Genomic DNA, 55,447 nt, shown 5'->3' on the forward strand with positions numbered 1-55,447 from the left:
TTCCAAAGAATTCAAAATTTGTTACTAGGCTCTTTTCATATTCTAAAGAATCGATCAGGTCTCCTGCTATAATAAATTGACAACGTAGAGTCTGGACAGTTTCATACACTGTAAAAATGTAATTGCTTGCATAATTCATGGAGAAATACGTTTATTTCATATAATATACATAAGACACGTTGAAAAAAGCCGGAACAGGACTTCTGACAAACGTGTGGGTTGTTTTGCTTGCAGACAGTACCATGCGTCATAAATATCAAAGGAGGCAAAAACAGTATGAAAATCATTGTTACCAGTATATTCGTACAAGACCAAGACAAGGCACTGGAGTTTTATACAGAAAAACTGGGGTTTGTAAAAAAGGAAGACGTTCCTATGGGGAAATTCAGATGGATAACACTTGTTTCTCAAGATGATCAAGATGGAACCGAACTTTTACTCGAACCAAATGAACATCCTGCCGCTAAGGAGTATCAAAAGAAGATATTCGCCGAGGGCTTCCCAGCAACAATGTTTGGCGTTACAGATATTCAAAAACAGTACACACAATTAATGGAAAAAGGCGTGAAGTTCACTATGGAGCCGACAAAAATGGGAGAAGTCACAATAGCTGTCTTCGACGATACATGCGGCAACCTCATTCAGATCATACAGAAGTAGCTACATGACGCTCTTATATTAACACCTAATAGTCAAAACGATTAAAACAGATTTTACTTTGATATATAATGATCTAGGAATCATTGGCTCATTTATCTATACTCATAAATTATAATGGTGGTGGCTTATTATGAGTCTGAATGAAATAATGGATTACTGCCTGTCTTATCCAGACACCTATAAAGACTATCCTTTTGGTGAAGGATGGACTGTGATGCGTCACAAAGGTAATAAAAGGTTGTTTGCGCTTATCTTTAATCTAGATGGTCATCTATGCATCAATCTTAAATGCGAACCTGAGCGCGCCAATTTTCTGCGCAGCATCTATAAGGAAGTGAAACCCGGTTATCATATGAATAAAGACCACTGGAATACCATTATTTTAAATGGTGCCCTCTCGAAAGAAACTCTAGGTGATATGGTGCAACATAGTTTCGAATTGACAAAGCCGAAGAAGTCTCATAGCTAAAATGAAAAACTGATCTATGTTAATGAGTCGAGGTTTCAGGATATACAAGGACCAATTGACCCTTCCTTTATTGGAAATCATACACGTTCCGTATTGTTTTTGCTTGATCTGATTTATTAAAAAAAGTTATTGACAATAAAAATATTATCATGTTATTATTAAATATTTTGATTATCCACCACCATGTATGGTAAGCTTAAGAAGGTTACCATATACGGAGGTGGATGATATGTTTCAAATTGGCGATAACATTGTTTATCCAATGCACGGAGCAGGTATAATTGAAGCCATAGAAGAAAAAGAATTCTTAGATGAAAAACAACAGTATTATGTCATAAAAATGTCAATCAGTAATATGACAGTTATGATTCCAACACGAAAAATATTGAGTTCAAGTATACGACCAGTTACTGATATACTTGCATTAAAACGCATTATACACATTTTTCAGCATGGAGAATCGGATAGGTTACTGCCGTGGAAACAAAGATATCAAGTAAACACGAACAAAATAAAAACGGGTGACATACAAGACGGCGCCGAAGTTGTACGTGATTTAATGCGTATGAAGAAAGAAAAAGCACTTAATGCAAGCGAAAAAAAAATGTTGGATCATGCATATGAATTTTTGATCAGTGAACTGGAAGTAATTAAAGGAATCACTGAAAATCAAATAAAAAGTTTCTGTTAAGGTTAATATTACACTCCAAAAAAATTCTGAATTTTTCGTCAACACCATGATTAAAGGTAAATCATTTCAAAGACATTCAACTTTTTCACCTTACTTTTAGTACATTAACCTCTTTTGTTATTCCTACAATCGAATCCATTTTTATTATTTAAATTTCTTCAACGGACATTTGAAGTTTATCAGATAGTCACTTGATTTTAGTACCTGATTCACACTGGCACGGACAAGGAGCCGTAAGGATGAAAGAGAGGTAGGGCTTTCATTGTTTTTAGGTATATCTAAGTGATAATTTTTAGAAAAATCAATCTCCCCTCTATCTTTAAGAATTTCTTATATCCACTGCGACAGTCAATAGGAATTGTTTATCTTCTTTTCATAAAAGAGATACACGAGTTGGTAACATCTAAATATATGGTCAACGATAAAAAATGATTTTTATAATTCATTTAACATAATAAGAGCCAACGCAAGGATTAAGTAACGAGTTAAAGAAGCCTACTTCTAATAAGGATCAGTCTTATGAAAAATTTGAAGTTGGTGGAATTCTTGTAGATGAACCAGCTGTTATTTTAATTAATCAACAATACATAAAAATTGTTGAATGAACGAAGAAAAGGAATGATCCTTTTTGTTTGCTGCTGGTAATGACTTTAAAAAAGGAGAGTGTCGGAATTGTCATCGATTATTTTTAAAATAAAAATAACGCCAACTAGGAATCGGTACTGCGTTTAGTGTAACGCTTTGGCGGATCGCACACGATACATTTATGTTGGCCATTTTTTGAATTTCGTATTTATCGCTTCCTCGCTACATAGTATTGGTCCCGAACTACGGCTGCCAAGCATTTGAACAGGATAAGAAAAGATACACTTTTAATCAAATGGTTTGCAGGACTAGAGATTGTGAACTCTTGTACTTAAATTAACGGGCAGGTTAGTCAAAAATGAAAGAATATATTCGAAATAAAAAATAAATAATTTATATACATTCCGCATATTGTCAATCCAGTATGTTATACTGTAAACAAACCTTTGAAGCGTTAAATCTTTTGCTATTACCTTGTAACATCTCCCTACTCGAACGTTGAGTAGGGTTTTTTATTGAGTATTATAAGAGAACATAAAAAAAACAGACCCTGTATAAAGAGCCTGTTTCTATAAAACGATTTAAGATTAAGAAGCTTTTTGAACGTTAGCAGCTTGAGCGCCACGAGCACCTTGCTCAACGTCAAACGTTACTTTTTGACCTTCGTCTAAAGATTTGAATCCGTCACCTTGGATTGCAGAGAAGTGTACGAATACGTCGTCTCCATTTTCACGTTCGATAAAGCCAAAACCTTTTTCTGCATTAAACCATTTAACTGTACCTTGTTCCATTTTTGTTGCCTCCTAGTGCGTTACCGCACATTGTATTACTATCCCTGCCCAAAGTATCATCAAGACGAAAAGTCGATATTCATACTATCCTTTACACCGAACAAAAATAATTCTTCTTAATCATAACACGAAACGGAAATAAATACAAATTAATATTATCACTTTATTCACGGCATTATTTGTTAAACATGTGGATTGCCAGCGCAGAATAAAAATCCTATTCATCACTATGGTTTGAAAACACCGTGAAAATGAATCATGAGTGTCTTCAAACCTTTTTCTTTGCTGAATCGTACTTCGTTATTGATTGTTAAAGATCGCTTTAAAACACTCAGCTGTTTCTTGTTCAAGCGCAAGATATTCTTTTAAAAGCTGGGCTGTTCACTGGGAAAGCTTTGTTTCTGCAGGTGTTTCCAACCGGTCACTCATGGTATATGCCATTTGCCAAGATGCTCTTAAAAATATAAAACTTGACCTCAAATCATCTTCTTTTTTTCATTACCCCTTTCCAAAGTCTTTTTCATTAAGAAACTCGGGAATTCGAGCTCAATATTAATGGTCTTCTAGCTCTCTTTATTTTGACACTCAAAAATCAATCCATTTTTGCGGTAGTATTTTCTTACTTGTCATGTTTGTTCCTCATACAATCAATGTTTACGGTCTAAATAAACCGATTCCCATAGGGAAGCAGAGAGAGCGTTTGGCCTTATAAAGAGCCGGGTATAATCTTCATACACCATTTGTATCCCGGCTGACTCTGCTAATAAAGATTTAGTTGAGCTGGAAATCAGCTTCTCATTTCCAATAATTTAACATAGGGGTGGGAATGATACTTATCATATATGGTGTATGACAGCTGGGACTTCAAAGAGAATAAAACGTTTTCTATACTGAGCTTAAGAACACTAGGGAAGGGGAAAATTTAATAAATGAATAAAGAAAACCTAAGGACTTTGAGAAAACTGGTTACCCCTTACGAAAAGTCCGATTTACAAAAAAGTATTTGTCAAATCATTAACACATTGGTACCATTTTTCCTGTTATGGTGTTTGGCATATAAGAGCTTGTCGATTTCTTATTTCCTTACATTAGCGATTTCTGTCGTTGCGGCGGGTTTTTTAGTGAGAACCTTCATCATCTTTCATGATTGTTGCCACTATTCCTTTTTTAAGAACAGAAAGGCGAATCGAATCCTTGGAACAATAACAGGAATTCTGACTCTGCATCCTTTTGATCATTGGGCACACGACCATTCTGTCCATCATGCGACAAGCAGCAACCTGGACAAACGCGGTACAGGCGATATTTGGGTACTGACCGTTGAGGAATATAAGGAAGCCTCAACGAAGACAAAAATAATGTACCGTTTGTACAGAAACCCGTTTGTTATGTTTATTATTGGGCCGATTTACGTCTTCGGGATTACCAATCGTTTTAATCGTAAAGGGGCAAAACACAAAGAGCGGATGAATACATATGTAACGAATCTGGGGATCGTCGTTTTCGCAGCACTTTTATGCTGGGCTATTGGCTGGCAAAACTTCCTGCTGGTTCAAGCGCCAATTTTTATGGTATCGGGATCCCTCGGAATTTGGATGTTTTATATTCAGCATACGTTTGAGGATTCTTATTTTGAAGAAGATGAGCATTGGGAATATGTAAAAGCAGCTGTTGAAGGAAGCTCGTTTTATAAGCTTCCAAAAGTCATGCAATGGATAACAGGCAATATCGGTTTCCATCATGTTCATCATTTAAGCCCGAGAGTCCCAAACTATAAGCTTGAAAAAGTGCATAACAGCACTGAACCATTGCAAAACGTTCCGACCATCACACTGGCAACAAGCCTTAAGTCGTTAAAGTTCCGCCTATGGGATGAAGAAGGCAAAAAATTTGTTGGTTTTAGACACTTAAAAAAAGCTTCTAAAAGCCAAGCATCAGCGCGGCTAAGAACGGATTAAATAAACTCCCCATAATCGATGATAAGGGGCAGTGTATCTTGCAGAATAAAAGTGCAGACTCGCGCAAAGGTTTTGTGCAGGGGTCAGCACTTTTTTAATGCCAGAGACACTTACAGACTCCACAATGTGGTACATTTATTGCCGTATTTTCCGCAAAAAAATAATACCAAAGGTGGTTAAACCCTTGGTATCATTGATGCGGCCGAGAGGATTGAACCTCCACTGGTTATTCACCCACTAGGCTGTCAACATAGTAAATCCATATCATTGATTATGAGCGCTTGTTTTCATTACACTTTCTAACTCCACTTTACATCATTTCTAACGGTTTGTGTGAATTGTGGTTAATAATTGGTGAGCAAAAAAACCCCTTACTTTCCCACTCTCCAAATCTCATTATAAATTGATTTCATATTCGTTAGCTCTCCTAAAACAATTAAAACTATAGAGACACTATCTTTCTCGGTAATTGAATTTACAAAAAATCTTTTTTATATCGAACGGCTAGATAGATTGCTGAAGCGAGGAATGCAATAGAATACTTAAATAAGAAGAAAACTTGCCACATATATTCTTTTGGGAAAAACAAGTCGCAAAAAATTAGTGCATATAACGTACAGAGGCTACCTTTTAAAGCGATTTGGTTTGTTCTTTCGTCAGCCTTACCCATTTTTTTATGAAATACAAATGTCAGAATCAATCCGACTACAAGCAATACAAACCCGCTGCCAATAAGAATATTCCAATTTCCCGGAGAATGTTCAGCCCAGGACTTTAAAGGAGAAAAAATTGCGTTGGTGATCGTATCTGTGATCGAATTCATTTTCATTTTTGATCATTTCCTTTCTCATAAGTAAAAATCTCGTTTACATCCACATTAAAAAATTCGGCAATTCGAAAAGCTAACAGCAGAGTCGGAACATAATTTCCTTTTTCCATTACAAAGATGGTTTGTTTGGAAACCCCGACTTTCTTTGCTAATTCTTGCTGAGACAATCTGGCAAGTACACGATATTCATAAACCTTATTTGAGATCGAATCACCAAAATCTTTCTTCATGACCATCACCTCTTGAACCAAATTATAAACTGGTCTTATATAAAAGTAAAGTAAACTTATACAAAAATATAAAATACCTTTATGTTTACTTAGATTACTTTGATTTAACATGAACCAGAATGCCCTTATTGAGGCAGACAAAACAATTCTCGGGCTCAACTTAAAGAAGAATAATGAGGCTTTCTAAGACAAAAAAAGGACAACATATCGTTGTCTTTTTTGATTACAAATTTCTCTTTTAATATGAGTGCTATTGATTCCAGTATCTATATCTAATCTATTAGCCCACGGTTATTCTACTCGCCACTGGTGTCAAGTTCGTATAGCTACACATACCTGATAGTCCAAGAGGATCTCGGCATAGAATGATTAACAGTTTCTGAAAATATCCCTTTGTTAAACATAAGCAAAATCCTTATAAGTAACAGTACTTCCTATTGCTATGAGAAAAACTGAAAAACACCGTTCTGATGAGTAGAACAGTATAAAAAAATATTCCTTATAGAACTGTTGTAATCTTTTTTTGTGATTAACTTATTTTTTTAATGACTCTTTTAATTTTCTGCTTAGGATTATCCAATTTTAGTTAGAATATAGCTTTAATAGTTCTTGTACTGGAAAACCATCTGTATTGTTCACCTCAACAAAATATGCCAACTGCCATTTTTGTGTTTCGATAGCTTGTTTGCTAGTGGGATTTTCCCATCTAGGGTAAACTCTAATTGCCATTTTCCCTTTTGTAGTAGCTGTTTTAAGGATATTTTGTTTTACAAGAACTTCTTTTGGAAAAACGAATTGCCCAAAATTATTACTAGTAAAAGTATTGATAACCAATAAATCAGTAGCCTTTTCATATGAAAAGGCCTGGTTTCTATTTTCCCTATCTTTTTCCCAAAAAGCAACAAACTGTCCTATCTTGTTAGGTGTTATTTTTGCGACTCTAAATCTAACGGATTTTGAATTTAGTTGAAACCTACCAGCCCCATAATCTGAATTTTGAGCTTCTTCTCGAATAGCATTGATAGTTAAGTGATTTGGTTCATAAAAAATGTTATTTACATATGTTAACGCCTTATAAAATTCATTCACTGTTTTGTACTCCTTATTTTTTGTAATCCAATGCCTTCTTGAATAGAATCGCTAATCATTGAAGTTCATCTTTCTTATAAATGTAATCATTATAACTCTCCTTTCAAACTCAACAACAAAACTTTATGTTTTAATAAGAAGGCTACGCATCGATCGACAAAAGGTTTCGAAACAATGAAGGTCCTCAAAAAAAGGTAAGTAAATCATGACTTGCATTTGGTGCCAAGTTCGTATAGCTACACATAACGTGCTAGTGTTTCCGCAGCAGTCAATTCACTTTGCTACATTCATTGTTAAATGAGATAAGAGATTATTGATTCTATAGTTTTATTAAAATTTAAGGAGCTTTCGAAATATTGAAGATTATATTTTTGGCATTCCTCTTTTATTCGAAGACTATCTGTTTTAATCCTCTTTAATTCTGATTTGATCTGAAGATGATCTAAATTTCTCAGTCCGTCATTTTCTGTTATACTGGAGTAAAATTTCATTTTATCTATGCTGTTTTCTATGTCTATTTCTGCTATTCCTATAAAGCAGGTCTTAACATTCCCCGAATAGCGTTGCTCAAACTTTGAAACGTGACTAGGTATTAATTGTACACCTTCTATTATGTAATCTATTTTGTTCTCAACCATAGCTGTCATCAAAGGATTCATTATTTTCCAGAGTCGTTGTCCATTTTTAAGATCACCATCAGTTGGATTAACCTCCATTTCTGGTACTCCATTCGCAATTCCCATCATTAAATAGTCTAACGAGAAATAAGGAATTTTTGTTTCCGCTAACATTCTCTTTGCTGTAGTTGTCTTCCCACTCCTTGAAGAACCACCAATAAGATATAACATACTTCATCTCTCCTAAATGAGTATAATTTCAAAAAGCGACCTTTGAAATAACCTGTCTTTGGTGCCATGTCTGTTAGAATATCCATAATCTATCTTTTATGACTCTATATTATCTATAGTTTTAAAAACAATTTGACCTTTACTCAGTATAATGTTCAAACTGAATTATTATCTGTCTCTCCTGCTTATTTTTAATATCCTAATACACTTTCTCAAAAGCATCGTAGCGAAAACTTAATTGTTTTCTCGTTGCGATAATTGATCACTCTATCAATTTGATTACCTTTTTGCTCAAACTCAATAAGTGCATTCTCCCATTTATCTCTAATTGATATTATACAATTTCCATTTTTCTTTTCCTTATAGATGCAATCCATTTTTAATACTCTCCTATCAGAATCAATAAAAAAACCTTAAGTTATTTAAAGTCACGTTATCGATCGACAAAAGGTTTCGAAATAAGGAATCCTCAAAAAAGGACGTAAATCATGACTTGCGTTTGGCGGCAAGTGTCATAGAGCTTGAAAAAGGAAACCCTAAAAACACACCTTAATTTTCTAGTGTGTTTCAAAAATGCCCTGCACATTGCAAATCTATATCCTAAGTTATCAAAGCTTATTTTCATTACACTTTCTAACTTCACTTTGCGTTAATAATTGGTGAGCAATAAACACCCTTACTTCCTACTTCACTAACTCTCATTATGTTCACATGATATGCAATTAAGTTGTTAATTTTTCAGGAGTAAAAATGTATTAAGTTTTCATTATAGCTACTATTCAATAATCCACCTCTAACGGTTTTTTATACAAAAAAAAGAACTAGTCATATTAAGCAACTAGTTCAATTTTTGTTAGGATTAGAATTTGATAACTCTATATTTATAATACTTTGATTTCCAGTCTAATTCTAAATGTGCATATAGGTGTGCACTAGAATGTGCAGAATATCTTGGATACCCTTTATAAACATCATAGATAACTGCAGTATGCTTCCATTTTTTAGACGATTTAGAGTACATCTGAATAACGTCACCTGTTTTCACATACTTTGAAACATCCTTAGGATTTGTTAAATTGTATACTTTATGTTTTTTGTACCGGCCCAATATGTATAAAAATCCGAAACAACAGTCCATGAAGTTGACTATGTTCGTGCGGCACTTTTAGGCACTGATTGATTGTACCAACCTTTTGTTGTTTTATGAAGACCACGATTAAAGCTGAATCCCGTAGTATTCATTGGCATTCCACAAGCTAAAACTACCTGTGAAGCATAGTTGGTGCAATCTCCTCCACCACTACTTTCGCCGTAATATCCATATTTACTCGTCTTCTTATTCCAATTGTTAACCATGTATTTTTTTGCAGCCAATCTACTGTAACTAGACCCCAATTGAGTTACAAAAAAGGAATTAGAATTAGTACTTGCCATATAGTCAATTGGAATCTGACCTGATTCTTCTTTAATTTCTTCAACTTTTGCTTCAGTTTGTTTGTCTTCTTTTATATTTTCTTGTTGTACTTGTTTAACCGTTTCAGTTTCAACTTGTTTAGGAAGATCAAAGTTTTCAACCTCTACTTCACCATTCTCATCCTCTTTTTCTTCTTGGAGTCGTACTTAGCCAATTCCTCTAAATAAGTTTCTGAATAGACTTCCATTAAAGAAAAGTTATAACCTGATTTTGTTATCTCATCGGCTTTTTCATTTATACCTTGAAAAAATTAATGTAATCCTGAGAATTAATGTTGTAATTCAAATGTTGCGCTTTTAAATACTTTTGGACTTCGGTTTCCCCTTGCTTGACTGTTAAGTTCTCATTTTCAGCTTCAGCTGCATGAGCATTATTAAGGAAAGTGAAACTCAAAGCTGATGTTACTATTAGACTAAGTTCTATTTTTTTCATATGTTTTCCTTATTTGAATTCATGGTACTATCATATAGCAATTACTTTTCGAGGAAACATCAATACATTTTTTGGAGGTTATTTATGAAAAAGGAGTATAAAAGACCTGTTTTATTTACAATTTCTGCTTTGGCGATTATTTTCCTAGTGTTTTTCTCATTAAAAGTCTATAACCATTACAATCTCGAATATCCTAACTGGGAAGGTAAAAGTAAGGATCACAACTGGGAAGTAGTCTTTAAAAAGAATGAAGATGCTCCAAAAGAGTTTAGCGGGGAGATTCTTTGGATTGGTGATAAAGATAAAACTGATAAAACTTATATAGAATCAATAACAATAATGAAAGATAATAAAACACTTCTTGATTCTTCAGATTTTAACAGTGATATCCCTATGAAAGATTATTCAGGTGGTACCTCTAGCGATGGATCAGCTAAAGAAAAATCATTTTCATTTTTAGAACGCTTAGAAGAATCTGATCTAAAAGGATCTAAGATAACAGTTCAAGTGAAATGGAAACAAGATAACCAATCATTCAGTACTGAAAAGTTCGTTCTTTCAAAGAAAACTTTATTTAATCATTAATTCTTTGAGTTATTCTAACCAGTTCTTTATCTGAACTGGTTTCTTTTTATGAAATTCTTCAGTTTAATCATTGCTCAAACAAATACAAAACTCAGCAGTATACTATTTAATTAAAAGAATGATACTAAGGAGAACAAAGAATGGAAAAGTTAATATTGGATTCTGTTAAAAACCTTGTTGGAGACAATACTTTGCTTGGTCTAACGATAACACTTATTTTTATATTCACTATTTGGCTAAGCCGACAAATCAAATCTGTTTATGAAAAAGATAAGGAACTTCGAAAGACAGAGAGAGAAAATTCACTAAAGATTATTTCAGAGATATTAAAACAGTATCATACTATTGGAAGAGAAAGTTTGACCGATGATGAATTTTTAAAATATGTACAAACTCAACTACCATTGCTTGATTTAAAAACCTATTTGATAATAAGAGACATCTTAGAAAAAAACCTCGATGAATCTAGTGAGTATAAATCAGAAAAGATAAAAAATGAAATTTTAAAGGCTATTAAGTTAATAAAGTTCCATGATAACATTATATATAGTGAGAGCATTATGGAAACTATAACTCGCTCACTATCTAATTTAAAAGATGTATTTATTCCTCCAATTATTTCAGTACTAGTTGTATTATACTTAGTTCTAGCATTTTCCCTAGGTTATTCCCAACATCCATTCTGGAACATAACAAAATTAACAACTGGTTTATTTGGTCTATTCTTTTTAGTTGCATGTCTGGATGACATGATTGAGAGAAAATGGGTTCTAGTAAATAAACGCTCTATTTTGAACTTGATATTTTTAATTTTCATACCTTTTATTCTGATTCTCGTAACGTCATTAGAACACCCTAAACTTTTAGTTGTTTTTTTTATCTACGGCATTATTGGGGTGATTTTCTTTCTCATAATCAGCATTCTCAAACAAAGACGGTTGAATCGGCAAAGTTAGAGCCTCCTTATGGAATAAAGAGACAAGCCAGCAACAATATTTATTGTCTCTTTATTTTCCATCAGCTCTCAATAAAGTGAAATCTGTATTTCCCCTCACAAAATCCTATATAGTCACCGAATTCTTTTTGATTAAGAGTATTTATTTGTAATTTCTAATTGGGAGTAAAAATGCTGCAGCAAACCTTGAATATTATTTGCGCACGTCATAAAGCTTTATTATTGTATTACTTTGCTTCTTTAATATAAAATTCCGAGAGGAGAAATCAAATGAATCCTTTGTTGTTAGATGTTCCTTTACAATTAGAAACAGAAAGACTAATCCTCCGAGCACCACACCAAACAGGAGACGGGAAAATTGTAAACCAAGCAATTAGGGATTCCTTTAATGAATTAAAAGCTTGGTTGCCTTTTGCTCAAGAACTTCCTACTGTTAAAGAAACAGAGATAAATTTAAGAAATGCTCATATAAATTTTTTAAAGAGAGAAAGTTTTCGTTTTCTTATTTTTGATAAAGATAGCAATGACTTTATTGGAATAACTAGCCTTCAGCGAATTGACTGGAACATTCCTAAATGTGAAATTGGGTACTGGGTAAATACTAAATATAGCGGGAATGGATATATGACAGAAGCAGTAAAAAAATTAGCTAACTTTGGGTTACATAATATCAAATTTAGAAGAATTGAAATCAGATGTGAATCAACAAATCTTAAAAGTCGTGCTATTCCAGAAAAATTGGGGTTTGTATTCGAAGGCACTTTAAGAAATGATGATTTATCCGCAGATGGTAGCAAGCTGACTGACACTTGTTTTTATTCCATAATAAAGTAACATTGTACGCTTAAAATAACGGATGCGGTATAAAAACAAAAAAGGGCATAACATATTTTGTATGCTAATATACAATGCCCTTTTTTTCTTATTTAACTATATACTTTTGCGGACAAATCAGACCACTTACTTTAAGTAGGTGGTCTGATTTAGTCACAAAATACGTTCTGTTCAAAAGACACAAAAAATACCAAGGTACTCTAAACCCTTGGTATCATTGATGCGGCCGAGAGGACTTGAACCTCCACGGGTTATTCACCCACTAGGCCCTCAACATAGTAAATCCATATCATTAGTTATGAAAGCTTGTTTTCATTACACACTTACTAACTTCACTTTACATCATTTCTATAAGTTTGTATGGATTATGGTTAATAATTGGTTAGCAAAAACCCCCGTCTAACAAAAAAAGGGTATTGAGGAAAATTCAACGCCTTTAAAATATTAAGCATCTATATAATCTTTTGTGTCACACAAAAGTCAATATTATAAGACTAAAAATATAGAAAAACTTACCATAATTATTTGGTATGTTTTTTCTTAAGATAGCCCCCTTAACAATAATTTATCATCAAAAAAGATGACCTTGTATCTCCGTATTCAACAATGTTTTTGTTGTTAATTTAAAACAGTAAAGTTATTAATAACTCCATTGGATTTTTTCCAGCGTTTTGCAAATTCTTTACTCTGTATAGTGTAAGAGAAGATTGTTCGTTCTTTTATTTCTCTTCCAGTCGATTCATCAGTGTATGACTTAGCTTTTGAATCAATCCCTAAGAAATAAACCTCTTTTCCATCAGATGAGTATTGAGGAAATGATTGACTAAGTAATTTGAACTCCCCATTCTCTTTAAATAAAGGTTTGTATTTATTTGTTCCCAAATCTAACTCATATACAGTTCTGGACTCATTATCTGATTCTGAGCCAGACGTAAATAAAACCTTGTTACCTTTTGGTGCAATCGCAACATCTTGTATAGGTTTAGTAAGGCTTCCAATTTGCTTTGTTTGTTTTGAACCAATAATTGAAAAAAACGTTTTAGGAGGTTTTGGCGGGTCTCCTGTTAAATTTGCTTTTTCAACATTTTTCATATCATCGGTTAAAGAATAATGTAAAACAATTTGATTATTTTCACGTGAATTATATTGGAAAAAGGCTACATTTTGATCTTCATTTGATTTATCTGGAAATATAATTGCGGTTTTTTTAGTGATCAAATTAAGTGAGGCCAAATGGAAGTTGCGATGGTTTGGTAGATTTACTCTCATATATATTGTTGTTTCATCAGAAGAGAGTTGCAGTTCGTCAGCGTAATCAAAACTTTTGGTTACAATTTCTTTTCTGCCCGTTTTTAATTCGAAACGTACAATATTTAATTTATTTTGTTTATCTCTTTTTGTGTAATATAATGTGCTTCTGTCTTTATTTAAAGTCATTGAAGGATATTCTGTCATTTTTTCTTGATGGAGGATATCATCATTGAAGTAGTAGGAGGTAATCAGGTGTGCATTAGTAAATGAAACCAAAAGATCAGGCTCTGAAATTTTTGACGTTATATGTTTTGTATGACTGTTATATACATTTGAAAATAAGATTAAAATACTAACTAAACCTACAACAAATAAGATGACCCACATTTTTTTGTTTTGCACGTTTACATCCACCTTTAAAAGATGCCTGCTATATGCACTTTATTATTTCGTTTACACTGATTTTCATGTTCTGTTATTAATTCTGGGCAGAAAATGGGCACTTCTATATAAGTATAAACACTTTATCCCTATCTCGAATTAAAATACTGACTTTCATCAAAAAATGGCCGCAGAGCAAAATATTAAACCAATCAGGAAACTTATTCGTTATTGGCTCTTCAATCTAAACCTGAAATTTTGGTCTCAAAAATAATAAAAAATATTTACTTATGTCACTCCAATGCTTTATAGTAATCAATCTTTTCTTCAATTTTCTTCGAGTTACGTCTTAATTCTTCAATTTCTTCAAGGACTTTTTTTGGTGCAGTTCTAACAATTCTAGTCGCTTACTTACTGTAGACTCACCTTGATTTCTTAGATCGGAAAACCGTTTCATATCCGCAACCGACATCCCCGTTATTCGTAAACGGATTAAAAAATTAATCCAAGAAATATCAGACTCCGTGTACTTACGATAACCGTTTGCATCACGGCTCACTTCATTAAGTAACCCAATTTTTTCATAGTACCGTAAAGTGTGAGCAGAAAGTTTAGTCATTTTCGCAATTTGTTGAATAGTAAATAATTTTTCCATATAAATCATTATAGCACAAAAAAAGTATTGCTTTAGAGCACGCTCTAAGGTGTAGCATTTAATTCGGAAGGTAGAATAATTCTTAGGGAGGAAAAGAAATGAACAACGAACGCTATCAGCAAGGTTGGCAAAAACTTATGGAAATTGGTGGAGAAGGAGGGCAACGTGTAATTGACTCACTTAAAAATATTGCACCTGATTTAGGAAAATATGTAGTGGAATTTGCTTTTGGGGATATATATTCGAGAGAAGGACTTGACCTAAAGCAACGTCAATTAGTTACTATTGCATCACTAACTACGCAGGGTGGCTGTGAACCACAACGGATGTTCATATCAACGCAGCACTTAATGTCGGACTTTCGCCAGATGAAATAGTAGAAGCTATTATGCACTGTACGCCTTATACTGGCTTTCCACGAGTGCTCAATGCTATCTTTGTAGCAAAACGCATTTTTGAAGAACAGAACTTTCAAACTACATCCACTCTTTAAATATAAAACTTCCTATTTATTGATCTATCTACTATTAGCGTTTATATCAATACTTTTGCGATTTGACGCCAACATTACGGCAATCTTTTTTAAACAGAAAAGAGGAGTAAACACATGGTTTCCTCCTCTAACTTAGTTTCTTTACCTTTGGCTTCTTCATAGTCAGGCGTTTTCTTTGATAAGCCAAGACGATCATTTTCATCGTTTCCGGGCATGTCGCTCATTACTTTATACTCGCCTCCAAGTTTTTCATAGTATTTAAAAGTAGTTAATTTACGAGAAGAATCATCAGGCATATAAAATGCGAACTGGATATATTTTCACCCATCGTAAACCCGAACTATAGAATTAGCCCTCGAAACATTTATTCTAGTATCATCGCCTTTATATTGATTGATTACATCAACTCAAACTAAGGAAAATAAAAAGGTTTTTCAAAATACATATTACTTATTTTTAGAATATTTGGTGTAACAAATAATTTGATCTTTTCCACCTTTTATCCATTTCCCTTGACCTCCACATTATCAACTAACCAATCATTTTTTCTTTCTTCATAGTCGTTTGAACAATCAACACTTAATTCGTAGTAACTGAATTCGCAGTTGTGGCGATTTCAACAACGTTTAAAAACAATTCATGGGATTCATCTAATGGTTTTGAATAACTCTCTAGTGAAAGTAATTCACTTTGCACGCTGACTGTGTGCTTTTGATCTGAACGTGAAGGGAATACATAATCAAACCCTTTTTCGTTTGTATACTTCTTAACTGTTTCATATTGCTTATCTATGTCCGAGTAATTAAAAAATGCTTCAAAAAATGCTTTATTTTCCGAAGCACTGCTTGTTGATTCTATATGGTTCAATTCTTTAATTTTTTCTGTCAGAACTTCATTTTTATCCTTCAACTTTTCAATCTTATACGTTTGCTGTCCATTCGTAAAAAATACGGTCACCAAGATCAATAATAAACAAGCTGAAGCCCATGTAATATGTGTTTTCATATTTTCACTCCTAGTACATGAACTTATTTAAAAATATAATGAACCTATTTCAAATTAAGATTAACTGAGAACTTTATCTTTTTTCTTTCATAATGAAAAAAAGAACCTTTTTAGGCTCTTTTATTAGATATCATCCATTCTTTTTCTCACTTTCTTACTAAGCTTAAAGCCGAATCTATTTATATACTCTTCGTTTTTCACCATTATTTGATATGCCTCTATGATTGGCAAGGTACGAATCAAGATATAGATACCTACAGTTATCAAAACTACACAAACTGGATAGTAGGCAGTTAAACCTGAGGCTATATGTTTTCTTTCAAGAAGAAAAGGAATTACGCCTGCTACAATAGAACAAACTCCAACGACAATGATAGCAGCATACCTTCTTTTAATATCTTTATATCTCGCTGTCAGCTCTTTATGATGATTTTGATCAAAAATCAGAGTCTCTTTCTTGAGTACCTTATATTTATCTTCTTCCGTAATCATTCCTGTCACAATAGCTCCAATGCCGAGTACTGCTATAATAATGATAAGGAGTGTATAAATAGCTGGTTCTTGTTTAAAAACCAAATAAGGGACAGTGGAAAAAATAAGCATGCTCAGTCCGAAAGATACATACTTGAAAACTTTGCGTTGATGCAATAAAAAGCCGTCTGCCATTTCTCTGCTTACATAATATCCTTCTTTGTTATCGGGACGAGGTTCAGCAGAGTCTTTTAACAAATAATCAATTGATACTTCGAAAATGTTTCCAATCATTAGAAGCTTTTCTGTTTCAGGAAACCCTTGCCCATTTTCCCACTTACTAATCGCCTGCCTTGTCGTGTTTACTTTCTCTGCTAAAGCTTCCTGTGACAGACCTTTTTCTTTTCGCAGCTTAAAAAGTTTTTCACCAAATGTCATAGTTAAGAACTCCTTTACTTTGATGACTACATTGTATGAAAACAGCGCTCTCCGTTCTATCTTCCAGCAAATGCACTTTGTCAACTTACGGTTGCAACGATGTTAAACCGTGTGTTTTATAGCTATTATGATCATGCCTTTGATAAGTAAATGTTTTCAAAATTAAACATCTAATTCCTTTTCCTTCTTAAGTATAGATAAACAATAAATTCTTTTCCACTTTTTATTCACCCTTAAAACTTGTGATGTACATTTTTTTATTTCAACTCCTAATTATTTAATTCGTCCAAAAGATACAAGGTGATCTCTCCAATAACCTGATTTCGGATGAGAATATTCGATTCCACTGTCATTTGAATTAAACATTCTGCCATTGCCTACATAGATGCCGACGTGAGTAATGGCTTTTCCTTCATATGTGCCGCAAAAGACACTAAGTCACCCGCAGTCGCTTCTTTTTCACTTATTTTCTTGGTTGCCCCATGTTGTTCTTGTGCTGTTCTAGGAAGAGTGATTCCAGCTTTCGCAAAAGACCACTGAACAAGGCCAGAACAATCAAATCCAGTTTTCGGGTTTGAACCTCCCCAGGCATACGGTTGCCCTTTATATTTCAAAGCTTCTTTCATGACTGTTTCATAGAAATCCATAGAGCCATTCACAGGCTTCACATTTTTATCAGAGCCTTTCACATACCTCATGACATGGTCAACATAACTTGGGTCACCGTAGCTTTTCCAGCCCATTTTAAAAGCTTGCAATCGGCTGAAATCAAGTGCCAATTTCTTTGTGTATTTCCCGCCATTCTTTTTGACATAGTCTATAAAGCCAGAACCAAAGTTGTATGCTTGTAAGGTTAAACGAACATCACCGCCAGCCTGTTTAAAAACCTTCTTAAAATGTTTAATGCCGACTTCAATCGAACGTTCTGGGTCAGTTATGGAGTTAGGAGGTAAGCCGATACTTTCGGAACTTTGCATGATATCTAAAGAACGCCCACCACTTTCCTGCATGGTGAGGCCATAATAATATTCACTTGGTCAAAAACACCTTCCTGACGGGCGTACTTCTCAAATACAGCCCTAAATCGTTCGACTTCCGGTGCAATACAAACCGTTTCATATTCGCCATCCCCACCGACTATAAAATCGTCCCCGACTCGAGTTAATAAATAAAATTGGTATCTGGCTTTCTCTAGGTCTCTTTGCGTTAGCAGCACGTTTTCGGGAACATCAAAAAAAATTGATTTTTTCTTGATTCTCTTTCTAATTTCACTTATGATAATTACATCAAAATTATTTGATTAATCAACCAGAGGAGGACTTCAAAATGCTACAAATACCTCTAGAGAATAAACAGTTACAAGAGACCTTTGAACATTACGAAAAAAAGTTTAAAGCATTATCTGATAAAAAAAGGCTTCATTTGTTACACATTCTTTGTGAACGTGGCTCTACCTGTGTATGTGATTTAATCGATGAAATCCAGATGCCACAATCTAAATTATCTTATCATTTGAAAATCTTATTAGATGCAGGTTTAATTACAAAAGAAACAAAGGGTACATGGAGTTATTACTCCTTGAACGAAAAAGAAATAAATCATTTGTTATCAGCAGAATTATGCTGTTTATTCCGCCCTTCTCGCTAGGAGGGGAATTATTTTCAATTTATTTATCAAAAAAAATTGATTTACAGGAGGGAACATATTATGAAAAAAACATTACCAGTAGCCATTATTGGGGGAGGACCAGTAGGAATTGCCGCAGCAGCTCATCTTGTTAAAAGAAATGAATCATTTATTCTGTTTGAATCAGGAAAAGAAATCGGGACCAACTTTATAAATTATGGACATGTACGGCTGTTTTCACCCTGGGAATATAATATAGACCAAGCAGCAAAAGAATTGTTACAAAAATACAATATTCCTCTTCCTCCAAAAGATGAACTTCCACTAGGAGAAGAGATTGTTTCCAAATACTTAAAACCACTAACGGAACTGCCTGAATTGAAACCTTATATCCATGTGAACAGCCCTGTTCTTCATGTTGGAAAAAAAGGATTTGATAAAGTCAAAACAAAAGGCAGAGATCAAGCACCCTTTGTCATTCGAGTGAAAGTAAACAACTCTGAAGAGAAAATATATGAGGCAAAAGCAGTTATAGACGCTACAGGTACTTGGCAAAATCCAAATCCACTAAACGCTGAAGGACTCATAACTGATGCTGAAAAAAAGATTTCTAATCAGATTTATTATGGGATTCCAGATATACTAAATCGGGATCGAAATCGATATATAAATAAGACTGTTGCAGTTGTTGGGAGTGGTCATTCAGCTGTAAATACTTTGTTAGATTTAACACAGTTAAAAGAACAAACTGAAAATACAGAGATCATCTGGATTCTAAGAAAACAGGATATTACAGAAGTTTTCGGGGGAGAAGGAAATGATCAGTTGCCTGCTAGAGGGCAATTAGGGACAAGATTACGGGGCCTCTTAGAAAATGGACTTATTAAAGCGTACCCTTCAACGTTCATTGAAAATATCGCACCCACATCTGACGGTAAATTAAATATTTTTGGATTCCAGCAACAGGAACAAAAAATATTTAAGGATGTAGACGAAATTATTGCGAATACAGGTGCAAGACCAGATTTTCAGTTTTTAAAAGAAATTCGTCATACTTTTGATTCTGCTTTAGAGTGCGTGCCAGATTTGGCTAATTTAATTGATCCTAATATCCACAGCTGCGGAACTGTTCGACCACATGGGGAAAAAGAATTAAGACAACCTGAAAAAAACTTCTATATTATTGGCTCAAAAAGTTACGGAAGAGCACCGACATTCTTATTAGCTACTGGTTACGAGCAGGCTCGCTCTGTTGTGGCATATATCACTGGTGATATGGAATCTGCTGGACGTGTAGAATTAAAGCTACCTGAAACAGGAGTTTGTAAACTAACACCAAAACCTTCTGTTGCTAAAACATCCTGCTGTTGTGATTAATTTTAAAAAACAGGTCTCTCTTTAGAGACCTGTTTACTTTGTAAGTATTTTCTCCATTGCCATTACATCTACATAATGACCGTCGATTTTCCCTTGTTCATTAAATATACCAACTTCACGATACCCCATTGAAGCATATAAACCCTGCCCTAATTGATTAAAAGGAAATGTAAATAACACGATCTTATGTATCTTGGATTTAATTGCTTCTTTCTCAATATTCGACAAAAGTTCTTTACCTATACCTTTTCCTCGATGATTACGATCAATATATATAGATAAATCAGCAACACCTTGGTATGCGCAACGGTGAGAATATGGATTTAGAGAAACCCACCCTACTATACAATGGTCTATTTCAGCAACAAGGACCTTATATTTTTCTTCACGATTAGAAAACCAATTTGTCATATAATCAATATCTTTTTCTTCTACTTCTAATGTAGCAATCCGATCAGCTATGCCTTGGTTATAAATATCTAATATTCTATTTACATCCGAGTCTTTTGCAGTTCTTATAAGAAGCATCCCTAATCCCCTTTCTTTTTTTACATTTTAATCAATTTTTTTGATTAATCAAGTATATAAACACTACCTGCCACTTTAAAGGAAAATATCATAACAACAAGAAATGTTTCTTGAACACCTATCCTAATAATTTAAAAAGATGACTTACTTTAGGTAAGTTGGCAGTTTGTGGGCAGCAGACAATCTAAAAACAAGCACAAAAAAATACCAAGGACGTTAAAACCCTTGGTATCATTGATGCGGCCGAGAGGACTTGAACCTCCACGGGTTATTCACCCACTAGGCCCTCAACCTAGCGCGTCTGCCATTCCGCCACGACCGCGTGATCATTAAATTGTTTGTGCTGGTTTAGCAGGCTCTTAACCTAGTAAAACCAATTTGCGTGCACTTTGTAAATAAAGTGCGGGTGAAGGGACTCGAACCCCCACGTCGTAAGACACTAGATCCTAAGTCTAGCGCGTCTGCCAATTCCGCCACACCCGCAAAAAGACAAATGGTGAGCCATGAAGGACTCGAACCTTCGACCCTCTGATTAAAAGTCAGATGCTCTACCAACTGAGCTAATGGCTCTTACTATTTAATTTCAAAAAATAAAAATGGCTGGGCTAGCTGGATTCGAACCAACGCATGACGGAGTCAAAGTCCGTTGCCTTACCGCTTGGCTATAGCCCAACGAAAATGGAATGACCCGTACGGGATTCGAACCCGTGTTACCGCCGTGAAAGGGCGGTGTCTTAACCGCTTGACCAACGGGCCGATGGTTGAGAACTTATATCGAATTCTTATGGCGGAGAAGGAGGGATTTGAACCCTCGCGCCGCTTACGCGACCTACACCCTTAGCAGGGGCGCCTCTTCAGCCACTTGAGTACTTCTCCAAATATGGCTCCACAGGCAGGATTCGAACCTGCGACCGATCGGTTAACAGCCGATAGCTCTACCACTGAGCTACTGTGGAATAACGAGACAAGATTCATTATATCAAGCTTGTCATTAAGAGTCAAGAGGTAAATGTTTTTTCTTATCTCTCGTGACGACTTTTATAATGTAACATAGGCTTGCCAGTTTCGTCAACCTTTTTTACGAAAAAATTCTTTTTATTTTCCCGCGGCATTTTCCGCATCTGTATCTGTCAGGATTCATGGCGCGTCTCTTTATATACTGTTGGCCGCAAGCCGTACATATATACCTATATGTTTTGTTGCTTTCTGTTTTTTTCTTTAGAGGCGCACAGAAGCGGGGCGCATTGACTTGCTGGAGAAGCGCTCTGAAATCTTTGTCCCTGTGCTTGTATCCTTTTCCTTCAAGGTGAAGATGATAATGGCAGAGCTCGTGCTTAATAATGCCAATCAGTTCCTCCCTCCCATGTTCAATCAAATATTTTCTGTTCAATTCGATGTTATGAGAGGTTAACAGGTATCTTCCGCCGGTCGTTTTGAGTCTGTCGTTGAAAACAGCCTGATGGCGAAACGGCTTTTTGAAATATGTGTTAGAAATATCCTCTGTAAGCTTTTGCAGCTCTTTGTTATCCATGGTGCACCTCACTAAAAAAACATTGAACGGGACAATTCACCGTTTGCATACAATAGGGTAATCACCGCCCCTCTTATGATAAAAGCTGAGGAGGAATGAGCCTATGCCAAATTGGCTGAAAAAGCAGATGCAAAAAGCGTTCCTTGAAAAAGATAATTACCAAATTAAACTGCTGAATCAATGCTGGTATTTCTATAGGAAAAAACACTGCTCGTAAGCAGTGCTTTTATTTTACCATAGACAGTGACACTCTGCCTTTTTGTACATCGACACCGTCAACCCAAACCGTCACGATGTCACCGACGGATACAACATCAAGCGGATGCTTGACGAATTGATTGCTGAGTTTTGAAATGTGCACAAGCCCGTCCTGTTTGACTCCGATATCAACAAACGCTCCGAAGTCCACTACATTGCGCACGGTGCCCTGCAGCTCCATTCCTTCTTTCAGATCCTCCAGCTGAAGGACGTCTGTTTTCAGCAGAGGCTTAGGCACCTCATCACGCGGATCACGTTCAGGTCTTGTCAGCTGTTCACAAATGTCTTTCAGCGTAATGTCACCGATTCCCAGTTCCTTTGCTGTTTCAGAAAGCTCAAGTTTGTTGATTTTATCCTTCAATTCCGCCGTGCCGATCTGCTCTGTTGAAAGACCGAACTTTTTCAAAAGCGTTTTTGTTTCTTTATAGCTTTCCGGGTGGATTCCTGTTCTGTCCAGAGGCTCTGTCCCTTCCTGCACTCTTAAAAAGCCGATACATTGTTCATAGGTTTTCGCGCCGAGCCTTGGAATATCCTTCAGTTCTTTTCGATTCGAAAACTTTCCGAGCTCTTCCCGCTTTTTGACGATATTGCCCGCTACGGATTTCGATAATCCCGCTACATACTGAAGCAGCGCGGCGGAAGCTGTGTTGACATTTACTCCTACCTGGTTTACGACTGTCTCGACGACAAAGCGCAGGGATTCATTTAAGCGTTTTTGGCTGACGTCATGCTGATACTGCCCTACTCCTACAGACTTCGGGTCAATTTTGACGAGTTCCGCAAGCGGATCTTGAAGTCTCCGTGCGATGGATACTGCACTGCGTTCCTCGACCTGAAGCTCAGGAAATTCTTCTCTGGCAAGCTCAGAAGCCGAATAGACGCTTGCCCCCGCTTCATTGACAATCACATAATAAATATCACGCGGCGTGTCCTTCAGCACATCGACAATGAATTGCTCTGTCTCCCTGGAGGCCGTGCCGTTTCCAATCGCCACCATTTCCACTTGATATTCTTCAAGAATCGCTTTCACTTTCTCATGAGCTTCTTTCGTTTTTTTGACAGGTGCATGCGGGTAAATCACATCAATTTTTAAGACTTTCCCGGTTTCATCTGACACTGCCAGCTTACAGCCTGTTCGGAAAGCCGGATCTACACCAAGAACCGTCTTGCCTTTCATCGGCGGCTGAAGGAGAAGCTTTCTGAGGTTCTCAGAGAAAATATGAATCGCCTGTTCATCCGCTTTTTCCGACAGTTCTTTTCTGATTTCACGTTCAATGGCAGGCTGAATCAGTCTTTTGTAGCTGTCTTCAATCGTTTCCTGCAAAACTTCTTTTACAGACGTTGAACGATTTTTGATGATTTGCTTTTCTAAGTAAGCCTTAATGTGATCTGCAGGCGGTTCGATAGATACCTTTAAAATGTCTTCTTTTTCGCCGCGGTTCATCGCCAGCACCCTGTGCGGAACGACTTTTGCGATTGGCTCTTGATACTCGTAGTACATTTCGTACACGTTTTTTTCATCTGTGTCTGCTGATTTTCCGGCAGCTGATTTGATCGTTCCTTTTTTAAAGGTTTCCTGGCGAATCCATTTTCTGAAATTCGGTTCGTCTGAGATTTGTTCCGCAATAATGTGCTTGGCGCCTTCAATGGCTTCTTCTTTGGTGAACACTTCTTTTTCTTCGCTGATATATTGGTCTGCTGTTTCTGCAAGGCGGTCATCTTGCGGAAGGGTCATGATATAGTCGGCAAGCGGCTCAAGGCCTTTGCTTTTGGCGACTGTCGCTTTCGTTTTGCGCTTTTGTTTATACGGGCGGTAGAGGTCTTCTACTTCCTGAAGTTTTACGGATTGCTCAATTTTACGTTTTAGATCATCTGTCAGTTTATCCTGCTCGGCGATTAGCCTGATCACTTCTTCTTTGCGCTGATTCAGGTTTTGTATGTATTGCCATCGTTCAGAAATGGTCTGAATCTGAACCTCGTCCATTGAACCCGTCTGTTCTTTTCGATATCTGGCGATGAACGGAACTGTGTTGCCGTCCTCAAGCAGACGGATGACGCTTTCAACATGTTTTTGTGATAAACCTATTTCTTTCGCAATTTGCTGTTTCAAAAGGGCTGACGTTTCCATGTAACCATAGCCTCCAATTTTGTCGTTCTTTCTCTAGTGTATCAAAAACAGAAAAAAACACATAAAAAAAGACAGCTGCCGCTGCCCGTATTTTTATTCATTTTTTAAGAGTTCCTGTAAGCCGCCGCTCAGAAAGTTCCGCAAGTCCCTTTTTAATAATCAATCACAAAAAAAGAAGCCGGCTTTCCCAGCTTCTTTTTTCTGTTCTTCTAGGACAGCTGCCCAAGAATATATGTCAGATCGTCTTTTCTCGATGTCGTATACATTTTCAGCGAATTCGATATGTCTTCTACCGATTGGCCTTTTTTCAAATGGGAGCGGATATCGGGTACGTTGAGTCCATCTGTATGTATAATGAACTTAGAACCCTTTTCATAGGTAGCGGTGTGCGTTTTGTATTTTTGCGGCTTGCCTGATAAATAGCCTGAAATCGGCAGAGGATAAAAGCTTTCACCAGACGGGGAATGCAGGATAAAACGTACATTTCCGACGGAGCAGTACGTAAACTGCCTTTGTTCAAAGTTGATTTTTAAGATAGAAGCTGTCGCCCCTCTTTTGTTTCTCATCGCCTGATTACAGCGTTCGATAATGCTTTGTACGTCTTCGTTCGCATAGTTTTCCACTAAGTCTTTGATTGCTGAAGAAGATTCGTTGGCAAGCGATCCGCTTCCAAGTCCGTCAGCTACCGCACAAATTAATTCTTTATCATCAGCTTTCATAAAAAAGCTGTCGCCGCAAATGGATTTTCCTTCTTTATTCAGTTGGTATACAAGGGTTTGAATATGCTGGTTTTCTTCAACCTGGATCATTACATTAACTCCATGGAGGGATCTTCAATCAAGGCCTCTCTGAGCTTCTTCACAGCTTTGCGCTGCAGACGCGAGACGTGCATTTGAGATATACCGAGAATGTCCCCAGTTTCTTTTTGGCTTTTGTTTTGAATGTACGTTAGGTCTATGATTTGTTTTTCACGGTCTGAAAGGACATGAAGCACGCTTTGCAGCATCATTTGCTGGTTCACCCGTTCATATCCATCCTCCTGTGATCCGACGATATCGAGAATGGTAACTGTGCTTCCGTCCGCATCTGCTTCAATGCTGTGATCGACAGATAAGGCTTGATAGCTTTTGCCCATCTCCATGGTTTCAAGAACCTCTTCCTCTGATACATCGAGGAATTCAGCAATCTCTTCCACTTTCGGCGACCTTTGTGTTTCTGTCGTCAGCTGATCGACCGCCATTTTGATTCTCGGCCCCAGTTCTTTGATTCGTCTCGGAACATGAACGCTCCACGTCTTATCTCTAAGGAAACGTTTAATCTCCCCGATAATTGTCGGGATCGCAAAAGCTTCAAACGATTTGCCCACCACGGGATCGTAGCGTTTTATTGCGCCGAGAAGCCCGATCATGCCGACCTGGCGGAGATCTTCGTGGAAGCTTTTGCCCTTTGAGTATTTCTTCGCAAGCATATCAACCAGATTTGTATACACCTGCACAAGCGTTTCTTGCGCCTGTTCATCTTGTTTTGTTTGGTAATCGCTTATGAGCCGATCGACTTCATCCTTAGTTAGTTTCGTAGTTTTTGATGGTTGTGTCATGATCAACTCGCTCCCCATTTAAATACTTTGTCATCGCTACGGTGACGCCGGAGTTGTTTTGCACTCTGACTTCATCCATGAGCGTTTCCATTAAATATAGACCGAGCCCTCCTTCTGATAATTGATCGACTGTGTGTGAAGGTGTGTACGGCCCAAGATCCTGCTGCTTTTCATCAAAATCAAAGCTGTCGCCTTCATCGGCCACAATGACCTCTAAACGATCCTCGAACACACCGAATCGGATTGACACTTCCCCGTTTTTGTCTTCTTTATATGCGTGCTGAACCGCATTTGTACACGCTTCGCTCACTGCGATTTTCAAATCTTCAATTTCATCGTACGTATAGCCCATTCTGCTTGCGACGCCTGACAGAGTCAGCCGTATAATTCCTACGTATTCAGGCTGAGCCGGCACTTTCATTTCGATGTAATCAGCTTTGTTCTTCATTGCACTCCACCTTCTGACTTTGCAGAAATATCAATGATGTCCTTTAGACCTGTAATTTCAAACAGACGGATCAGGCGGTCAGACAGATTTTCAAGCTTGAGCGAACCACCTTGTTTTTTCACTGTTTTAAATACACCTACAAAGACGCCAAGCCCGGTACTGTCCATGTAGCTGACATCCTTCAGGCAAATCCTTAAGTCAGCGCCTTGTTCTGCCAGAGGAACGAGTTTTTCTCTGAGAACCGGAGCTGAATACACATCAATTTCTCCTGCAATGTTTACTTGTATATCATTCACATTCTGTCGCACATCAACATTTATATTCATTCATATCACCTCAAAGTATCCTTTAAATCATAGTTGTTGTATACCCTCGGCTGGCAATCGCTAAACCTTTCTTCTTAAAACAATTAACGTAAAATCATCGTGAAGCTGAAAATCCTGCAATTTGAGGAGGCTGTCATATATGTTTTTGACCATTTCCTGCGCAGAGCAACACATATGTTCCTCAATGAGCTTCTGTATATCGAGACGCTCCAAGAAACCGTTTTCCGTCCTGCATTCTGTAACGCCGTCAGAAAATAAAACAATCATATCTCCTTTTTCGAGATACTGGTCAAATTGCCGGTAGTCATAATCCTGCGAGATCCCAAGAACCAGCCCTTTAGCTTCTAAATCGTAAAATGCATTGTCTTTTTGAGAATAGTAGAATCCCGGTTCATGCCCCGCTGAAGCATATGTAAATCGATGATTGTCCGTATTGTAATTGGCATAAAACATCGTAATAAACATACTGGCATCAACGTTTTGTTCAACAACACGATTCAAGTTTTTCAGCACCTGTGAAGGGTGAATGCCCGTTTCCGGCAAAGAATCCATCGCGTATTTAATCATAGACATACATAAAGCTGCCGGAATTCCTTTGCCGATGACGTCAGCAATGGCAATATTAATGGACTCTTTGTCTTTAACAAAATGGTAATAATCACCGCTCATCTGTTTGGCGGGCACACTGATCGCACCAATGTCCAGCGCTTCTTCCTCTGGAATTTTTGTTCCCAGAAGCGTCTGCTGTACATTAGCTGCGATTTCAATTTCTGATTTAATTTCCTGCTGTATCCCTCTGAGGGTTTGATGCTCCTGATAAGCCATTCCATATCCAATCATGACTTCTATTAAAAAATCCAGCGAATGAAAAACATCTTCCGGGAGACTCGGATACAGCTCCTTCAGCACTTTTCGGTGAATGCTGATGATTTCTTCCGGAGGAATTTGATGCTCGATTGTTTTTCGGCTGAATTTTTGGGCTTGATATAAAGATGTTTCTGTTAATTCGGCTATATATCGGCTAAGCAGCTGATGGTACCGCTGCTCAATAACCTCCCTAAAATCCACTTTCTAACCTCCTACCGAAGCCATTTGATGGCTTGTATCTCTGTTCCTTCCCCCGTTACGGAATTTAAGCTAAATTCATCCATCAGCCTTTTCACGCCGGGAAGTCCCGCTCCCAGTCCGCCTGACGTTGAAAACCCGTCTTCCATGACTTTTCGGATATCAGGAATTCCCGGCCCTTTGTCTTCCGCTATAATTTTCAGGCCCTTTTTTCCTCTGTCTGCGACCTGTTCAATTCCAATCTGGCCTTTGCCGGCATATAAATAAATGTTCCTGGCTAATTCTGATATAGCCGTTGTAATCCTTGCCTGGTCTACAGTGCCGAAACCCAGCTCTTTTGCAACGTTTCGCCCAAGCTGTCTGGCGGCCACGATATCCCATTCTGTCATGATCTTTACACAGGATTGGTCGTTCATTCGCTATTCCCCCAATTCCCGCTTCAATGTCTCAAGCCCTTGCTCTAAGTCGAGCGCCGTTTCGATTTCCTCAAGCGCGATTCCAAGTTCAATCAGCGTCACCGCAACGGCGGGCTGAATGCCTGTTAAGACAACTTTTGCGCCCATTAACTTAGACATTGTGATGACATCGCCCAGCACTTTGGCGATAAATGAATCAATCATGTCCACAGATGTCAGGTCAATGACGACCCCGTTGGCACCTGTTTCGTATATTTTATTTAATAAATCTTCTTGAAAGGTTAATGCTGTCTGGTCATCAAGTTCCCATTGAATGGACACTAATAAGCAATTATACAGTTTCAAGATCGGGATTTTTGGATGTCTCACAATGTTATTCCCCCAATGAAACGATTTTTCGATCCGTCATTTCCAATGCTGTTTGAATTCCTTTTTGCAGGGTATTCTTAGTAATAACTTGGGATAAATCAATGCCCAGATTGACGATGGTCTGAGCAATTTCCGGACGGATTCCGGCGAGCAGGCATTTCGCTCCGACAAGCCTTACCGCTTCAGACGCCTGAATAATATGATGGGCAACCATCGTATCGACGACAGGCACACCGGTAATATCGATCAGCACGACTTGGGAACGGTGTTTGACAACGCCGTTAAGCAGATTCTCCATAATTCGTTTTGCGCGTTCCGTATCAATCGTTCCGACCAGCGGCATGACCGTTATATTTTCAAAAACCGGGATCAGCGGCGCAGAAAGCTCCTGCAGTGCGATTTTTTGCAGGGATACTGTTTTTTCCCATGAGATGGAGTACTGATTAAAAATTTCTGTATTAATCGGACTGAAGAAGCGGTCAATCTGCCAGATTAATTCCGTACTCTCTTGATCTGGCAATCTCTTATCGTTCATCTTCGTGTAGAGACGCTTCCAGAATTCAGCCAGCGCCGTAGCCAGAAACTTCAAAGAAAGTCCGATTTGGACGGCTCTCAGGGCCAGTTCGCTGATTTGGCTTTCAGCAGCGCTTTCATCATTAACAGATGAAAGCAGAATGTCGATATATTCTTTAGATATATTTTCATAAACTTGGTCAGTCAGCTGATATGATTCTTGTTCACTTAATTCTTTTAGTGTGTCAGTCCACAATTGAAGCAGTTCATTTTGATTCTCGGCTATGAACTGATAGACAGTCTGATTCGACATCAAATTCGCTTACCTCCCGATAAAAAACAACATATTTTTTCTTATTCCACTATTATATCGTTAATGTTTTTTGAAAACAAAAAAAGTTGCTCTATTTGAGCAACCAGGCAAATATTACTAAAAATCAATGAGTGCCAAACTGATCTGTAAGGCTTCATCAACCTTATCCATCATTTCATCATCCAGATGAGTAATCTTATCCGTTAACCTTTGCTTGTCAATCGTCCGAATTTGCTCCAGCAAAATAACGGAATCTCTTTCAAAACCGTAGCGTTTTGCATCAATTTCGACGTGGGTTGGTAATTTCGCTTTCTGTATTTGGGCTGTTATGGCTGCAACAATAGCAGTTGGGCTGAAGCGATTTCCGATGTCATTTTGGATCACTAAAACCGGGCGCACCCCGCCTTGCTCTGAGCCAACAACAGGAGATAAATCAGCAAAATAAACATCGCCGCGTTTCACAATCAAATGATTATCCTCCGCTGACTAAGCGCTCAACTGTCGTTTCAGCCTCGCACTCCGCAAAGTGAGCCTCGGAAGAAATGTTCAGGTTGATTTTCGCCATTTCCATATAGCCGCGTCTCATCAAATCACGGTTGTGACGAGTTGTTCGTTCGCTGACATAGGCTCTCACTGCTTGTGATATCAGTTCGTTTCTGCTTCGTTTCTCCCGCATCGCTACACCATCCAATTCAGCTACTAGGTTTTCGGGCAAGCTGATTTTCATTTCGGTTCTTGCGCTGGATTCAGACAAAAAACATACACCTCCACCAAACTTACGGATACGACTCTTTTATCCATCCAGTGATAATGATACCATTATTCACTCTTCAAGCAAAGCTGTTTTAAAAATTCTCTATCGTGATATGAGCTATTCGCTTGCATTCCCCTGCAATAAAGGGTTTCTTACTTCCATTATACTCCCATTTTCCAAAAACATACGGGGAACGCGGGAACTTATTGTACAAGCCACCTCGTAGTTAATGGTTTCGAGCCTGCCTGCGACCTCATCCATGGAAATATATTCATCCCCCTGGCAGCCGATCAATGTGACTTTTGAGCCCGGCGGATATTCCTGATCCAGCTCCACCATAAATTGGTCCATGCAGATTCGGCCGGCGATTTTCAGCCGTTTTCCTTTCACGAGTATCTCTGTTCCCTTTAATTGGCGGAGCCAGCCGTCCGCATAGCCTACGGGCACCGTTCCGATCCATGTGTCTTTTTCCGCTGTATATTCCGCCCCGTAGCTGACACTTTCCCCTTTATGTACCTTTTTGACATGCGACAGGGTCGAATGCAGGGTGAATGCGGGACGCAGTTTAAACGGGATTTCATCGGTAATTTCCGCTGACGGACGCAGGCCGTACATGCCGATGCCAAATCTGACCGCGTTAAAAAAGCCTTTTTTCAGACGCAGGCCGGCGGCGCTGTTTGCGCAGTGAACCATCAGTTTCTTTAAAGGCAGAGGAGCAATCAATTCTTTAAAGCGTTCAAACTGCATCAGAAAGTAGTCTCTTTGTTTTTCATCAGCAGTCGCAAAATGAGTGAAGACCCCTTTGCATTTTAAGCCCGGGTTGCGCTCCAGAATTTTCATCACGTGATGAATCTCTTCTTCTGTTTTTACGCCAAGCCTGTTCATTCCCGTATCGACTTTCAGATGAAAATGAAGGGAAGCTTTCTTGAGGTGGCGCGCAGCTTCCTGAAGCCATTCAACAGAATAACCCGTTAACGTCACGTCGTATTCCGCCGCGATTTTCACATACTCCGGAGGAACCGCGCCGAGCACCAATATAGGCGCTTTCAGGCCCCGCTGGCGAAGAGAAATCGCTTCATCCAAGATCGCCACGGCTAAACATGAGGCACCTGACTCTAGAGCCGCCTTCGCTACTTCTGCATCCCCATGTCCGTAGGCATTTGCTTTCACAACCGCCATCAGGTGGACTTGTTCACCGATGTGTTTTTTCATATTACTGACATTTTCTTTAATCGCGGACAGGTCAATTTCCGCCCACGTGTCTCTGTAAAAAGGTTTTGCGCTCATTTATGACACTTCCTAGCGTTTATTCAATATCATTTACATATCATACTAAAATTATAGGGCAAAGTGAAATTCTGCCTGACGAAAAAAAGGCCAAATTTGATTCGGCCTTTAGGAGATTATTTGGATGATTGTCCCTTCATGCTTTTGGCGACTGTCACCATCTCCTCTTGTGACAGATCTTTAGATGACAGAAGATAATCCACACCTTCGTAAGTCCATGTTAGCGAAGCATCTGACAAAGCTCCGATTGTGTAGCCGAGATTAACCGGTTCCGCGTTCAGCGTGACTGAGGAGGACGCTTTCGCAACCTGGGCTTTCTCCTGAATTAAGGTAAACGATTTTTCTCCGCCGTAAGTCATGATGACGCGCTTGCCATCTTCCGTTGAAATATCTTTTTCTTCAAGCAGTTTTACGCCTAGCGGCAGTTCAAGCGGCGTTTTGACGGCAAAAGAGTCGGAAGGCTTCGCGCTAGTGGCGACATCCATTTGAGAAAGGGTCATATTTTTCTTTTCATCAAAGGACTCTTTGTCGAATTGCTTATTGAATTGGAAGCTGCTGAACTCTACTTTCACCATCACTTTTCGGTCGGTATCCATGACTTTGACAGATAGCGGGCTCATGTCCTTCTTGTTAAATGTGATTTCTTGTGTCGGAAGCATTTTGTTATGCTGATAGTTCGTTTTTGTTTCAAATACGTATTCTGATTCTTTTGAAGTGAAGACTGCATCCGAATCGTTTTGAATATCCTTTACAAGCGATTCAAACAAGTAGACTTGGCTGCTGTTGTTTGGCCAGTCGCTTTGAAACCTGAAGCTCTTATTTAAAGACGGTGTGAGAACAAATACTCCGTTTTCATTTCGTAAAATGACTTGGTTTTGGTCCTTTTTCGGATTTTCCAGATAGACCCGGTACAGAGACGGTTTTTTGTGCCAGATTTCCACATTGTATACTTGCGGGTCACTCCCTGTCTCAATGGTCATTTTTGCTTTTGCTTTGTACGAGGTATATTCTTTCGCCTTCTCGTCCAGCCCAGTAACGACATCTTCCTGTGATTTTTGTCCGCAGGCAGAAAGAATAAGGACAGCCAGCAGTCCCGTTAAAAGCAAAACAAAGCTTTTTCTCACCTTTTTCAACCCCTTTTTCTCAATTGATGTAAAAGGAAGAAATCGCTTGTTTGACTTTAACGGTACGCTCGGTACACGGTTAAACAGAACAGAGGCGTACCATAAAAGCCTCAAACAACTCGTCTCCCTTAATGCATTATCAAATATATGAGAGGGGTGTCCCTAATATGCAGACTAGCTTGACAACCTTTCAATGACAACCTGCGCAGCCGCATATTCCTTCGTATGAGTGATTGACACATGAACCGCGGCTTGGCTCAGCTTTGCGCAAACAATAAAAGGCTTGCCATTCGAATCTTTTGTCACTTCAATGTCTTGAAAACTTAGATTCTTGCCTATTCCTGTGCCGAATGCTTTCGAAAAAGCTTCTTTTGCCGCAAATCTTCCTGAGAGAAATTCAATTTTTCTTTTCTCAGAAAGCTCATGATACTGAGCAAGTTCGCCGCCTGTTAAAATACGCTCGGCAAATCGTTTCTGGCGGTCGGCCATTGCAGCGATCCGCTTAAGCTCCACGATGTCTAATCCTATACCGTAAATCATGTTTTACACCCTCCTTTGCGCTTGTACTATTTGAATGGTTTGTCTCATAAACGTGTTACTATAGAAATACCAAAATGATGAAATGGGGCTCGGCATGTTTATACGGACTGAAAACTTTCAAACCTTTATCAGGCTTTATCCCGTTGTCACCTTTATATTGGCTGCTCAGGCCGCTCTCTGGCTGTTCTTTTCACTTCCTGTTCCTTCAGTCGTGTTGTGGAGAGACGCTGTCACAGGCTATAACCTTGGCGTCGCTAACGGTGAATGGTGGCGGCTGGTCACGCCGATTTTCCTTCACGCAGGGTTTACCCATCTGCTGTTTAATTCAATGTCCATCTTTTTATTTGCGCCGGCTCTGGAACGAATGCTTGGAAAAGCGCGTTTCCTTCTTGTGTATGCAGGATCCGGAATGATCGGAAACATCGGCACGTATTTTACAGAACCGCTTGATTATGTGCATGTCGGAGCTTCCGGCGCGATCTTCGGGCTGTTCGGCGTTTATCTGTTTATGGTTCTTTATCGTAAAGAGCTGATCGGGCAGGACAACTCCAAAATGATTATCATATTGCTTGCCTTTGCCGTTCTCATGTCGTTTATCAACTCCAATATTAACATGATGGCCCACCTGTTTGGACTTTGCGGCGGGTTTCTCCTGTCTTTTTTATGTGTGCAAAAAAAAGAGCGGCGGTATTAACCGTCCGCTTTTTCATATGAGTACCAGTTTAAAATGAGATCTGCATCCTCTTCTCCCACATCTCTCACCGTTAATTCTTCCATATGGCTTGACGATTTTACCGAGGTGGAAATGGTATACAGCTTCCCCTTCTTTTGAAAATAAGATTGGCTCGCTTTGCATACCTGCATTCGCTTTCTCAACACAATTGCAGTCGTTCTGCCGATAAATCTCGATGTCAGCTGGAGACGTTCTCCGCTGATCACCCAGGCAGCATCTTTATAAGCAAGATACCCGAAAAACAATTCAATCGGCAGCAGAACAATCGAGAGATAACCCCATGGCTGAAAGAAAATACACAGCGGAATGATGAAAAAGATGGAGAAAATGATTGAGCGGAATAAGTACCGCTTCAGTGCGCGCCGCGGCAGATGGCGGCGATTTTCTTCCAGCGTGTATTCCGGCGTAAAAGTACGCAGCATGCCGGGAAGCTTTTTTTTGTGAATCATCGGAAACAGAATGGTCGAAGCGCCCTCTGCTTTTTCCGGATCTCCTCCTCCGCCCGCGCTGACGATTGACACCGTCGCATAACCGAAAAGCTGGCGGATGATGTTTTCTTTTATTTTGATGGCTTGTATTTTGCGAAGCGGTATGGTGACTTGGTGTTTTTCAATAATACCCCTTGAAATCACCAATTCCTGCTCTTTTTTAACGATTTGAAAGTTAGCATATTTGAACATCATGCCGGCTATGCTGAGAATCCAGGTGATAAACAAACCAATAAATATAAGCACGGCGTATATGCCTATGTTGGCGTGCTGCAGAAAGGAGAATTTTTTGAAGAGCCAATCCATCGGCAGCACCTCATCCAGCTGAGAAATGAGCGCAAATACAGCAGAGATAATTACGCCGATTCCTCCGGAAGTTGAAGCGGCCATAAGTAATTCTTTTGCATTCATGCTGTAGTTCACCTGCGGCTCTGCATCCGGGAGGGCCTCTTTCTCTCCCGACAAGCCTTCATCGGTATCGATTGAATTTCTTTCTGCTTTTTTCTTAAATACGGCTTCTTTGATTCTTTCAGCTTCTTCAACTGAAATAGCCGACAATACCGCTTCCGCCTCTTTGCCGCCGCCGGCCGTTTCAATTTGCAGTTTGACAAGCTTGAAAATTTGCTGGACCACACCCGCACTCGTATTCATCGTTTGAATCCGGTCAATCGATATATACCTCTTTTTCGTCACAAACAAGCCTTCCTCGATTCTGAATTCATCATCTTCGATTCGATAGGAAAACTTTCTCCATTTGATGATGCTTGCTGCCACGAGCCAGATGAACAAAACGCCGAGCGCGATGGCTCCGTACAAACGGACAGTGTGATTAGAGTTGACGATATACACAAAAAAGAATGGCAGAATAATATTTTTTATCGTTTGAATAATGGTATGGGATAAATTCAAAATGACTGCCGCCGGGTGAAGGCGTTTCGGTTCAGACATCATCGTCAGTCACCCTTGCCAGGCGCGAAATGGAGTCTCTCAGCTGATCCGCTTCCTCCATCTCTAAAGCAGGAATTGAATGCACAGTTGCTGCCGTGGAGATTTTCACTGTTGCCAGATTGTATTTTCTTAATAACGGCCCTTGTGAGGTGTCTACGTGCTGAACCCTGACCATCGGCACGATCACGCGTGTCACAACAAAGATACCTGATTGAATATCTATTTCGTTTTCATGGACTTCATAACGCCACACTTTGTGCCGGATCTTTGGAATCAGATAAATCGTCACAACCGAACCCAGCAGCCAAACTGCGCCGAGCACGCCGCTGATCCAGTACGGCCAATGGAAAAAATAACTTAACACTGCAACTGCTATGACAATAAGCAAGCAGACAGCGGAAATGATTATCTCTTGAAGTCGCCAAACCTTTAATCCGTCTGGACTGATTTGGTTTTTTGGCTGCTTTCTCAAAATACCTACCTCCCGTTTTTCTCATCGTTACTTATACGCACTTATGCAGAAAAAGTTTCATCTTTAAGCATACATAGAAAAAGCGGTGCCGTCAGCTGAAAGTTTGCTTAATGGCCATGAATTTTTGAACATAAAAAAAGCCCAAAACAACTCATGTTTTAGGCTCTTAAATTCTTTACAGAATTAGTATGATTTTTTCTGGCGTCTGTCACCTGAAGAACGGCGATCGTTTGAACGCTTTTTATCATAGGAAGAACGGTTGTTGCTTTTCCCTTTACCGCCGCGGTAACCGCCGCCTTGTCCGTCTCTGCGTTTAGAAGTGCGTTGGTTTTTGTAGCGTTTGCTGATCATCGGCGCTTCGTCTGTTAAGCGAACTGGTGTGCTATCCGGCTCTTTTGTAGCCATTTTGATAGCCGCTGCAACCACTGTCACTGCATCATGATCTTCAAGCAGCTCAGCTGCCGCTGTCATGTAGAAGTTCAAGTTGTTTTCGCTGATTGTCGTACGAAGACGATCAACTGTAACCTGCTGCTGGCCTTCTAACGCTTCATCAAGTGTCGGCTCTTTCATGCGATCCATTTTTCGTTTCGTTGTTTGTTCAATTGCGCGAAGCATGCTTTTCTCACGCGGCGTGATAAACGTCATCGCCATACCTGTTTTACCTGCGCGGCCTGTTCTTCCGATACGGTGAACATAGCTTTCAGGATCTTGAGGCACGTCGAAGTTGTACACGTGTGTAACACCTGAGATATCGAGTCCGCGAGCTGCAACATCAGTTGCAACAAGTACTTCGATTGCACCTTCTTTAAATTTGCGAAGCGCAACCATACGTTTCGCCTGCGTTAAATCACCGTGAATTCCTTCAGCTGCATATCCGCGAAGGTTCAGGGCTTCTGCCAGTTCATCAACACGGCGTTTTGTACGTCCGAATACGATCGCAAGCTCAGGAGACTGGATGTCAAGAAGACGAGTCAGTGTGTCGAACTTTTTACGCTCCTGCACTTCCAAATAGAACTGCTGAATGTTAGAAACAGTCATTTCTTTTGCTTTTACTTTTACGTGTTCAGGCTCAGTCATGAAACGCTCTGCAATGCGTTTGATCGGCGCTGGCATTGTAGCTGAGAACAGAAGCGTCTGATGCTCGCTCGGCACATTTGAAAGAATAGATTCGATGTCGTCGATGAACCCCATATTCAGCATTTCATCCGCTTCATCCATTACAACTGTATTTACATTGTTTAAACGAATCGTGCGGCGGTTAATGTGGTCAAGAAGACGTCCCGGTGTTCCGACAATGATATGCGGATTTTTCTTTAACGCCCGGATTTGTCGTCCAATATCCTGTCCACCGTAAATAGGAAGAACTTTCGCACGTTTATCTTGTCCGATTTTATATAATTCTTCAGATACTTGAATGGCTAATTCACGGGTTGGTGCGATTACGATTGCTTGAATATTAGGAGACTCGGGGTTAATTTTCTCAACAAGGGGTATACCAAACGCAGCTGTTTTACCTGTACCTGTTTGCGCTTGTCCAATGACATCTTTATTTGAAAGTCCGAGCGGAATCGTTTGTGCCTGAATCGGCGTTGCTTCTTCAAATCCCATACGGTTAATTGCCTTCATGAGATCAGAACTTAATTGAAAATCTTGAAACGTTATAGTCAAATTATTCAAACTCCTTCTAATTGCTGTTTCAGTAATGTCGTGATTTACCACTTAAAAACTGCCCTCCATGGAAAAAGGACAGGATCCTTACGTATACAAAGCCCGAATTACTTTAAGTTTTATCTTACCATTACACTATTTGTTTTTCAATAACGCGGTAAGCAGATCAGCATTTTGAATGCGCTCGCTGACCTGCTAACCAAATATGCCGGACGATGCCCAATCCCGTTCCCTTGTGTCCGCGGAAAACCTAAGGTCAGCGGATGGCGGTCCGTACACATATTTTCGTATCGCGAAATAAACCTGTCATTATTGTACCATAGCCTCAGCCGGTCATACATACATTATTTCGGGCCGGCATACATTAGTGTCTGCACATCATTTTTATTTTATGATTGCAATCTGCTTTTCTCCGCAGAATTTTTTAAGAAAACGGGCTCTCCATTAAATCTTTAACGATTTCTTCAAGCTTCATACCTCTTGACGCCTTGAATAAAATCAAATCTCCCTTTGCCGCTTTATTCTTCAGAGCCTGAGTGAGATCTTTTTTGTCGCTGAAGTGGCTGATGCGCTCTTCACCAAAATGTTCCATCGCGCCTTCCGCGATAAATGCCCCCAGTTTTCCATACGTAAAGACGTGGTCAATTTTGTCGGGGCTGATCACAGCGCCGCATTCTTTATGGAACGTTTCTTCAAGATCGCCGAGTTCAAGCATGTCTCCGAGCACGACCATTTTCTTCCCGTATCCTTCAAGGCTTTCTGTCAGTTGGATTGCAGCCTTCATCGACGTCGGGCTCGCGTTATAAGCGTCATTAATAATAGAAATGCCGCTGTCTGTTTTCATCAATTCAAGTCTCATGCCGGTGACCTTCAGGCCGCTTAATCCTTTTGCCGCATCCTCCGGCGTGATGCCGAAATAAGCTCCTGTGGCGATTGCCGCCATGGCGTTCATCACATTATGTTTGCCCAGTATAGGGATAAAAAACGTTTTTTCTATGCCTTTGATCGTAAAATGGGTTCCCGCTTCACTCTGGCTGACATCCTGCAGCTGATAATCGTTTTGCGCCCCAGTACCATACGTTTTTGTTTGGCAGCTGTAGTCTTTTTGCAAGAGCGGTTCGTCTCCGATATAAATCAGCACACCGTCTTCTTTCAGGCCGTTGATAATTTCCAATTTCGCTTCCGCAATGCCTTCTCTTGAACCAAGATCCTGCATGTGGGATTCGCCGATATTCGTTATCACTGCCGCATCTGGATTTGCCAGGCGGCTCAGGAGGTCAATTTCTCCTTTTGCGCTCATTCCCATTTCCAGTACGGCAATTTCTGTATCTTCTGGCATCGCTAACACTGTAAGCGGCAGCCCGATATGGTTGTTGAAGTTTCCTCCTGTTTTATGGACGCGGTACCGCGTTTGCAGGACAGTGTGAATCATGTCTTTGGTCGTCGTTTTGCCGTTGCTTCCAGTTACCCCGATGACACGTGTGCCCAGCTCCTGTAAATAAGATTTTGCCAGCTGCTGGAGCGCAGACAATGTATCTTCCACCAGAATCACAGCTTGATTCTCGGGCGGATTTGGTTCAGAGCGGTTCCACAGAACGGCAGACACACCAGCTTCAAAAGCCTGCGGCACAAAAGTGTGGCCGTTAAAATGTTCCCCTTTCAGCGGGATGAAAAGCTGATTGCTTTCCAGCTTTCTTGTATCTGTAGCAACTCCATGAATGACTGTATTTTCATATTGCGGGTTTGTCAGTGTGCCTTTGACCATCTCGGCAATTTTCTTTACGGTTCGCTTAATCAAGTAAGGTCCCTCTCTTTCTTTTGGTGATATACGGGAAAAGACACTGCCCTTTTACCGGCAGTGTCCGTCTTCATTTAGAATGTATGTTTAATCAATTGTTTTTCAGCGTGGCGTTCTTTAGCCAGCTCTACAAGCTGTTCAATGAGGTCAGCGTATTCAACTCCAGCTTCTTTCCAGAGAAGCGGGAACATGCTGAACGGTGTAAAACCAGGCATCGTGTTTACTTCATTGATCAGCACTTCGCCGTCAGCTGTCAGGAAAAAGTCCGCTCTGACAAGTCCTGAACCGTCAATGGATTTAAACGCTCTGATCGCCATGTCACTGATTTTCGCGTATTCCTCATCTGTTACAGTCGCAGGAATAATCAGGTCAGTGTCTCCATCCTCGTATTTCGCTTTGTAATCGTAGAAATCTGTCTTAGGTGCGATTTCTCCAACTGCAGAGCATTTAGGATCATCATTTCCGAGAACGCCGATTTCAATTTCGCGGCCGTTGATGCCTTCTTCTACTACGACTTTCCGGTCATATTGGAACGCAAGCTCAAACGCTTTTTGCAGTTCTTCACGGTTTCGGCATTTGCTGATTCCGACGCTTGAGCCAAGGTTGGCCGGCTTCACGAAGCAAGGGTAGCCCAATTCTTGTTCTACATGCTCGCAGCTTTCTTCCGGAGACTGAGTCCAGTCTTTTTTAAGGAAGGCTGTGTATTTCGCCTGTGCAAGGCCGGCTTGCGCAAACAAATGCTTCATGACAACTTTATCCATGCCAGCTGAGGAAGCGAGCACCCCGTTGCCGACATAAGGAATATTTAAAAGTTCAAGCATTCCCTGGATCGTTCCGTCCTCCCCGTTCGGGCCGTGCAGGAGCGGGAAGACGACATCAATTTCTTCATTTTGCTGTGACACTTCCTGCGGAAACATTTCCTGATTGAGAGCAGATGGAGAAAAAGCAGTTCCACCCTGCTCAAGCTGAAGCATTTTCACGTTGGAAACAGGCTCTGTTAAACGTGCGCCTCTTATCCATTCGCCTTTTTCAGTTATATAAATTGGATGTATATCAAACTTCTCAGTATTTAGCGCTTTTGTTACAGCCAGAGCTGTCTGAAGCGAAACATTATGTTCGGCTGACTTACCGCCGTACACTAATCCTAGACTTGTTTTCAATGGATACTCCCCCCACTACAATTCATCTTTACTATCTTATCACTTTCACAAGAAAATGATCTAATTATTTTTGGGCATGCTGAAGCTGAGTGCATTTGTATGTAATTCCTTTTTATTTTATATTAAAATGGCATTGAAAAGGAGATGTGACATATGAAAAAAATCACAACAAAAGAACAATTTAATGAATTGATTCAATCTGATAAAGAAATCATTGTAAAGTTTTATGCTGATTGGTGCCCTGACTGCACACGCATGAATATGTTCATCGGCGATATTTTGGAAACGTACAATCAAAACGATTGGTACGAGCTGAATAAGGACGAGCTTCCTGAACTGGCTGAAACATATCAGGTAATGGGTATTCCAAGCCTGCTCATTTTCAAAAATGGAGAAAAAACAGGCCACCTTCACAGCGCCAATGCCAAAACGCCTGAAGAAGTGACTGAATTCTTATCAGAACATATAAGCTAATTCGATAAGCAGCCCTATTTTATGTCGTCGGGCTCTACGTGAACATGAACATGAGTGACATCGTGTTCATGTTTTATTTTGTTTTCTACCTCATCTGCGACCCCATGGCCTTCCTCTACTGTCAGCTTCGGATCCACTGTAATGACCATCTCTATATGTACTGTGCTGCCCAAGTATCGCGCTTTCACGTCTTTAAGACGATGCACATTTTCTATCCGGCCGACAGTCTGTTTATAAGGCTCAAGATCTTTCAAGTGAAACCCGTCCGTTAATGAATGCGAAGCGTCTTTGAAGATATCCCAGGCTGTCTTGCAAATGATGATTCCGATAATAAAAGCCGTAACCGGATCTATCCAGGCCAGCTGCAGCTGGGACGAAAAAACACCGATAAACGCTCCGGCACTGACAAATGCGTCTGACCTGCTGTCCTTCGCCGCCGCCATAAGTGCAGAGCTTTTAATGGATGCTGCGAGCCTTTTGTTATATAAATAGATGCCGTACATAAACACTGCGCTGCCTAAAGCCGTCCACGCCGCGATAAGGCTTGGCGTTTCTGATGTGCCGCCCGCAATCGCTTTTCCTCCGCCGATTAACACTTCAATTCCAACAGCCATCATAATAAAAGACGCAATAAGGGACGAAATTGTTTCAGCCCGATAATGGCCATATGGGTGGTCACTGTCAGCCGGCCTTTGGGAAATACGCAGTCCGATCAGCACCGCTATTGACGCCACAATATCTGTCCCATTGTTTAACCCGTCTGCTCTCAGCGCTTCAGAATGATACAGTATTCCGATTGTCAGCTTTACAGCAGCAAGAATGATATATGCCAAAATATTGAGGAGTGCTCCTTTTTCTCCCTTTTTAAGATTATCTGTCCTCCCCATTGAATACCATCCTCCATTCTATTACATAGTATGGTTAAAAACATGAAAAATAGCAGCAGCGATTCTCAACGGGGAGGGAAATTTCGACAGCAAATTATTGCCCGGGAAACTTTTTGTCGATATGTTGAAGGTTTGCTTACTTACGAAAGAATAGGACTGTTTTCACCTTTACAGGCTGTGGCGGACATTGTATACTGAGATTAATTGATAATGATTATCAATATCGTTTGATTGGAGGTTGGTGACACAATGACACCTCAGTCTGCAGAAATCAGAAAAAAGCATCTCATTCATCTGTTAATACAGAATGGTATATACAAAAAGTCAAAGCGTCATTTGTATGAATTGTCGCTGATGGAGCTGGAAAGTGAATACAAAACATTGTCAGGAGGCGCCAGGGCATGCCAAAGCGTAAAATAAAAACCTACCAACAGCTGATCCAGGAAAACAAAGAGGCGATCATGGGCAATCCAAAGCTGATGAACGTCATTTACGACAGAATTGACCGCAAGCATCAGAAGAATCTTCAGGAACAAAACAATACATAAAAAAGAGCCGGCAAAGGCTCTTTTTTATTTAATGAAAGGCTTCTGCGGCCAGCTTTTGAATGACCGCGTCGTCCATCGGCGGGTTATGGAGACCGGCGCGCACATCCCGGTAATAGCGCTGAAGCGGATTGGTGCGTTCGAGGCTTTTGGCCCCTGCAATTCTCATCGCTTTGTCTACAACAGAAAGCGCGGCGTTTGTGACGATATGTTTTGCCGCACCGAGCTCACTCTTCAAGTAAGGGCGGCGCTCCGGATCGTCATACAATTCAGCCGCATGAAAAAGAAAGTGTCTGGCATTCAGCAGTTCAAGCTCCATTTCGCCTGTTCTTTGCTGAACGGCCGGGACATCCTTGATCGGCCCCTTCAAACTATTTGGAGAATACTCGGAGGCAAAGCGCACCGCATAGTCTCTAGCAGCTTGAGCCACGCCGAGATAAACCGCCGGAATATGGAGCAGCCAGCCATTTGGCTTTGCTCCCCGCGGCCCTTGAAGCAGCTCCACCAGTTTATTGTCCTCGAGCGTTACCTCGTTTAATGCAAGATCATGGCTGCCGGTAGCCCGCATCGCCATCATATCCCATGTTTCTTCAATTGATACACCAGGATCATTTTTATGAACCAACACGACACCAGTAGTTTGTTTTTCTTCAATCCATGCCGTCACTAAAAAATAATCAAGCGCTTGCGACATTGTCGTAAACGTTTTTCTTCCATTCACCACCCATTTGCCGTCCTTTTTGACAGCGGCAGTCCCGGGGCGTCCTCCCCTGGTCGGGCTTCCGGTTTGCGCTTCTGTCGCCGCCCTGTTGATGACGGCTCCGTTTTGGACTTCCTTGGCAATAAACGCAAACACATCTTTATCCCAGCTGTTTCCTTCTCCGAGCTCTCCCATCACGCTTAAATGCCAGCCGATGCTCAGAGCTGCAGGAGCATCTCCCCGTGCCAGCCGCTCTTGAAAAAGCAGCATGTCGTAAACAGACATTCCTGCTCCTCCATGGGATTTTGGCACGGTTATCGCCGTATATCCCGAATCACGCAGTTTTTGTATTTTTTCGGCAGGAAATCGTCCCTGTTCATCATCCTCAGCGGCTGTTTGCTGAAATTCATTCGCTAGCTGTCCTATTTTCTCTATCCATTGCCGCTGTTTTTCGTTCCGTACAAATAATGACATCCGGCAGCCCCCCATTTTTTCAATTCCGATAAATTTAATATGTATTATAGATTTCCAGCCATGATTCCGCAACTGTTAATAATTTGTCCACGATAGAAAAACACGCCATTCCCGAGGGAACAGCGTGTTTAAACCGGATTTGCATCCCGGTCTTGTTTCATACCGAGATAAATGAGCATATAAGTCAGGTAACCCATTGTCATGACCAATCCGCCGAAGAAAAAGCTTGAGAAAATCGGCTCTTCAAAGGCAGTAACTGCCGCAAGCACAATCCAGCTTGCATACAGGTAAATGATAAAATAACGGATACCCGTCTTCATTTTATATATCATGTACAGCCCCACGAGAGAAAACAATCCCAGCGCGAGCCTGAAATATACAAGATGTTCAAACTGAAACATGAATGACACAAATGAGAATCCAAGCAGCAATACAATCGGTAAAGCGGTAATAAAGTTCCTCAATTCGAGACACCTCCGTCAGTACCTTTAGTATAAACCAAAACATCGAATGATATTGATTTACGTGAGCTTTTTCACAAAAATGTCATTCCTTTCCTTTAGATTCGAACATCCCGTTTGCAGAAACTCCACCAGGCAACGGCAATGAAGAAAACAGCATGAATCACAATAATCCCTACAGAGAACAATGGCGTCATGCCTGAAAACAGAGCTGTTTGTCCGCTTTTGTACTGAGTGAAGTCCGTGTTTGCAAAAAGCAAAAAGCTTCCCCATTTGTTTTCAAACAGCTTCATGATTTGCACAAGTGAACTTGCTCCATATAAAACGACAAAAGAAACAACAACTGAAATGGCACTGTTGCGGAACAGTGATGAACAAAGCAAACCGAATAATCCCATCAGCACCGCTTCAAGCCAGTTTGTGCCGATTAGCTCCAATGTGTTGATGAACAATGTTTTTGATTCAGATGTCACGGACGTGCCAAAAAAGACAAGACCGAATAATAAAGCCAGAATGTAGTATGCCAGATAAAGATAGAAGCTGACCATTACAACTGTCATTAGTTTCGACCAAAAGACTTTTTGCCGCTTGACCGGGCGAATGAGCAAAAATTTGATTGTTTTTTTATCAAATTCATTAGAAATAATCGTCGCTGCAATGACAATGGTTAACGCCTGCAGCAAGATATTCAGGCTCGGTGTATAGGAAAAGTAGCCGATGAAATTTTCGTCAGTTCCGGCACTGATGACGATCCGTTTAATGATCAGCGCCATGAAAAATTGAAAAACGGCCATCAATATAAGGGAAACAAATGTGACTTTCCGATTAAAGAGTTTCATATGTTCATTCCATATTAATTTAGACAAGCTCTTCTCCCTCCTCTTGATGAGCGGTTGTCGCTTTTATAAATTCGTCTTCCAGTGACTGCGTATAAGGCATAATTGAAAATACGTTCAGTCCTTGTCCGACTAGTGAGCGGTTCAGCTCTGGTATATTTTCTTTCGCTATATCCACCACGATGGAGCCGTCTTTACGTTCAGCTGTGTATCCATTGCCCGTCAGCCAATCGAGCGCTTTTTGCGCCGGCTGCACTTCAATAACGGCTTTTTCCGTTTTCTGACCGGCTCCATTCAGGTTCACTTCTGCTTTGATCTCGCCTTTTTGTATGATGATCACACGGTCACACAGGTCTTCAACTTCACGCAATAAATGAGTGGCGAATAAAACCGCTGTTCCTTCCTCTTCGGCGAGCTCCTTAATATGGTCGCGAAAATCCTTCATACCGGCAGGATCAAGACCGTTTGTCGGCTCATCTAAAATGAGAAGCTTCGGCCGGTGAAGAATCGCCTGAGCAATGCCGAGACGCTGGCGCATGCCGAGTGAGTAGGTTTTCACCTTATCATCAATCGCTGACGTCAGCCCGACTCGTTCCACCACTTCGTCCAGTCTTTCATCATCTATTTTTTTGTGCATATTTGCAAAGTGTTTGAGGTTCTCCCAGCCTGACAGGTACGGGTAAAACTCAGGGTTTTCCACGATCGCGCCGACAGCTTCCATCGCTTGTTCGAACTCAGAGTCATGCTTGAATCCGTTGATGGCCACGCTTCCGCTGTTTTGTTTTAACAGTCCGACGATGATGCGGATGAGTGTCGTTTTTCCGGAACCGTTCGGACCGAGAAGACCGATAATCTCTCCCTGCCTGACGTCCATGCTGATCTGTTTTAAAATCTGTTTAGACCCTATTTTTTTATCAAGGCCTTCAATATGTAAAATCGGCTCAGCCATAAAGCCTTCCTCCTTTTTTCGACAAAAATAAACAGTGCCTAAAAATAGGCACTGTTTGTATTATAGCATTTGTTGCTTCCAAATGTTTGGTTAAACCGATAGAGTCGGTGCTTGCTCCGGCTGTTTGTTCTTTTCTGTTTCTGTAATGATGACGGCACAGGCCGCGTCTCCTGTTGTGTTGACCACTGTGCGAAGCATATCAAGCAAGCGGTCTATTCCGAGGATCAATCCGATCCCCTCAACAGGCAGGCCGACTGATTGAAGCACCATGGCGAGCATAATCAAACCGACTCCCGGAACACCCGCAGTTCCCACACTTGCTAATACAGCCGTCAATATCACCATCAGCAATTGCGTAAATGTAAGATCATGTCCGAATACCTGTGCAATGAAGATGGTGGCCACCCCTTGCATAATGGCTGTCCCGTCCATGTTAATCGTCGCCCCGAGCGGCTGAACAAAGCTGCTGATCGGCTCAGGCACTTTTAGTTTTTTCTGGGCTACATCCATTGATACCGGAAGCGTTGCATTGCTGCTTGAGGTACTGAACGCAACGACCATAACTTCTGAGAAATCTTTAAAGAACGTAATCGGATTTCTTTTTGCTAAAAGAGCCACTGTTGAACCGTATGTGACGATTGCATGTATGACAAGAGACAGCGTAACAACAATCATGTACAGCCCCATCGCTTTTATTGCACTGAATCCCTGGCTGCCGATAGCTGTCGCAATGAGACCAAACGTGCCGTATGGCGCAAACTTCATGACTAGGTTGACCAGATACATCATCAGTTCATTGCCCTGCTCCACGACTTTCAAAAGCATATCCGCTTTTTTGCCTAGCATCGTAATCCCGAGTCCGACAAAAATGGAAAACACGATAATCTGGAGCATATTTCCTTCGGTCATCGCTTGAACGGGATTGGCCGGAATCATGTTCAGAAGTGTGTCAGCAATACTCGGCGCTTCTTCTGCCTCGAATTTAGCGGATGAGACATCATAAGTGCCAAACTCACCCGGCTTAATGACAAGCGCCAATATAAGCCCGATCGTAATCGCCACCGCTGTCGTGATGAGAAAATAAGAAATGGCCTTCACACCGATTCTGCCAAGCTTTTTAGGATCTCCAAGCCCGGCAACTCCTAATGTAAGAGAGAAAAAAACAATCGGCACGACAAGCATTTTAATGAGGTTTAAAAAAATGGTGCCAAGAGGCCCGAATACAAACTTATTCAAATTTTCAAATAATTCAGGCGATGTTACGTTAAGAATAATCCCTGTGACGGCACCCAGAACCAATGCAATGATGATCTTTGTTGCCAGTTTCATCCGCATTCCTCCTTTTTTGAAAAAAAGCCCGCGAGAGACTCCCGCGGGCTTTGGCTGTATCATAAAACCACAGGATTCTCTCTTCACGCTGATGAGGTTAGCTGCCGGGTTCGGACGAAGAGATGTCCGTTTTTCAGATGAAAAATGAACCCCAAAAGATCGGGTCCCCCACTCCTTTTAAAAAGGATTAAGCGTGTGGCTTACTATTGTATGTTGTAGTTTTATTTATACAGAAAATATCCAATTTTGTAAACTATTTTTTGTTACTTTTTTCTCGGGGTCTTTTAGGCCCTTTCTCCTTGTTGGTCACATCAAGAATATCAAGGAGAAATACAAAGATCGGAATCCCGATAATTAAGCCCCAAATGCCGAGAAAGTGCTCAGAAAAAATCAGGACTGTAAATGTGAAAAAGATCGGCAGCTCTGTTTTCGCTGACATCAGCTTCGGATTGAGGAAATATGTCTCAATCGCATGGATGGCGAAAATGACAAGCACAATGTAGAGCACATACATTCCGCCGCCTGTGCTGTATGCAATAATGCTAAGCGGGATCAGGGAGATGACAACGCCAGCTACCGGGATCAATCCGAGAAAGAAAACCATGATGGACAGCCCCAACAGCTGAGGGAAGTGCATAATCCAGAGTGCAATAAAAGTCAGTATGCAGTTCACGAGCGCGATGATAAATTGTGCCTCAAGCACCTTGCCGAACGTTCTCGCGAATTTACCTCCGAAAAAAGCAATCTCATTATAAAAAACAGCAAGCTTGCTCGTTTTAAACTGCTCCATAAATTCAGACAGCCGTTTTTTCTCGAATAAGAAGAACATGCTGAGAATGAGCGCCATCACGATCTGCAAGCCAAATGTGCTGATATCGGCCAGATACGTATAAAGTACATTGAAACCCTCTTTGACATACGAACTGATATTAATATCTCCGAAAACACTTGTGATCTCATCAAAGAAAGGAATGCTGCTTGGATGATACGCAATATGTTTAATCTGCTTGATCAGCTGCTGAATCTGTGCGGCAACGACCGGATAAAACACAAACCCTCCGACTGTAAGCAGCACGGCCAGCAAAATGTAGAGAAACGTAATGACAACCCGCTGGCTCACGCGGAAGAACCGGCTTAAAAACTGCCGGACGACAAGCTCCAAACGATCCATAAGAAATGTGAAAATGAAGGTCAGCAATATTAAGTTGATCATGCTCTTAAATAGATATAACACACCAGTTAACACGACAAAGATGGAAAAACGCCTTACTCCCGGGTGCTGAAAAAATTTTACTAAAGCGGCCATTTATACACTCCTGTTAGGACAAACGTCCTTCATTCAATATAGTATCCATTTGTAAATTATATAACAAAAAAATGCTGAGGTCTCTGTCCTCACCTTAATTATTCTTAAACAATTAAAAAAACGGCCTCATGAATGGGCCGTTCCTTTTTTCAGACTGCTGTTTTCATTTTTTTCATGCCTTCTACAGCCTCCACGCTTTTTGCTTCATCGAATTCTTTTTCGCTTTTTGCAACGATGATTGTGGCGATTCCGTTTCCGATCAGGTTCACAATCGCTCTTCCTTCACTCATGAAACGGTCGACACCAAGCAGAAGCGCAAGACCCTCAAGCGGAATGACCTGAAGTGCTGACAGCGTTGACGCAAGAACGATAAATCCGCTTCCTGTCACACCGGCTGCCCCCTTCGAAGTCAGCATCAGAACGAGGATAATCGTAATTTGCTGGCCGATGCTGAGATCCACTCCAAACACTTGAGCCAGAAAGACAGTCGCCATTGATAAATAAATGGATGTTCCGTCAAGGTTAAACGAATAGCCGGTCGGAATAACAAGCCCGACGACTGATTTTGAACAGCCGTAGCGTTCCATTTTATCCATCATTCTCGGAAGAACCGATTCTGAAGAGCTTGTGCCGAGCACGATGAGAAGCTCATCTTTGATGAAGCGCAGGTAATTCCACAGGCTGAATCCGTATAGCTTGCAGATGATATTTAGAACAACAAACACGAACAGGAACATTGTGATATACACGGACAGCATTAAGCTGGCAAGCGGCTTGATGGAATCGAGTCCGAAGTGCCCGATCGTATACGCCATCGCTCCGAATGCGCCGATTGGAGCGGCACGCATAACGTAGCCGATAATTTTGAAAAAGACATGTGAAACTTTATCAAAGAAATCAATGACGCTTTTCCCTTTTTCACCTAACGCCGCTAGACCGACTCCGAAAAGAATGGAAAAGAATAAGACCTGCAAAATGTCCCCTTTTGCGAAGGCATCAACCATGTTGGACGGTACGATGTGTGTGACAAATTCAACCCAGTCAATCCCCTGGCCGCCATTTTGCGTGTATTGTGAGACATCTCCCTTTTCAAGCTTGCTGTAATCGAGGCCCGCACCCGGCTTCATAATATTGACGACAAATAAACCGATAATGAGTGCAAGAGTCGTAACAACCTCGAAATAAATAAATGCTCTTCCCCCTACTTTTCCAACCTTCTTCATATCGCCCATTTTTGCAATCCCGAGAACGATTGTGAAGAAAATAATTGGAGCGATCACCATTTTCACAGCGTTGATAAAGGTATCGCCAAGCGGTTTCATTTCTTTTCCGACATCCGGCCAAACCAATCCGACAATGACCCCGATGATGACCGCGGTTATGACTTGAACTGTTAAATTTTTAAACAGTTTCATATTCTTCCTCCCCCTGTCCTAGTCGCCTTTGTGTCTTTCTTACTAGAATGATAGCGTTTTCATTAGGGGTGGGGAAGTTTATGTTCATAACGGACATTTTGGTCTTTTTGGTCTCAGGTTTACACTTTAAATATATAGCGGTTGACGGGGCGTCCGACTCCTCCGTACTGAACATCAAGCTGAATCGTTCCGTTCTTTTCGAGATAATCAAGATAGCGTCTCGCTGTCACTCTGGCGATGCCGAGAGCCTTGGCAACCTCTTCAGCAGAAAGAGGCGACGTTTGCTGCTTCAAAAAAGCAATGAGCTCATTCATCGTAAAATGATTCAATCCCTTCGGCAGATCCTGTACGGCCTGCTGCGGGATATTGAGGATGGCATCAAGCTGATCCTGGGACAGCGTGTCGTTCTCCTCTATTTTTTGTTTATACCGCTTATATTTTTCAAGCGCCTGTCTCATGCGTTCGAGCTTAAACGGTTTTAAAATATAGTCAACTGCCCCATTTTGCAGCATAAGAGCAATTGTTTCCTTGTCTTTTGCAGCGGATACGACGATGACATCAACCTCAAGCTTTTGCTTTCTGATCTCCTGCAAGGTTTTGATCCCGTCTTTTTTCGGCATGTACACATCCAGAATCACGAGTTCGGGCTGATTTTCTTTGATCAGCTTGATGCCTTCGTCCCCGTTCCCCGCTTGTGCGCAGACGGTAAAGCCATTAACGGTTGTTATGAAATCCTTATTGACTTCCTGAACCATCGGATCGTCTTCAATGAGCAGAACCTTGATTTCCTTACGAGCCATGCTGCGCTTCCTCCCCCTTCATCGGAAAAACGATTGAAAAAGACGTTCCCTGTCCCTGGTGAGAATCAACCTCTATCGCACCCGACCCTTTGTCTGTTATTTGCTTGACTAAATAGAGTCCATAGCCTGTGCCGCCTGTTTTATTCACTGTAAATCCTTTTTCGTAAAGGTACGGCATATGTGTGTGTTGAATCCCGCATCCGTTGTCTTCTATTAATATCGCAAGGATATCCTCCGTTTGTTCAATGCTGATGTCAATTCGTTTGTCATCAGACTGAACGGTTTCAAACGAGCCGAAGGCATTTTCAATCAGGTTGCCGAGAAGCACAACGATATCATGCTGGTCGACATGCTCGGGAAATTGCTGCAGGCTGCTGTTTTCATCAATATGCACAGCAATGCCGAGCTCTTTTCCCCTTCTGATTTTACTTAACAAAAGCCCCGCCGCGGCGTCATTTTGAATGGAGCGATGCAGAAACTCAGTGACGTTTTCCTGCTCGGTTGAAGTCTGAAACGCCAGCTGCAGCGCTTTTTCAGATTTCCCGAGCTGGATCAGGCCTGCGATGGTATGGAGCTTGTTCATATGCTCATGATTTTGGACGCGGAGCGCTTCGACAAAGTTTTTGACACCCGTCAATTCCTCTGCCATCTTGGCCGCTTCCGTTCTGTCCTGAAAAATCGCTACGGCGCCGATGACTTTTTTCTTCATGACGATCGGAATCCTGCTGCTCATGATGACCTTTCCGCTCACACGAATTTCTTCATTATAAACCGCCTTGTTCCGTTCCACGATTTCAGGCAGGCGCGAATCCTTGAGTACATCCCAAATCACCTTTCCGACCAGATCGCCCTGCACCTCAAAAATCTGTTTGGCTTTTTCATTAAATATTGTGATGATATGCCGGTTGTCAATGGCGATCACGCCTTCGTTCATAGAGTGAAAGGTAGCGGTTCGCTCTTCATACATTCTGACAATCTCATGAGGCTCGAGCTGAAACATTTGTTTTTTGATATGGCGGGCAAGCAGGAACGAACCCGCCAGGCCGAACCCGAGTGTCAGCACGACGATGAAGGCGATATCCCTTCTTAAATGAAACAATATATCAGCCATCCCCGGCAGTGTTTTTCCGACGAGTACGACGCCGACCTGGTTCAAATCCTGATCCTTTACCGGATAAAAGGCCCGGACAGCCGTCCCGATCTCGCCCGCTGCTTCTGAGAAATAAATGTGCTCCGCAAACGCCGCTTCTTCATCTGCACCCTTTGACTTTTTTCCGATGTTTGTGGTGACAGGATGAGTATAGCGAATGTGATCCATGTCCATGACGACAATGTAGTCTGCTTCATTGATCATCCGGATCTCCTCAACCGCATGCCGGACGGCTTCTGTTTGTTCTTTTCGCGATAACGCCTCTTTCACCTCGGTCATCTCCGACACCGTCCGAGCCGTATTCATCAGCCGTTTTTTCAGCTCCCTTTCCTCTGTATGCTGAATATTGCCTATGAGCACAATGCCGCCGATCAAAAAGGAGAAAATGACGAGTATGTAGGAAAGGATCGTGATTTTCCAGCGGATTGAGAGCTTTTTTTTGTTCATCAGCTTCTCCTTTCAGGTCTTTACGAATCACATCTGCCCCATTATTCTTAACATAAGGGAGGGGGCTTTTCATGAAGAGTTTGCTTGCATGTCTCGGTCTGATGATCGCCGGAATTGCAACCGCTTTATTTATCGGATTCCATGACCGTTCAAACAGCGAAGAGATTGTATATGATGACGATCAGGAAGGCTTACAGGATCAAATCGTATTCAAATTCAGCCACGTTGTTGCTGAAAACACGCCAAAAGGGCTGGCCGCCAACAAATTCGCCGAGCTCGTAAACGAGAAATCAGGCGGGAAAATGAAAATTGAAGTGTTCCCGAATGGAAGCCTGTATTCGGACATTGAAGAAATCGAAGCATTGCAAAATGGCGACGTGCAATTTATCGCCCCCTCCACATCGAAGCTCGGTATGCTCTCTCCTGAATGGGGAGTTCTTGATCTTCCGTATGCATTTACAGACTATGACGCGGTTAAAAAAGGGCTGCACGGAACAATTGGAACACAGCTGTTTGATTCTTTAAAGAAAAACCAATTAAAGGGCCTGGCGTACTGGACAAACGGCTTTAAGCAAATCACCACGAATCAAGGCCCGGTCAAAACCCCGGATGATTTAAAGGGACAAGACCTGCGCATTATGCAAAGTAATGTAATAGAGGACCAGTTCAAGCTGCTTGGCGCAGCACCCCACCAGGAATCTTTCAATTCTACTTTTCAGCTGCTAGAAAACAATATAGTAGACGGCGAGGAAAATACAATCTCAAACATCTATTCTAAAAAATTTTATAATGTTCAAGACTATTTGACAATAAGCAGCCACGGTTACCTCGGCTACGCTGTGATGACTGATGAGCATTTCTGGAACGCGCAAACACCGGAAACAAGACGCATTCTGACTGAAGCGATGCAGGAAACAACGGAGTGGAATGAAACGTATGCCGAAGAAATGAACAAGGAGCAGCTGGAAGAAATCAAAAAACATTCTTCTATTAACATCTACGAGCTGTCGGATAAAGAGAAAAAAGAATGGATGAAGCGCCTTGATCCTGTTTACCGGCAGTACGAGCCAATCTTCGGCCGGAAGCTGATTCAGGAGCTTCTGGAGCTGCGCAAGGATTCGTAGCCCCCATCCCAATACGCTGCTTTTCGTTTATCTTTGTTCCCACCGGAAATATAGAAAGAGAGACACGAAAAAAGGAGATGGGAACATGTTTAAACATACGAAAATGCTGCAGCATCCTGCTAAGCCAGATCGTCCAGATCCATTATTCGCTAAAAAAATGCAAGAAATTTTAGGCGGGCAATTCGGAGAAATTTCTGTTGCCATGCAGTACTTATTTCAAGGCTGGAATACAAGAGGAAATGAAAAATACAAGGATTTGCTGATGGATACGGCAACTGAGGAACTCGGGCACGTTGAAATGATCGCTACGATGATCGCCAGACTTCTTGAGGATGCCCCGCTTGATGAACAGGAAAAAGCGGCTGATGATCCGGTCATCGGTTCCATCATGGGCGGCATGAACCCTCACCATGCCATTGTATCAGGACTAGGCGCCATGCCGGAAAGCAGTACAGGCGTACCATGGAGCGGAGGCTACATCGTAGCGAGCGGAAACCTGCTGGCAGACTTCCGCGCCAATCTGAATGCGGAGTCACAAGGCCGTCTGCAGGTTGCACGCCTATTTGAAATGACGGATGACAAAGGCGTGAAAGATATGCTTAGCTTCCTGCTGGCGCGTGACACGATGCACCAAAATCAATGGCTCGCCGCTATTAAAGAATTAGAAGCACAGGAAGGCCCAGTTGTGCCGGGGACATTCCCGAAAGCACTCGAAAAACAAGAATTCTCGCATCAGCTGATCAATTTCTCTGAAGGCGAAGAAAGCGCCGAGCAATCCTGGCTGAAGGAAAAAGCGCCGGATGGAGAAGCGTTTGAATATGTGAAAGAAGCTAAAGCTTTTGGAGAAAAACCGGAATTGAAGCCAGCTCCTCCTTTTGTTCATAATACGCTTCCTGGACGTGAGTAAGAGGCTATCATAAAAAAGATAGATCACTCCAGCTGTGATCTATCTTTTTTGTGCATTTTTTGCCACTCAAGCATCTCCAGACGATTGCCAAATGGATCTGAAATATAGAATCTGTCCGCTCCCGGAAGTTTATTGTCCTCAACTATTCCAATTCCGTTGCATTTCAAATGTTCTTTTAAACCTTCTATATTCATAACCTCAAAGGCAGGGTGTGCTTTTTTAGCGGGAACAAAAGGTTCTTCTATCCCGATATGCAATTGTTTATTCCCAAAAGTGAACCAGACCCCGCCCCGGGCTTTTAAATCATCAGGTTTTTCAATTTCCCGAAAGCCTAATATCCCGCCGTAAAATTGTCTTGCAATAGTTTCACAGCCTTTAGGAGCAGCAAGCTGAATATGATCAATTTCATTAAAATGAAAAGTCATCCGAATCAATCCCCCTGATTTCACATTTGAATGCCATTTTCTTCATTCTAATTCAATCAAAATAACAGGAGACTATCTTTATTGTTATTATGAGCGATAAAATCAGCTTATCATCTTTTTTAGGACGACTTCCCATACCTACGCTTTTGTCACGGTCCATCCAGGCTCGTATTCAATTTCCCGGTTCTCTAATAAGCAAGCGGCCCCCTCTGCATCAACCTGAGTAATCGCCACTTCTATTGAAGATAACGTAGCCTTTTGCCCGATTTCTTCATAGATAGCGTCATGTTCGTTCTCCATAAAATGATCATAGGCAGCTCTGTTCTCCCAAACGCTGATGATTTCTGCGGTGAACAGCCCATCTGCTGTTTTCCGCCAGCCGCCGGACTGTTTGATGAAGCCACTTACATGTGATAGTGCTCCCCACTGTGACTGCGCCTTCGAAAATGCTTCAGCGTTTGCCGCGTCCACACCACATACAATCTTTTTGATCAGCATTTTGATTCCTCTGTTATGACCGTTTCCGCATGAATGTGCTCGACGCAGAGATTCACGGTCCTGACGTAAGAGCGTGTGCGGTGTATGGTGCCTTTTGGGACAAGCAGGCTGTCATTCGCTTTTAACACC

At 40.7% G+C, this 55,447-nt stretch carries 61 protein-coding genes, 7 tRNA genes, 8 pseudogenes and 1 riboswitch (2 of these 77 only partly in view); of the genes and pseudogenes, 18 read left to right on the forward strand and 58 right to left on the reverse strand.

The genetic code is table 11. The annotated features are described in order from the left end of the window. Positions 1–187: pseudogene (locus M1D69_RS18315) on the reverse strand (tetratricopeptide repeat protein); its annotated part reaches 24 nt to the left of the window's first position; the annotation flags it as partial. An 89-nt stretch (positions 188–276) separates the two neighbouring features. Between M1D69_RS18315 and M1D69_RS18320 the strand changes: the two are divergent. From M1D69_RS18320 to M1D69_RS18335, 4 genes and pseudogenes are all read left to right on the forward strand, one after another. Next, complete coding sequence (locus M1D69_RS18320) at positions 277–660, forward strand: VOC family protein (protein ID WP_044161679.1); 384 nt, start codon at positions 277–279, stop codon at positions 658–660. A gap of 130 nt (positions 661–790) precedes the next feature. Beyond that, positions 791–1,129, forward strand: coding sequence for an MmcQ/YjbR family DNA-binding protein (locus M1D69_RS18325; protein ID WP_458105259.1), 339 nt, complete (start codon positions 791–793; stop codon positions 1,127–1,129). 229 nt (positions 1,130–1,358) lie between these two features. Beyond that, positions 1,359–1,820 (forward strand): CarD family transcriptional regulator, encoded by a 462-nt coding sequence (locus tag M1D69_RS18330; protein WP_458105258.1) that lies wholly within the window; start codon positions 1,359–1,361, stop codon positions 1,818–1,820. A 464-nt stretch (positions 1,821–2,284) separates the two neighbouring features. Beyond that, positions 2,285–2,425: pseudogene (locus M1D69_RS18335) on the forward strand (BC1881 family protein); the annotation flags it as partial. 567 nt (positions 2,426–2,992) lie between these two features. Here the strand turns inward: M1D69_RS18335 and cspC are convergent. Further along, complete coding sequence (gene cspC, locus M1D69_RS18340; RefSeq protein WP_010333137.1) at positions 2,993–3,196, reverse strand: cold shock protein CspC; 204 nt, start codon at positions 3,194–3,196, stop codon at positions 2,993–2,995. Positions 3,197–3,843: 647 nt separating this feature from the next. Further along, a complete protein-coding gene (locus M1D69_RS18345) occupies positions 3,844–3,936 on the reverse strand; it encodes a molecular chaperone TorD family protein (RefSeq protein ID WP_458105257.1) in 93 nt (30 codons plus the stop codon). 189 nt (positions 3,937–4,125) lie between these two features. On the opposite strand from M1D69_RS18345, the gene desA reads away from it, so the two are divergent. Continuing rightward, positions 4,126–5,154, forward strand: a complete 1,029-nt coding sequence (gene desA, locus M1D69_RS18350; RefSeq protein ID WP_458105256.1) for a Delta(5) desaturase DesA — start codon at positions 4,126–4,128, stop codon at positions 5,152–5,154. Between the two features lie 475 nt (positions 5,155–5,629). Here desA and M1D69_RS18355 read toward each other — a convergent pair whose 3' ends face one another. From M1D69_RS18355 to M1D69_RS18385, 7 genes are all read right to left on the reverse strand, one after another. Then, positions 5,630–5,983, reverse strand: a complete 354-nt coding sequence (locus M1D69_RS18355) for a DUF2178 domain-containing protein (protein WP_458105255.1) — start codon at positions 5,981–5,983, stop codon at positions 5,630–5,632. Next, on the reverse strand, positions 5,980–6,213 hold the full coding sequence (locus M1D69_RS18360) for a helix-turn-helix transcriptional regulator (RefSeq protein ID WP_003240464.1): 234 nt from the start codon (positions 6,211–6,213) through the stop codon (positions 5,980–5,982). Before M1D69_RS18360 ends, M1D69_RS18355 begins: the two co-directional genes overlap by 4 nt. A gap of 582 nt (positions 6,214–6,795) precedes the next feature. Beyond that, positions 6,796–7,302 carry a MepB family protein gene (locus M1D69_RS18365; RefSeq protein ID WP_458105254.1) on the reverse strand — a complete coding sequence of 169 codons (507 nt, stop codon included), beginning with the start codon at positions 7,300–7,302 and terminating at the stop codon, positions 6,796–6,798. 293 nt (positions 7,303–7,595) lie between these two features. Further along, positions 7,596–8,150, reverse strand: coding sequence for an adenylate kinase (locus tag M1D69_RS18370; protein WP_458105253.1), 555 nt, complete (start codon positions 8,148–8,150; stop codon positions 7,596–7,598). 859 nt (positions 8,151–9,009) lie between these two features. After that, complete coding sequence (locus M1D69_RS18375; protein WP_458105252.1) at positions 9,010–9,288, reverse strand: amidase domain-containing protein; 279 nt, start codon at positions 9,286–9,288, stop codon at positions 9,010–9,012. A gap of 8 nt (positions 9,289–9,296) precedes the next feature. Further along, on the reverse strand, positions 9,297–9,584 hold the full coding sequence (locus M1D69_RS18380; RefSeq protein WP_458110416.1) for an amidase domain-containing protein: 288 nt from the start codon (positions 9,582–9,584) through the stop codon (positions 9,297–9,299). Between the two features lie 274 nt (positions 9,585–9,858). Next, positions 9,859–10,056 carry a hypothetical protein gene (locus tag M1D69_RS18385; RefSeq protein ID WP_458105251.1) on the reverse strand — a complete coding sequence of 66 codons (198 nt, stop codon included), beginning with the start codon at positions 10,054–10,056 and terminating at the stop codon, positions 9,859–9,861. Between the two features lie 84 nt (positions 10,057–10,140). On the opposite strand from M1D69_RS18385, the gene M1D69_RS18390 reads away from it, so the two are divergent. The 3 genes from M1D69_RS18390 to M1D69_RS18400 all read left to right on the forward strand — a co-directional run bounded on the left by M1D69_RS18390 (position 10,141) and on the right by M1D69_RS18400 (position 12,430). Further along, complete coding sequence (locus M1D69_RS18390; protein WP_458105250.1) at positions 10,141–10,641, forward strand: DUF4944 domain-containing protein; 501 nt, start codon at positions 10,141–10,143, stop codon at positions 10,639–10,641. A gap of 140 nt (positions 10,642–10,781) precedes the next feature. Continuing rightward, entirely contained in the window at positions 10,782–11,597 is an 816-nt protein-coding gene (locus tag M1D69_RS18395; RefSeq protein WP_458105249.1) for a hypothetical protein, read from the forward strand. A 269-nt stretch (positions 11,598–11,866) separates the two neighbouring features. Further along, positions 11,867–12,430, forward strand: coding sequence for a GNAT family N-acetyltransferase (locus tag M1D69_RS18400; protein ID WP_458105248.1), 564 nt, complete (start codon positions 11,867–11,869; stop codon positions 12,428–12,430). A gap of 618 nt (positions 12,431–13,048) precedes the next feature. On the opposite strand, the gene M1D69_RS18405 is transcribed toward M1D69_RS18400, so the two are convergent. Both M1D69_RS18405 and M1D69_RS18410 read right to left on the reverse strand, forming a co-directional pair. Then, positions 13,049–14,083 carry a hypothetical protein gene (locus tag M1D69_RS18405; protein ID WP_458105247.1) on the reverse strand — a complete coding sequence of 345 codons (1,035 nt, stop codon included), beginning with the start codon at positions 14,081–14,083 and terminating at the stop codon, positions 13,049–13,051. 328 nt (positions 14,084–14,411) lie between these two features. Then, positions 14,412–14,726: a MerR family transcriptional regulator gene (locus M1D69_RS18410; RefSeq protein ID WP_458110417.1), complete on the reverse strand. Its 315-nt coding sequence runs from the start codon at positions 14,724–14,726 to the stop codon at positions 14,412–14,414. Between the two features lie 89 nt (positions 14,727–14,815). Here M1D69_RS18410 and M1D69_RS18415 point away from each other — a divergent pair. Continuing rightward, positions 14,816–15,210, forward strand: a pseudogene (locus tag M1D69_RS18415) (carboxymuconolactone decarboxylase family protein). Between the two features lie 89 nt (positions 15,211–15,299). Here M1D69_RS18415 and M1D69_RS18420 read toward each other — a convergent pair. The 5 genes and pseudogenes from M1D69_RS18420 to M1D69_RS18440 form a co-directional block, all read right to left on the reverse strand. Continuing rightward, positions 15,300–15,614, reverse strand: a pseudogene (locus M1D69_RS18420) (cystatin-like fold lipoprotein); the annotation flags it as partial. Between the two features lie 95 nt (positions 15,615–15,709). Next, positions 15,710–16,215 (reverse strand): annotated as a pseudogene (locus M1D69_RS18425) (hypothetical protein). A gap of 123 nt (positions 16,216–16,338) precedes the next feature. Continuing rightward, positions 16,339–17,124 carry a helix-turn-helix domain-containing protein gene (locus M1D69_RS18430; protein ID WP_458105246.1) on the reverse strand — a complete coding sequence of 262 codons (786 nt, stop codon included), beginning with the start codon at positions 17,122–17,124 and terminating at the stop codon, positions 16,339–16,341. Positions 17,125–17,397: 273 nt separating this feature from the next. After that, positions 17,398–18,283 (reverse strand): annotated as a pseudogene (locus M1D69_RS18435) (bifunctional lytic transglycosylase/C40 family peptidase); the annotation flags it as partial. Next, a pseudogene (locus M1D69_RS18440) lies at positions 18,278–18,352 on the reverse strand (hypothetical protein); the annotation flags it as partial. The pseudogenes M1D69_RS18435 and M1D69_RS18440, both read right to left, overlap by 6 nt. A gap of 98 nt (positions 18,353–18,450) precedes the next feature. Here M1D69_RS18440 and M1D69_RS18445 point away from each other — a divergent pair. Both M1D69_RS18445 and M1D69_RS18450 read left to right on the forward strand, forming a co-directional pair. Continuing rightward, entirely contained in the window at positions 18,451–18,771 is a 321-nt protein-coding gene (locus M1D69_RS18445) for an ArsR/SmtB family transcription factor (protein ID WP_268454986.1), read from the forward strand. Between the two features lie 60 nt (positions 18,772–18,831). Then, positions 18,832–20,127 carry an NAD(P)-binding domain-containing protein gene (locus M1D69_RS18450; RefSeq protein ID WP_458105245.1) on the forward strand — a complete coding sequence of 432 codons (1,296 nt, stop codon included), beginning with the start codon at positions 18,832–18,834 and terminating at the stop codon, positions 20,125–20,127. A 33-nt stretch (positions 20,128–20,160) separates the two neighbouring features. Here the strand turns inward: M1D69_RS18450 and M1D69_RS18455 are convergent, their stop codons facing one another. From M1D69_RS18455 to M1D69_RS18495, 9 genes are all read right to left on the reverse strand, one after another. Next, complete coding sequence (locus tag M1D69_RS18455) at positions 20,161–20,655, reverse strand: arsinothricin resistance N-acetyltransferase ArsN1 family A (RefSeq protein ID WP_458105244.1); 495 nt, start codon at positions 20,653–20,655, stop codon at positions 20,161–20,163. A 238-nt stretch (positions 20,656–20,893) separates the two neighbouring features. Next, positions 20,894–20,977 (reverse strand) — tRNA-Leu (locus M1D69_RS18460). 79 nt (positions 20,978–21,056) lie between these two features. After that, positions 21,057–21,138, reverse strand: a tRNA-Leu gene (locus M1D69_RS18465). 11 nt (positions 21,139–21,149) lie between these two features. Beyond that, positions 21,150–21,225 (reverse strand) — tRNA-Lys (locus M1D69_RS18470). Positions 21,226–21,252: 27 nt separating this feature from the next. Then, a tRNA-Gln gene (locus M1D69_RS18475) sits at positions 21,253–21,327 on the reverse strand. 12 nt (positions 21,328–21,339) lie between these two features. Further along, positions 21,340–21,411: transfer RNA gene (locus tag M1D69_RS18480), tRNA-Glu, on the reverse strand. Between the two features lie 29 nt (positions 21,412–21,440). Beyond that, positions 21,441–21,531, reverse strand: a tRNA-Ser gene (locus M1D69_RS18485). A gap of 5 nt (positions 21,532–21,536) precedes the next feature. Beyond that, positions 21,537–21,611 (reverse strand) — tRNA-Asn (locus tag M1D69_RS18490). Between the two features lie 122 nt (positions 21,612–21,733). Beyond that, positions 21,734–22,186: a SprT family protein gene (locus M1D69_RS18495; protein WP_458105243.1), complete on the reverse strand. Its 453-nt coding sequence runs from the start codon at positions 22,184–22,186 to the stop codon at positions 21,734–21,736. A gap of 103 nt (positions 22,187–22,289) precedes the next feature. On the opposite strand from M1D69_RS18495, the gene cmpA reads away from it, so the two are divergent. Further along, positions 22,290–22,403, forward strand: coding sequence for a cortex morphogenetic protein CmpA (gene cmpA / locus M1D69_RS18500; RefSeq protein ID WP_003225207.1), 114 nt, complete (start codon positions 22,290–22,292; stop codon positions 22,401–22,403). Positions 22,404–22,412: 9 nt separating this feature from the next. Here the strand turns inward: cmpA and M1D69_RS18505 are convergent, their stop codons facing one another. From M1D69_RS18505 to acpS, 14 genes are all read right to left on the reverse strand, one after another. Further along, on the reverse strand, positions 22,413–24,572 hold the full coding sequence (locus tag M1D69_RS18505) for a Tex family protein (protein ID WP_458105242.1): 2,160 nt from the start codon (positions 24,570–24,572) through the stop codon (positions 22,413–22,415). 209 nt (positions 24,573–24,781) lie between these two features. Next, positions 24,782–25,381: a phosphoserine phosphatase RsbX gene (gene rsbX / locus M1D69_RS18510; protein WP_024120304.1), complete on the reverse strand. Its 600-nt coding sequence runs from the start codon at positions 25,379–25,381 to the stop codon at positions 24,782–24,784. Beyond that, positions 25,381–26,169 carry an RNA polymerase sigma factor SigB gene (gene sigB, locus M1D69_RS18515; RefSeq protein ID WP_024120303.1) on the reverse strand — a complete coding sequence of 263 codons (789 nt, stop codon included), beginning with the start codon at positions 26,167–26,169 and terminating at the stop codon, positions 25,381–25,383. The genes rsbX and sigB overlap by 1 nt, the downstream gene beginning before the upstream one ends. Further along, on the reverse strand, positions 26,135–26,617 hold the full coding sequence (gene rsbW / locus M1D69_RS18520) for an anti-sigma B factor RsbW (RefSeq protein WP_024120302.1): 483 nt from the start codon (positions 26,615–26,617) through the stop codon (positions 26,135–26,137). The genes sigB and rsbW overlap by 35 nt, the downstream gene beginning before the upstream one ends. Next, a complete protein-coding gene (rsbV, locus tag M1D69_RS18525; RefSeq protein WP_024120301.1) occupies positions 26,614–26,943 on the reverse strand; it encodes an anti-sigma factor antagonist RsbV in 330 nt (109 codons plus the stop codon). The genes rsbW and rsbV overlap by 4 nt, the downstream gene beginning before the upstream one ends. Positions 26,944–27,003: 60 nt before the next feature. Beyond that, complete coding sequence (gene rsbU / locus M1D69_RS18530; protein ID WP_044161721.1) at positions 27,004–28,011, reverse strand: phosphoserine phosphatase RsbU; 1,008 nt, start codon at positions 28,009–28,011, stop codon at positions 27,004–27,006. An 11-nt stretch (positions 28,012–28,022) separates the two neighbouring features. Beyond that, entirely contained in the window at positions 28,023–28,424 is a 402-nt protein-coding gene (gene rsbT, locus M1D69_RS18535; protein WP_024714447.1) for a serine/threonine-protein kinase RsbT, read from the reverse strand. 3 nt (positions 28,425–28,427) lie between these two features. Next, complete coding sequence (rsbS, locus tag M1D69_RS18540) at positions 28,428–28,793, reverse strand: RsbT antagonist protein RsbS (protein WP_003225190.1); 366 nt, start codon at positions 28,791–28,793, stop codon at positions 28,428–28,430. A 4-nt stretch (positions 28,794–28,797) separates the two neighbouring features. After that, entirely contained in the window at positions 28,798–29,622 is an 825-nt protein-coding gene (gene rsbRA, locus M1D69_RS18545) for an RsbT co-antagonist protein RsbRA (RefSeq protein WP_081638235.1), read from the reverse strand. Positions 29,623–29,736: 114 nt separating this feature from the next. Continuing rightward, positions 29,737–30,087: a type II toxin-antitoxin system endoribonuclease NdoA gene (gene ndoA, locus M1D69_RS18550; protein ID WP_003156187.1), complete on the reverse strand. Its 351-nt coding sequence runs from the start codon at positions 30,085–30,087 to the stop codon at positions 29,737–29,739. A 4-nt stretch (positions 30,088–30,091) separates the two neighbouring features. Then, on the reverse strand, positions 30,092–30,373 hold the full coding sequence (endB, locus tag M1D69_RS18555) for a type II toxin-antitoxin system antitoxin EndoAI (protein ID WP_003225183.1): 282 nt from the start codon (positions 30,371–30,373) through the stop codon (positions 30,092–30,094). A gap of 117 nt (positions 30,374–30,490) precedes the next feature. Beyond that, complete coding sequence (gene alr / locus M1D69_RS18560) at positions 30,491–31,660, reverse strand: alanine racemase (protein WP_458105241.1); 1,170 nt, start codon at positions 31,658–31,660, stop codon at positions 30,491–30,493. Between the two features lie 116 nt (positions 31,661–31,776). Beyond that, complete coding sequence (locus M1D69_RS18565; RefSeq protein ID WP_082687822.1) at positions 31,777–32,793, reverse strand: LolA family protein; 1,017 nt, start codon at positions 32,791–32,793, stop codon at positions 31,777–31,779. Between the two features lie 165 nt (positions 32,794–32,958). After that, a complete protein-coding gene (acpS, locus tag M1D69_RS18570; RefSeq protein WP_059334533.1) occupies positions 32,959–33,324 on the reverse strand; it encodes a holo-ACP synthase in 366 nt (121 codons plus the stop codon). A gap of 94 nt (positions 33,325–33,418) precedes the next feature. On the opposite strand from acpS, the gene M1D69_RS18575 reads away from it, so the two are divergent. Further along, positions 33,419–34,018 carry a rhomboid family intramembrane serine protease gene (locus M1D69_RS18575; protein WP_458105240.1) on the forward strand — a complete coding sequence of 200 codons (600 nt, stop codon included), beginning with the start codon at positions 33,419–33,421 and terminating at the stop codon, positions 34,016–34,018. Here the strand turns inward: M1D69_RS18575 and M1D69_RS18580 are convergent. The 5 genes from M1D69_RS18580 to M1D69_RS18600 form a co-directional block, all read right to left on the reverse strand. Beyond that, positions 34,015–35,496: a PH domain-containing protein gene (locus M1D69_RS18580; protein WP_458105239.1), complete on the reverse strand. Its 1,482-nt coding sequence runs from the start codon at positions 35,494–35,496 to the stop codon at positions 34,015–34,017. The genes M1D69_RS18575 and M1D69_RS18580 overlap by 4 nt on opposite strands. Continuing rightward, positions 35,486–35,965 (reverse strand): PH domain-containing protein, encoded by a 480-nt coding sequence (locus tag M1D69_RS18585; protein ID WP_069487528.1) that lies wholly within the window; start codon positions 35,963–35,965, stop codon positions 35,486–35,488. The genes M1D69_RS18580 and M1D69_RS18585 overlap by 11 nt, the downstream gene beginning before the upstream one ends. A 183-nt stretch (positions 35,966–36,148) precedes the next feature. Continuing rightward, a complete protein-coding gene (cshA, locus tag M1D69_RS18590; RefSeq protein ID WP_142389218.1) occupies positions 36,149–37,633 on the reverse strand; it encodes a degradosome RNA helicase CshA in 1,485 nt (494 codons plus the stop codon). 424 nt (positions 37,634–38,057) lie between these two features. After that, positions 38,058–39,431 (reverse strand): UDP-N-acetylmuramoyl-tripeptide--D-alanyl-D-alanine ligase, encoded by a 1,374-nt coding sequence (locus M1D69_RS18595; RefSeq protein WP_458105238.1) that lies wholly within the window; start codon positions 39,429–39,431, stop codon positions 38,058–38,060. 74 nt (positions 39,432–39,505) lie between these two features. After that, positions 39,506–40,591: a D-alanine--D-alanine ligase gene (locus M1D69_RS18600; protein ID WP_458105237.1), complete on the reverse strand. Its 1,086-nt coding sequence runs from the start codon at positions 40,589–40,591 to the stop codon at positions 39,506–39,508. Between the two features lie 153 nt (positions 40,592–40,744). Here M1D69_RS18600 and M1D69_RS18605 point away from each other — a divergent pair, with 153 nt between their 5' ends. Beyond that, on the forward strand, positions 40,745–41,065 hold the full coding sequence (locus M1D69_RS18605) for a thioredoxin family protein (protein WP_010333104.1): 321 nt from the start codon (positions 40,745–40,747) through the stop codon (positions 41,063–41,065). A 14-nt stretch (positions 41,066–41,079) separates the two neighbouring features. Here M1D69_RS18605 and M1D69_RS18610 read toward each other — a convergent pair whose 3' ends face one another. Further along, on the reverse strand, positions 41,080–41,952 hold the full coding sequence (locus tag M1D69_RS18610) for a cation diffusion facilitator family transporter (protein ID WP_024120288.1): 873 nt from the start codon (positions 41,950–41,952) through the stop codon (positions 41,080–41,082). Positions 41,953–42,201: 249 nt separating this feature from the next. Here M1D69_RS18610 and M1D69_RS18615 point away from each other — a divergent pair. Further along, a pseudogene (locus tag M1D69_RS18615) lies at positions 42,202–42,367 on the forward strand (Fur-regulated basic protein FbpA). Then, positions 42,354–42,500: a Fur-regulated basic protein FbpB gene (gene fbpB / locus M1D69_RS18620; protein ID WP_010333101.1), complete on the forward strand. Its 147-nt coding sequence runs from the start codon at positions 42,354–42,356 to the stop codon at positions 42,498–42,500. The pseudogene M1D69_RS18615 and the gene fbpB overlap by 14 nt, the downstream one beginning before the upstream one ends. Before the next feature lie 28 nt (positions 42,501–42,528). Here fbpB and M1D69_RS18625 read toward each other — a convergent pair whose 3' ends face one another. The 9 genes from M1D69_RS18625 to dctS form a co-directional block, all read right to left on the reverse strand. After that, positions 42,529–43,671, reverse strand: coding sequence for an acyl-CoA dehydrogenase family protein (locus M1D69_RS18625; protein ID WP_458105236.1), 1,143 nt, complete (start codon positions 43,669–43,671; stop codon positions 42,529–42,531). A gap of 128 nt (positions 43,672–43,799) precedes the next feature. Next, a complete protein-coding gene (locus tag M1D69_RS18630; protein ID WP_003225151.1) occupies positions 43,800–44,135 on the reverse strand; it encodes a hypothetical protein in 336 nt (111 codons plus the stop codon). 95 nt (positions 44,136–44,230) lie between these two features. Then, positions 44,231–44,971 (reverse strand): ABC transporter permease, encoded by a 741-nt coding sequence (locus M1D69_RS18635; protein WP_232351029.1) that lies wholly within the window; start codon positions 44,969–44,971, stop codon positions 44,231–44,233. Positions 44,972–44,990: 19 nt separating this feature from the next. Next, on the reverse strand, positions 44,991–45,917 hold the full coding sequence (locus tag M1D69_RS18640; RefSeq protein ID WP_458105235.1) for an ABC transporter ATP-binding protein: 927 nt from the start codon (positions 45,915–45,917) through the stop codon (positions 44,991–44,993). A gap of 90 nt (positions 45,918–46,007) precedes the next feature. After that, a complete protein-coding gene (locus M1D69_RS18645; RefSeq protein ID WP_059334525.1) occupies positions 46,008–47,246 on the reverse strand; it encodes a dicarboxylate/amino acid:cation symporter in 1,239 nt (412 codons plus the stop codon). A gap of 72 nt (positions 47,247–47,318) precedes the next feature. Continuing rightward, a riboswitch (cyclic di-AMP (ydaO/yuaA leader) is annotated at positions 47,319–47,450 on the reverse strand. A gap of 49 nt (positions 47,451–47,499) precedes the next feature. Then, positions 47,500–48,552 carry an AI-2E family transporter gene (locus M1D69_RS18650; RefSeq protein WP_101864025.1) on the reverse strand — a complete coding sequence of 351 codons (1,053 nt, stop codon included), beginning with the start codon at positions 48,550–48,552 and terminating at the stop codon, positions 47,500–47,502. A gap of 149 nt (positions 48,553–48,701) precedes the next feature. Next, positions 48,702–49,967, reverse strand: coding sequence for a C4-dicarboxylate transporter DctP (dctP, locus tag M1D69_RS18655; RefSeq protein ID WP_458105234.1), 1,266 nt, complete (start codon positions 49,965–49,967; stop codon positions 48,702–48,704). 119 nt (positions 49,968–50,086) lie between these two features. Further along, positions 50,087–50,767: a response regulator gene (locus tag M1D69_RS18660; protein ID WP_322013184.1), complete on the reverse strand. Its 681-nt coding sequence runs from the start codon at positions 50,765–50,767 to the stop codon at positions 50,087–50,089. Further along, positions 50,757–52,364 carry a two-component system sensor histidine kinase DctS gene (gene dctS, locus M1D69_RS18665; protein ID WP_458105233.1) on the reverse strand — a complete coding sequence of 536 codons (1,608 nt, stop codon included), beginning with the start codon at positions 52,362–52,364 and terminating at the stop codon, positions 50,757–50,759. Before dctS ends, M1D69_RS18660 begins: the two co-directional genes overlap by 11 nt. Positions 52,365–52,435: 71 nt before the next feature. On the opposite strand from dctS, the gene M1D69_RS18670 reads away from it, so the two are divergent. Continuing rightward, entirely contained in the window at positions 52,436–53,488 is a 1,053-nt protein-coding gene (locus M1D69_RS18670; RefSeq protein ID WP_458105232.1) for a TRAP transporter substrate-binding protein, read from the forward strand. Between the two features lie 85 nt (positions 53,489–53,573). Then, positions 53,574–54,395: a manganese catalase family protein gene (locus M1D69_RS18675; RefSeq protein ID WP_458105231.1), complete on the forward strand. Its 822-nt coding sequence runs from the start codon at positions 53,574–53,576 to the stop codon at positions 54,393–54,395. A 23-nt stretch (positions 54,396–54,418) separates the two neighbouring features. Here the strand turns inward: M1D69_RS18675 and M1D69_RS18680 are convergent, their stop codons facing one another. From M1D69_RS18680 to M1D69_RS18690, 3 genes are all read right to left on the reverse strand, one after another. Beyond that, positions 54,419–54,820, reverse strand: a complete 402-nt coding sequence (locus tag M1D69_RS18680; RefSeq protein ID WP_256766651.1) for a VOC family protein — start codon at positions 54,818–54,820, stop codon at positions 54,419–54,421. A 138-nt stretch (positions 54,821–54,958) separates the two neighbouring features. Continuing rightward, a complete protein-coding gene (locus M1D69_RS18685) occupies positions 54,959–55,318 on the reverse strand; it encodes a YdbC family protein (RefSeq protein WP_256766650.1) in 360 nt (119 codons plus the stop codon). Beyond that, positions 55,312–55,447 carry the 3' end of a cupin domain-containing protein gene (locus M1D69_RS18690; protein WP_458105230.1) on the reverse strand. Its footprint extends 206 nt past the window's final position, so 136 of the gene's 342 nt are visible here — the last part of the coding sequence; its start codon lies off the right edge, out of view; its stop codon occupies positions 55,312–55,314. Before M1D69_RS18690 ends, M1D69_RS18685 begins: the two co-directional genes overlap by 7 nt.

This window comes from Bacillus sp. PK3-037, from assembly GCF_054161355.1.

Coding starts and splice junctions, on each gene's coding strand:
- M1D69_RS18320 (WP_044161679.1), top strand. CDS start 277: ATGAAAATCATTGTTACCAGTATATTCGTACAAGACCAAGACAAGGCA.
- M1D69_RS18325 (WP_458105259.1), top strand. CDS start 791: ATGAGTCTGAATGAAATAATGGATTACTGCCTGTCTTATCCAGACACC.
- M1D69_RS18330 (WP_458105258.1), top strand. CDS start 1,359: ATGTTTCAAATTGGCGATAACATTGTTTATCCAATGCACGGAGCAGGT.
- cspC (WP_010333137.1), bottom strand. CDS start 3,196: ATGGAACAAGGTACAGTTAAATGGTTTAATGCAGAAAAAGGTTTTGGC.
- M1D69_RS18345 (WP_458105257.1), bottom strand. CDS start 3,936: ATGGTGTATGAAGATTATACCCGGCTCTTTATAAGGCCAAACGCTCTC.
- desA (WP_458105256.1), top strand. CDS start 4,126: ATGAATAAAGAAAACCTAAGGACTTTGAGAAAACTGGTTACCCCTTAC.
- M1D69_RS18355 (WP_458105255.1), bottom strand. CDS start 5,983: ATGAAAATGAATTCGATCACAGATACGATCACCAACGCAATTTTTTCT.
- M1D69_RS18360 (WP_003240464.1), bottom strand. CDS start 6,213: ATGAAGAAAGATTTTGGTGATTCGATCTCAAATAAGGTTTATGAATAT.
- M1D69_RS18370 (WP_458105253.1), bottom strand. CDS start 8,150: ATGTTATATCTTATTGGTGGTTCTTCAAGGAGTGGGAAGACAACTACA.
- M1D69_RS18375 (WP_458105252.1), bottom strand. CDS start 9,288: ATGGACTGTTGTTTCGGATTTTTATACATATTGGGCCGGTACAAAAAA.
- M1D69_RS18380 (WP_458110416.1), bottom strand. CDS start 9,584: ATGGCAAGTACTAATTCTAATTCCTTTTTTGTAACTCAATTGGGGTCT.
- M1D69_RS18385 (WP_458105251.1), bottom strand. CDS start 10,056: ATGAAAAAAATAGAACTTAGTCTAATAGTAACATCAGCTTTGAGTTTC.
- M1D69_RS18390 (WP_458105250.1), top strand. CDS start 10,141: ATGAAAAAGGAGTATAAAAGACCTGTTTTATTTACAATTTCTGCTTTG.
- M1D69_RS18395 (WP_458105249.1), top strand. CDS start 10,782: ATGGAAAAGTTAATATTGGATTCTGTTAAAAACCTTGTTGGAGACAAT.
- M1D69_RS18400 (WP_458105248.1), top strand. CDS start 11,867: ATGAATCCTTTGTTGTTAGATGTTCCTTTACAATTAGAAACAGAAAGA.
- M1D69_RS18410 (WP_458110417.1), bottom strand. CDS start 14,726: ATGATTTATATGGAAAAATTATTTACTATTCAACAAATTGCGAAAATG.
- M1D69_RS18430 (WP_458105246.1), bottom strand. CDS start 17,124: ATGACATTTGGTGAAAAACTTTTTAAGCTGCGAAAAGAAAAAGGTCTG.
- M1D69_RS18445 (WP_268454986.1), top strand. CDS start 18,451: ATGCTACAAATACCTCTAGAGAATAAACAGTTACAAGAGACCTTTGAA.
- M1D69_RS18450 (WP_458105245.1), top strand. CDS start 18,832: ATGAAAAAAACATTACCAGTAGCCATTATTGGGGGAGGACCAGTAGGA.
- M1D69_RS18455 (WP_458105244.1), bottom strand. CDS start 20,655: ATGCTTCTTATAAGAACTGCAAAAGACTCGGATGTAAATAGAATATTA.
- M1D69_RS18495 (WP_458105243.1), bottom strand. CDS start 22,186: ATGGATAACAAAGAGCTGCAAAAGCTTACAGAGGATATTTCTAACACA.
- cmpA (WP_003225207.1), top strand. CDS start 22,290: ATGCCAAATTGGCTGAAAAAGCAGATGCAAAAAGCGTTCCTTGAAAAA.
- M1D69_RS18505 (WP_458105242.1), bottom strand. CDS start 24,572: ATGGAAACGTCAGCCCTTTTGAAACAGCAAATTGCGAAAGAAATAGGT.
- rsbX (WP_024120304.1), bottom strand. CDS start 25,381: ATGATCCAGGTTGAAGAAAACCAGCATATTCAAACCCTTGTATACCAA.
- sigB (WP_024120303.1), bottom strand. CDS start 26,169: ATGACACAACCATCAAAAACTACGAAACTAACTAAGGATGAAGTCGAT.
- rsbW (WP_024120302.1), bottom strand. CDS start 26,617: ATGAAGAACAAAGCTGATTACATCGAAATGAAAGTGCCGGCTCAGCCT.
- rsbV (WP_024120301.1), bottom strand. CDS start 26,943: ATGAATATAAATGTTGATGTGCGACAGAATGTGAATGATATACAAGTA.
- rsbT (WP_024714447.1), bottom strand. CDS start 28,424: ATGAACGACCAATCCTGTGTAAAGATCATGACAGAATGGGATATCGTG.
- alr (WP_458105241.1), bottom strand. CDS start 31,660: ATGAGCGCAAAACCTTTTTACAGAGACACGTGGGCGGAAATTGACCTG.
- acpS (WP_059334533.1), bottom strand. CDS start 33,324: ATGATTTACGGTATAGGATTAGACATCGTGGAGCTTAAGCGGATCGCT.
- M1D69_RS18575 (WP_458105240.1), top strand. CDS start 33,419: ATGTTTATACGGACTGAAAACTTTCAAACCTTTATCAGGCTTTATCCC.
- M1D69_RS18580 (WP_458105239.1), bottom strand. CDS start 35,496: ATGATGTCTGAACCGAAACGCCTTCACCCGGCGGCAGTCATTTTGAAT.
- M1D69_RS18605 (WP_010333104.1), top strand. CDS start 40,745: ATGAAAAAAATCACAACAAAAGAACAATTTAATGAATTGATTCAATCT.
- M1D69_RS18610 (WP_024120288.1), bottom strand. CDS start 41,952: ATGGGGAGGACAGATAATCTTAAAAAGGGAGAAAAAGGAGCACTCCTC.
- fbpB (WP_010333101.1), top strand. CDS start 42,354: ATGCCAAAGCGTAAAATAAAAACCTACCAACAGCTGATCCAGGAAAAC.
- M1D69_RS18625 (WP_458105236.1), bottom strand. CDS start 43,671: ATGTCATTATTTGTACGGAACGAAAAACAGCGGCAATGGATAGAGAAA.
- M1D69_RS18635 (WP_232351029.1), bottom strand. CDS start 44,971: ATGAAACTCTTTAATCGGAAAGTCACATTTGTTTCCCTTATATTGATG.
- M1D69_RS18640 (WP_458105235.1), bottom strand. CDS start 45,917: ATGGCTGAGCCGATTTTACATATTGAAGGCCTTGATAAAAAAATAGGG.
- M1D69_RS18645 (WP_059334525.1), bottom strand. CDS start 47,246: ATGAAACTGGCAACAAAGATCATCATTGCATTGGTTCTGGGTGCCGTC.
- M1D69_RS18650 (WP_101864025.1), bottom strand. CDS start 48,552: ATGGCCGCTTTAGTAAAATTTTTTCAGCACCCGGGAGTAAGGCGTTTT.
- dctP (WP_458105234.1), bottom strand. CDS start 49,967: ATGAAACTGTTTAAAAATTTAACAGTTCAAGTCATAACCGCGGTCATC.
- M1D69_RS18660 (WP_322013184.1), bottom strand. CDS start 50,767: ATGGCTCGTAAGGAAATCAAGGTTCTGCTCATTGAAGACGATCCGATG.
- dctS (WP_458105233.1), bottom strand. CDS start 52,364: ATGAACAAAAAAAAGCTCTCAATCCGCTGGAAAATCACGATCCTTTCC.
- M1D69_RS18670 (WP_458105232.1), top strand. CDS start 52,436: ATGAAGAGTTTGCTTGCATGTCTCGGTCTGATGATCGCCGGAATTGCA.
- M1D69_RS18675 (WP_458105231.1), top strand. CDS start 53,574: ATGTTTAAACATACGAAAATGCTGCAGCATCCTGCTAAGCCAGATCGT.
- M1D69_RS18680 (WP_256766651.1), bottom strand. CDS start 54,820: ATGACTTTTCATTTTAATGAAATTGATCATATTCAGCTTGCTGCTCCT.
- M1D69_RS18685 (WP_256766650.1), bottom strand. CDS start 55,318: ATGCTGATCAAAAAGATTGTATGTGGTGTGGACGCGGCAAACGCTGAA.